Source organism: Nitrospirillum viridazoti CBAmc (genome assembly GCF_000730165.1).
Taxonomy (GTDB): Bacteria; Pseudomonadota; Alphaproteobacteria; order Azospirillales; family Azospirillaceae; genus Nitrospirillum; species Nitrospirillum viridazoti.
This window is the reverse complement of sequence record NZ_CP022110.1, coordinates 725793-782631: the sequence shown is the minus strand read 5'-3', so window position 1 is coordinate 782631 and position 56839 is coordinate 725793. Positions and strand designations below refer to the sequence as shown.

53 protein-coding genes, 2 tRNA genes and 1 riboswitch (2 of these 56 only partly in view) are annotated in these 56839 nt (G+C 67.8%); of the genes, 18 read left to right on the top strand and 37 right to left on the bottom strand.

Annotated elements, in window-relative coordinates; genetic code table 11:
- A protein-coding gene (locus Y958_RS03635; RefSeq protein WP_088870942.1) for a YihY family inner membrane protein crosses the window boundary here: on the bottom strand, positions 1-998 show its 5' portion. It extends 376 nt beyond the left edge of the window; the window shows 998 of its 1374 coding nt (coding positions 1-998); the start codon lies at positions 996-998; the stop codon falls past the left edge of the window.
- Positions 999-1153: 155 nt separating this feature from the next.
- On the opposite strand from Y958_RS03635, the gene fabI reads away from it, so the two are divergent.
- Together fabI and aroC are read left to right on the top strand one after the other, a co-directional pair.
- Positions 1154-2026, top strand: coding sequence for an enoyl-ACP reductase FabI (gene fabI / locus Y958_RS03630; RefSeq protein WP_198924784.1), 873 nt, complete (start codon positions 1154-1156; stop codon positions 2024-2026).
- Positions 2027-2032: 6 nt separating this feature from the next.
- On the top strand, positions 2033-3112 hold the full coding sequence (gene aroC / locus Y958_RS03625) for a chorismate synthase (protein ID WP_088870941.1): 1080 nt from the start codon (positions 2033-2035) through the stop codon (positions 3110-3112).
- A 139-nt stretch (positions 3113-3251) separates the two neighbouring features.
- On the opposite strand, the gene Y958_RS03620 is transcribed toward aroC, so the two are convergent.
- The 4 genes from Y958_RS03620 to pabB all read right to left on the bottom strand — a co-directional run bounded on the left by Y958_RS03620 (position 3252) and on the right by pabB (position 7040).
- The gene (locus tag Y958_RS03620; protein WP_088870940.1) at positions 3252-3704 is read right to left on the bottom strand and encodes a hypothetical protein; all 453 of its coding nucleotides are present in this window, start codon (positions 3702-3704) and stop codon (positions 3252-3254) included.
- Between the two features lie 319 nt (positions 3705-4023).
- Positions 4024-4500 (bottom strand): Csu type fimbrial protein, encoded by a 477-nt coding sequence (locus tag Y958_RS03615; RefSeq protein ID WP_088870939.1) that lies wholly within the window; start codon positions 4498-4500, stop codon positions 4024-4026.
- 267 nt (positions 4501-4767) lie between these two features.
- Positions 4768-5571, bottom strand: coding sequence for an aminotransferase class IV (locus Y958_RS03610; protein WP_088870938.1), 804 nt, complete (start codon positions 5569-5571; stop codon positions 4768-4770).
- On the bottom strand, positions 5568-7040 hold the full coding sequence (gene pabB, locus Y958_RS03605) for an aminodeoxychorismate synthase component I (protein WP_088870937.1): 1473 nt from the start codon (positions 7038-7040) through the stop codon (positions 5568-5570). The genes Y958_RS03610 and pabB overlap by 4 nt, the downstream gene beginning before the upstream one ends.
- Before the next feature lie 197 nt (positions 7041-7237).
- On the opposite strand from pabB, the gene sppA reads away from it, so the two are divergent.
- On the top strand, positions 7238-9040 hold the full coding sequence (sppA, locus tag Y958_RS03600; RefSeq protein WP_088870936.1) for a signal peptide peptidase SppA: 1803 nt from the start codon (positions 7238-7240) through the stop codon (positions 9038-9040).
- 131 nt (positions 9041-9171) lie between these two features.
- Positions 9172-10029: a TerC family protein gene (locus tag Y958_RS03595; protein WP_088870935.1), complete on the top strand. Its 858-nt coding sequence runs from the start codon at positions 9172-9174 to the stop codon at positions 10027-10029.
- A 50-nt stretch (positions 10030-10079) separates the two neighbouring features.
- Here Y958_RS03595 and Y958_RS03590 read toward each other — a convergent pair whose 3' ends face one another.
- The 8 genes from Y958_RS03590 to wrbA all read right to left on the bottom strand — a co-directional run bounded on the left by Y958_RS03590 (position 10080) and on the right by wrbA (position 16537).
- Positions 10080-10850 (bottom strand): TlyA family RNA methyltransferase, encoded by a 771-nt coding sequence (locus Y958_RS03590; protein ID WP_088870934.1) that lies wholly within the window; start codon positions 10848-10850, stop codon positions 10080-10082.
- Positions 10850-12766 carry a 1-deoxy-D-xylulose-5-phosphate synthase gene (dxs, locus tag Y958_RS03585; protein ID WP_088870933.1) on the bottom strand — a complete coding sequence of 639 codons (1917 nt, stop codon included), beginning with the start codon at positions 12764-12766 and terminating at the stop codon, positions 10850-10852. The genes Y958_RS03590 and dxs overlap by 1 nt, the downstream gene beginning before the upstream one ends.
- 27 nt (positions 12767-12793) lie before the next feature.
- Complete coding sequence (locus Y958_RS03580) at positions 12794-13693, bottom strand: polyprenyl synthetase family protein (RefSeq protein ID WP_088870932.1); 900 nt, start codon at positions 13691-13693, stop codon at positions 12794-12796.
- Between the two features lie 30 nt (positions 13694-13723).
- Positions 13724-13975, bottom strand: a complete 252-nt coding sequence (locus Y958_RS03575; RefSeq protein ID WP_040845047.1) for an exodeoxyribonuclease VII small subunit — start codon at positions 13973-13975, stop codon at positions 13724-13726.
- Positions 13976-14133: 158 nt separating this feature from the next.
- A complete protein-coding gene (locus Y958_RS03570; protein WP_088870931.1) occupies positions 14134-15063 on the bottom strand; it encodes a histone deacetylase family protein in 930 nt (309 codons plus the stop codon).
- A gap of 109 nt (positions 15064-15172) precedes the next feature.
- Complete coding sequence (locus Y958_RS03565; protein ID WP_088870930.1) at positions 15173-15409, bottom strand: sulfurtransferase TusA family protein; 237 nt, start codon at positions 15407-15409, stop codon at positions 15173-15175.
- Positions 15406-15792, bottom strand: coding sequence for a DUF423 domain-containing protein (locus tag Y958_RS03560; RefSeq protein ID WP_088870929.1), 387 nt, complete (start codon positions 15790-15792; stop codon positions 15406-15408). Before Y958_RS03560 ends, Y958_RS03565 begins: the two co-directional genes overlap by 4 nt.
- A 142-nt stretch (positions 15793-15934) precedes the next feature.
- The gene (gene wrbA / locus Y958_RS03555) at positions 15935-16537 is read right to left on the bottom strand and encodes an NAD(P)H:quinone oxidoreductase (RefSeq protein ID WP_088870928.1); all 603 of its coding nucleotides are present in this window, start codon (positions 16535-16537) and stop codon (positions 15935-15937) included.
- 169 nt (positions 16538-16706) lie between these two features.
- Between wrbA and Y958_RS03550 the strand changes: the two genes are divergently transcribed.
- The 10 genes from Y958_RS03550 to Y958_RS03505 all read left to right on the top strand — a co-directional run bounded on the left by Y958_RS03550 (position 16707) and on the right by Y958_RS03505 (position 27081).
- On the top strand, positions 16707-17669 hold the full coding sequence (locus Y958_RS03550) for a LysR family transcriptional regulator (protein WP_088870927.1): 963 nt from the start codon (positions 16707-16709) through the stop codon (positions 17667-17669).
- Between the two features lie 666 nt (positions 17670-18335).
- On the top strand, positions 18336-18785 hold the full coding sequence (locus Y958_RS03545) for an SUF system Fe-S cluster assembly regulator (RefSeq protein WP_338039198.1): 450 nt from the start codon (positions 18336-18338) through the stop codon (positions 18783-18785).
- A 20-nt stretch (positions 18786-18805) separates the two neighbouring features.
- Complete coding sequence (gene sufB / locus Y958_RS03540) at positions 18806-20290, top strand: Fe-S cluster assembly protein SufB (RefSeq protein ID WP_004272932.1); 1485 nt, start codon at positions 18806-18808, stop codon at positions 20288-20290.
- A 66-nt stretch (positions 20291-20356) separates the two neighbouring features.
- Positions 20357-21109: a Fe-S cluster assembly ATPase SufC gene (gene sufC, locus Y958_RS03535; protein ID WP_088870925.1), complete on the top strand. Its 753-nt coding sequence runs from the start codon at positions 20357-20359 to the stop codon at positions 21107-21109.
- A 14-nt stretch (positions 21110-21123) separates the two neighbouring features.
- Positions 21124-22515: a Fe-S cluster assembly protein SufD gene (sufD, locus tag Y958_RS03530; protein WP_088870924.1), complete on the top strand. Its 1392-nt coding sequence runs from the start codon at positions 21124-21126 to the stop codon at positions 22513-22515.
- A gap of 4 nt (positions 22516-22519) precedes the next feature.
- A complete protein-coding gene (locus tag Y958_RS03525) occupies positions 22520-23785 on the top strand; it encodes a cysteine desulfurase (protein ID WP_088870923.1) in 1266 nt (421 codons plus the stop codon).
- Positions 23785-24255 carry a Fe-S cluster assembly sulfur transfer protein SufU gene (gene sufU / locus Y958_RS03520; protein ID WP_088870922.1) on the top strand — a complete coding sequence of 157 codons (471 nt, stop codon included), beginning with the start codon at positions 23785-23787 and terminating at the stop codon, positions 24253-24255. Before Y958_RS03525 ends, sufU begins: the two co-directional genes overlap by 1 nt.
- 5 nt (positions 24256-24260) lie before the next feature.
- A complete protein-coding gene (locus tag Y958_RS03515; RefSeq protein WP_040846432.1) occupies positions 24261-24650 on the top strand; it encodes an SUF system Fe-S cluster assembly protein in 390 nt (129 codons plus the stop codon).
- Positions 24651-24664: 14 nt separating this feature from the next.
- The gene (locus tag Y958_RS03510; protein WP_088870921.1) at positions 24665-25012 is read left to right on the top strand and encodes a HesB/IscA family protein; all 348 of its coding nucleotides are present in this window, start codon (positions 24665-24667) and stop codon (positions 25010-25012) included.
- A 377-nt stretch (positions 25013-25389) separates the two neighbouring features.
- Positions 25390-27081, top strand: a complete 1692-nt coding sequence (locus tag Y958_RS03505; RefSeq protein ID WP_088870920.1) for a methyl-accepting chemotaxis protein — start codon at positions 25390-25392, stop codon at positions 27079-27081.
- Between the two features lie 65 nt (positions 27082-27146).
- Here Y958_RS03505 and Y958_RS03500 read toward each other — a convergent pair whose 3' ends face one another.
- From Y958_RS03500 to Y958_RS03480, 5 genes are all read right to left on the bottom strand, one after another.
- Complete coding sequence (locus tag Y958_RS03500) at positions 27147-27719, bottom strand: hypothetical protein (RefSeq protein WP_088870919.1); 573 nt, start codon at positions 27717-27719, stop codon at positions 27147-27149.
- Positions 27720-27745: 26 nt separating this feature from the next.
- Positions 27746-28303 (bottom strand): hypothetical protein, encoded by a 558-nt coding sequence (locus tag Y958_RS03495; RefSeq protein ID WP_145727748.1) that lies wholly within the window; start codon positions 28301-28303, stop codon positions 27746-27748.
- A 169-nt stretch (positions 28304-28472) separates the two neighbouring features.
- A complete protein-coding gene (locus Y958_RS03490; protein WP_088870917.1) occupies positions 28473-29540 on the bottom strand; it encodes a threonine aldolase family protein in 1068 nt (355 codons plus the stop codon).
- 58 nt (positions 29541-29598) lie between these two features.
- A riboswitch (SAM-I-IV-variant riboswitch) is annotated at positions 29599-29710 on the bottom strand.
- Between the two features lie 110 nt (positions 29711-29820).
- Positions 29821-30573, bottom strand: a complete 753-nt coding sequence (locus Y958_RS03485; protein WP_088870916.1) for a hypothetical protein — start codon at positions 30571-30573, stop codon at positions 29821-29823.
- Positions 30573-31193, bottom strand: coding sequence for a hypothetical protein (locus tag Y958_RS03480; RefSeq protein ID WP_088870915.1), 621 nt, complete (start codon positions 31191-31193; stop codon positions 30573-30575). The genes Y958_RS03485 and Y958_RS03480 overlap by 1 nt, the downstream gene beginning before the upstream one ends.
- Positions 31194-31444: 251 nt before the next feature.
- On the opposite strand from Y958_RS03480, the gene pepN reads away from it, so the two are divergent.
- Positions 31445-34135 (top strand): aminopeptidase N, encoded by a 2691-nt coding sequence (gene pepN / locus Y958_RS03475; RefSeq protein ID WP_088870914.1) that lies wholly within the window; start codon positions 31445-31447, stop codon positions 34133-34135.
- A gap of 4 nt (positions 34136-34139) precedes the next feature.
- Here pepN and Y958_RS03470 read toward each other — a convergent pair whose 3' ends face one another.
- Together Y958_RS03470 and Y958_RS03465 are read right to left on the bottom strand one after the other, a co-directional pair.
- Positions 34140-35033: a universal stress protein gene (locus Y958_RS03470; RefSeq protein WP_088870913.1), complete on the bottom strand. Its 894-nt coding sequence runs from the start codon at positions 35031-35033 to the stop codon at positions 34140-34142.
- 141 nt (positions 35034-35174) lie between these two features.
- A complete protein-coding gene (locus Y958_RS03465; protein WP_244909356.1) occupies positions 35175-36812 on the bottom strand; it encodes a bifunctional aminoglycoside phosphotransferase/ATP-binding protein in 1638 nt (545 codons plus the stop codon).
- A 384-nt stretch (positions 36813-37196) separates the two neighbouring features.
- On the opposite strand from Y958_RS03465, the gene Y958_RS03460 reads away from it, so the two are divergent.
- Entirely contained in the window at positions 37197-37733 is a 537-nt protein-coding gene (locus Y958_RS03460; protein WP_186291247.1) for an acyloxyacyl hydrolase, read from the top strand.
- Between the two features lie 190 nt (positions 37734-37923).
- On the opposite strand, the gene Y958_RS03455 is transcribed toward Y958_RS03460, so the two are convergent.
- The 13 genes from Y958_RS03455 to miaA form a co-directional block, all read right to left on the bottom strand.
- A tRNA-Lys gene (locus Y958_RS03455) sits at positions 37924-37999 on the bottom strand.
- Positions 38000-38259: 260 nt separating this feature from the next.
- Positions 38260-38335: transfer RNA gene (locus Y958_RS03450), tRNA-Lys, on the bottom strand.
- Between the two features lie 262 nt (positions 38336-38597).
- On the bottom strand, positions 38598-39752 hold the full coding sequence (gene rodA, locus Y958_RS03445) for a rod shape-determining protein RodA (protein WP_004274242.1): 1155 nt from the start codon (positions 39750-39752) through the stop codon (positions 38598-38600).
- Positions 39749-41671 (bottom strand): penicillin-binding protein 2, encoded by a 1923-nt coding sequence (gene mrdA / locus Y958_RS03440; RefSeq protein WP_244909355.1) that lies wholly within the window; start codon positions 41669-41671, stop codon positions 39749-39751. The genes rodA and mrdA overlap by 4 nt, the downstream gene beginning before the upstream one ends.
- Positions 41672-41857: 186 nt before the next feature.
- On the bottom strand, positions 41858-42367 hold the full coding sequence (gene mreD / locus Y958_RS03435) for a rod shape-determining protein MreD (protein WP_040849685.1): 510 nt from the start codon (positions 42365-42367) through the stop codon (positions 41858-41860).
- Between the two features lie 7 nt (positions 42368-42374).
- On the bottom strand, positions 42375-43208 hold the full coding sequence (gene mreC, locus Y958_RS03430) for a rod shape-determining protein MreC (RefSeq protein ID WP_050898676.1): 834 nt from the start codon (positions 43206-43208) through the stop codon (positions 42375-42377).
- Between the two features lie 160 nt (positions 43209-43368).
- Positions 43369-44373: a rod shape-determining protein gene (locus Y958_RS03425; RefSeq protein WP_044562638.1), complete on the bottom strand. Its 1005-nt coding sequence runs from the start codon at positions 44371-44373 to the stop codon at positions 43369-43371.
- A gap of 361 nt (positions 44374-44734) precedes the next feature.
- Complete coding sequence (locus Y958_RS03420; RefSeq protein ID WP_004274240.1) at positions 44735-46291, bottom strand: 2-isopropylmalate synthase; 1557 nt, start codon at positions 46289-46291, stop codon at positions 44735-44737.
- Positions 46292-46375: 84 nt separating this feature from the next.
- On the bottom strand, positions 46376-46546 hold the full coding sequence (locus Y958_RS31825; protein WP_186291246.1) for a hypothetical protein: 171 nt from the start codon (positions 46544-46546) through the stop codon (positions 46376-46378).
- Between the two features lie 33 nt (positions 46547-46579).
- Positions 46580-47599 (bottom strand): ketol-acid reductoisomerase, encoded by a 1020-nt coding sequence (gene ilvC, locus Y958_RS03415; RefSeq protein WP_040849682.1) that lies wholly within the window; start codon positions 47597-47599, stop codon positions 46580-46582.
- Between the two features lie 104 nt (positions 47600-47703).
- Positions 47704-48234, bottom strand: coding sequence for an acetolactate synthase small subunit (gene ilvN / locus Y958_RS03410; RefSeq protein WP_050898675.1), 531 nt, complete (start codon positions 48232-48234; stop codon positions 47704-47706).
- A 55-nt stretch (positions 48235-48289) separates the two neighbouring features.
- Positions 48290-50065 carry an acetolactate synthase 3 large subunit gene (locus Y958_RS03405; RefSeq protein WP_040849681.1) on the bottom strand — a complete coding sequence of 592 codons (1776 nt, stop codon included), beginning with the start codon at positions 50063-50065 and terminating at the stop codon, positions 48290-48292.
- Positions 50066-50194: 129 nt separating this feature from the next.
- The gene (gene miaA, locus Y958_RS03400) at positions 50195-51133 is read right to left on the bottom strand and encodes a tRNA (adenosine(37)-N6)-dimethylallyltransferase MiaA (RefSeq protein ID WP_244909354.1); all 939 of its coding nucleotides are present in this window, start codon (positions 51131-51133) and stop codon (positions 50195-50197) included.
- A gap of 150 nt (positions 51134-51283) precedes the next feature.
- Between miaA and serB the strand changes: the two genes are divergently transcribed.
- Positions 51284-52204, top strand: coding sequence for a phosphoserine phosphatase SerB (serB, locus tag Y958_RS03395; protein WP_088870910.1), 921 nt, complete (start codon positions 51284-51286; stop codon positions 52202-52204).
- A 13-nt stretch (positions 52205-52217) separates the two neighbouring features.
- On the opposite strand, the gene Y958_RS03390 is transcribed toward serB, so the two are convergent.
- The 4 genes from Y958_RS03390 to hflK form a co-directional block, all read right to left on the bottom strand.
- On the bottom strand, positions 52218-53777 hold the full coding sequence (locus Y958_RS03390) for a DegQ family serine endoprotease (protein WP_088870909.1): 1560 nt from the start codon (positions 53775-53777) through the stop codon (positions 52218-52220).
- Between the two features lie 191 nt (positions 53778-53968).
- Positions 53969-54154 carry a DUF2065 domain-containing protein gene (locus Y958_RS03385; protein ID WP_088870908.1) on the bottom strand — a complete coding sequence of 62 codons (186 nt, stop codon included), beginning with the start codon at positions 54152-54154 and terminating at the stop codon, positions 53969-53971.
- A gap of 38 nt (positions 54155-54192) precedes the next feature.
- Positions 54193-55083, bottom strand: a complete 891-nt coding sequence (gene hflC / locus Y958_RS03380; RefSeq protein WP_088870907.1) for a protease modulator HflC — start codon at positions 55081-55083, stop codon at positions 54193-54195.
- Between the two features lie 14 nt (positions 55084-55097).
- A complete protein-coding gene (gene hflK, locus Y958_RS03375) occupies positions 55098-56438 on the bottom strand; it encodes an FtsH protease activity modulator HflK (RefSeq protein WP_338039190.1) in 1341 nt (446 codons plus the stop codon).
- Positions 56439-56679: 241 nt separating this feature from the next.
- On the opposite strand from hflK, the gene apbC reads away from it, so the two are divergent.
- Positions 56680-56839 carry the 5' end (the start) of an iron-sulfur cluster carrier protein ApbC gene (gene apbC, locus Y958_RS03370; RefSeq protein WP_088872450.1) on the top strand. Its footprint extends 962 nt past the window's final position, so 160 of the gene's 1122 nt are visible here — the first part of the coding sequence; its start codon is at positions 56680-56682; its stop codon lies off the right edge, out of view.

The following is a 56839-nucleotide window of genomic DNA, read 5'->3' as shown; positions in this document are numbered from 1 at the left end:
GCGATGACATCGGCCCGCTTCAGGGCATGGCCGTCGCGGGCGGCCAGCATCAACTCCCGCAGGATGGCCAGGGCCACCACCAGGCGCTGGGCCGGCGACAGGCCGGCGGGCCCCATCTCGGTGATGCGGCCGGAGCGCCATTCCGGCAGGGCCGCCGTCACCTCCGCCCCGAACAGGATCAGGCACCACACCAGGTACAGCCACAGCAACACCGTGGGCAGCACCGACAGGGCGCCGTAGATGGTGGTGTAGGTATGGACCTCGCCGATGTAGAGGGCGAAGCCGACCTTCGCCACCTCCATGGCGACGCCGGCCACCACGCCGCCCACCATGGCGTCCTGCCAGCGCACCGGCCGGGTGGGGATGGCCAGGTAGGTGAGGCCGAAGAAAGCCGTCTCCAGCAGGCCGGGCAGCACACGGCGCACCAGTTCCACCACCACCGAGCCTTCGGCGCCCAGGTAGGAGACGGCGACGGAGGACAGCGACAAACTGACGCCCAGCAGCAGGGGCGCCATGGTCAGCACCGCCCAGAAGGACAGCAACCGCACCAGCACCGAGTGCCGCTCACGGCTGCGCCATATGGCATTGTACGCCCCCTCGATGGAGAAGAAGAGCAGGATGGACGTGATCGCCAGGCCCAGCACGCCCACCCCCGTCATGGTTCCGGCGTTGCTGACGAACTCATGCAGGCGGTCGTTCAGGTTCTCCCCCACTTGGGGCACCAGGTTCTCCAGCAGCAGCATCTCCGCCTCGGCCCGCAGCTTCTGGAAGGCGGGGAAGGCCTGGAAAATGGCGAAGCCCACGGTGAACAGCGGCACCACCGCCAGTAGGCTGGTGTAGGTGAGCGAGCCCACCGCCTGCAGGCAGTTGTCGCGATAGAAGCGGCGGACGGCGTAGCTGGTGACCCCGACGAAGGCCAGGATGAAGTGCTGTACCGAATACGGCAGGCGGTCGGTCAGCCGGGCCCAGGCGGGGGATTGGGTTCGCATTTCAGTCATGGAACCCCGCCCCTACCCAGGCTTCGAAGCGTAAAACTGCCAAGGGAAGACCTTTCGCGCGTGTATTCTAGGTGTGCGCAGATATAGGGCGCCCAGCCTTTGACCGCAAAACCGCTTCGTGTAGGATGCGCGCCTAATTTTCCGGAGAGAGACGGATGACCATTTCGACGGCAACCCCCGCCCCCGGGCCCGCCACTGGGACCCTGATGGCCGGCAAGCGCGGCCTGATCATGGGCGTTGCCAATGACCGGTCCATCGCCTGGGGCATCGCCAAGGCGGTCGCCGCCCAGGGGGCCGAGCTGGCCTTCACCTATATGGGCGACGCGCTGGCCAAGCGCGTGAAGCCCCTGGCCGAACAGCTGGGCGTGCCCCACGTCCTGCCCTGCGACGTCACCGACGAAGCCAGCATGGACGCGGTGTTTGCGACCCTGAAGGAACAGTGGGGAACCCTGGATTTCGTGGTGCATGCGATCGGCTTTTCCGACAAGAACGAGCTGGACGGCCTGTACCTGAACACCTCCCGGTCTAACTTCGCGTTGACCATGGATGTTTCCTGCTACTCGTTCACCGCCATCGCCCAGCGGGCGGTGCCGATGATGACCAACGGCGGCAGCCTGCTGACCCTCAGCTATTATGGCGCCGAACGGGTGATGCCGCATTACAATGTGATGGGTGTCGCCAAGGCGGCGTTGGAGGCCAGCGTGCGCTACCTGGCGGCGGACCTGGGCCCCCAGAACATCCGCGTCAACGCCATCTCCGCCGGTCCCATCAAGACCCTGGCGGCCAGCGGCATCGGCGACTTCCGCGCCATCCTGAAGTGGAACGAGCTGAACGCGCCCCTGAAGCGCAACGTCACCATCGGTGAGGTCGGCAACTCCGCCCTTTACCTGCTGAGCGACCTGGGCAGCGGCGTCACCGGCGAAGTCCATCATGTCGACAGCGGCTACCACACTGTGGGCATGCTGGCGGTGGACAGCGCCGCGGAGACCTCGGCCCTGCTGCAGAGCCTGGTCAAGTCGGAAGGGTAAGCGGCCATGGCCGGTAACGGCATCGGAACGCAGTTCCGCTTCACCACCTTCGGCGAAAGCCATGGGGTGGCGCTGGGTTGCGTGGTGGACGGCGTCCCGCCCCTGATGGACCTGGACGAGGCCTGGATCCAGTCCTTCCTGGATCGGCGCAAGCCGGGGCAGTCGCGCTTCACCACCCAGCGGCGCGAGCCGGACGCGGTGCGCATCCTGTCGGGCGTGTTCGAGGGCAAGACTACGGGCACGCCTGTCTGCCTGATGATCGAGAACGAGGACCAGCGGTCCAAGGACTACGGCGACATCAAGGACAAGTTCCGGCCGGGGCACGCCGATTACACCTATTGGGAGCGCTATGGCATCCGCGACTATCGCGGCGGCGGACGCTCCTCCGCGCGCGAGACGGCGGCCCGCGTCGCGGCCGGCGCCGTCGCCCGCCGGGTGCTGGAGGCGGTGCCGGGTGGCGTGACCATCCGCGGCGCCCTGGTGCAGGTGGGTCCGCACAAGGTGGACCGCGCGCGCTGGGATTGGGATCAGGTGGACCAGAACCCCTTGTTCTGCCCTGACGCCGTGGCGGCGGAGGAATGGGCCGCCTACCTGGACGGCATCCGCAAGAACGGTTCGTCCGTGGGCGCGGTGGTCGAGGTGGTGGCGTCCGGCGTGCCGGCTGGCCTGGGTGAGCCCATCTACGACAAGCTGGACAGCGACCTGGCCCGCGCCATGATGACCATCAACGCAGTCAAGGGTGTGGAAATCGGCGCCGGCTTCGCTGTGGCCGAGCTGACGGGCGAGGAAAACGCCGACGAGATGCGGGCGGGGCCCGACGGCAAGCCCGCCTTCCTGTCCAACAACGCCGGCGGCATCCTGGGCGGTCTGTCCACGGGGCAGGACGTGGTCGTCCGCTTCGCCGTGAAGCCCACCAGCAGCATCCTCACGCCCCGTCGCACCCTGGACGTGCACGGGAACGAGACGGACATCCTGACCAAGGGCCGCCACGACCCCTGCGTCGGCATCCGCGCCGTGCCGGTGGGCGAGGCCATGATGGCCTGCGTGCTGGCCGACCATTGGCTGCGCTTCAGGGCTTACAGGTAGGCCCTTGAGTAAGCCCGTTGGGGCGCCGGGCGACGGCGCTCGCCCCTTGGGCTCGCCACTTGGCTTCGTAAGAACGGCAACGGCCCCGCCTGGACGACAGGCGGGGCCGTTTTGCTTTTGGGGGCGGATCCTCGTGGGCTTACTTGCCGGCGATGGTGATGGTCAGGGTGTCGCTGTAGCTGCCGGCGATGGCCTGAGCATTGGCCGGGACCGTCACGGCTACGGTGGCGGTCTTGCCGAACTGGGCGCTGGAGCGGGTGACGTTCACGGTGCCGGTGCCGGACTGGCCGTCGTAGATGGTGGTGTAGCTGACGGGCGGCACGGTGGGGCTGGTGCCGCGCAGGCTGCCGCCGTTGGCGGAGGCAATGGTGATGGTGTAGCCCGCGCCGTCGTTGCAGGTTTCGACCACGCTGCCGACGGTGACGTTGCTGGAGCCGGCCAGGATGTTCAGCTGGGTCTGGGCGTCGGTCACCGCCACGGTGCAGGTCTGGGCCACGGTGCCGCTCAGCTTGATGCTGCCCGAGGTGTCGGCCAGGGCCGGGGCGGCGAACAGAACGGCGGCGATGGCGGCAACGGCGGCGAAGCGGATCATGACGAAGGTTCCTATCGGTTCGGCTGGGCTTGTTGCCCGTTTGCTTGATGCTTCCGTTATAAGCAATTCGAGTGCCAGGTCTGCCGCATGTCCAGGCCAGTTCGTTAACACGTTGATATTATTTAGATATATAGGATTAATCCCGATGCGCCCATTGACCCCAATGGAAGCGTCATTGCGATCTGCAATGCCCCATCTTTCAAATGTTCAGCAGAATCAATGCATTAGTATTTGCAGTCCGCCAGCATGCGGATACGAAAAAGGGCGCCCCGGCGTGGGGCGCCCTCTTCCGAACCTGAGGGTGACCGTCGCTGGCGGCTTACTTGCCGGCGATGGTGATGGTCAGGGTGTCGGCATAGCTGCCGGCGATGGCCTGGGCGTTGGCCGGAACCGTCACGGAGACGTTGGAGGTCTTGTTGAATTGGGCGCTGGAGCGGGTGACGGCGAAGCTGGCGCCGGAGCCGTTGGTGCCGTCATAGCTGGTGGTGTAGCTGATGGCCTGAGCACCAGTGGCCGACGACTTCAGCGTGCCGTTGTTGGAAGAGGCGACGGTGATGGTGTAGCCGGCGCCGTCATTGCAGTTCTCGACCACGCTGCCGACGGCGACGTTGCTGGAGCCGGACAGGATGTTCAGGGTGGCGCCGGCATCGGTGACGGCCACGGTGCAGGTCTGGGCGACGGAGCTGTTCAGCTGGATAGTGCCCGAGGCGCCGGCGGCGGCGAAGGCGGGGGCGGCGGCGAACAGGGCCCCAGAAAACAGGACAGTGGCGGCGGCAGCGGCGGCGATGCGGATCATGATGAGGTTCCTATCGGTTCGGTGGGCGCTTCAGCGGCCCCGGTTGGTTCATGTCTCGTTATAAGCACCCGCCGTGCCAAGGATGGGCCGAACCGCGTGGCAAACATCAAAATCCAATAAATTCGATACCTTAAGGTAATTCGCCGCCCAAAGGGATTTTACTTCCTTTGTCGTAAGCCTTGCGAGGTACGTCCTATTAATGCATCCCGCATCGCACCCTTGGGATAGGGTCGCCCGAAACCCTTGCATCATACGATGCAAAATGCGTCAGGTGAGCCGTAGGGCCGCCGCCGCCATGGCTCCGGGCCGACCATCGCCCACCGCCTGGCCATCCAGTGCCACCACCGGCCGCACCATGAGGCTGGAGGTGAAGAACACCTCCGTCGCGCACGACAGGTCGGCCGGCGCCAGGGTCCGCTCCTCGCCCCCCAGGGCGGCGAGAACCGCCGCGCGCCGGGTACCCGGCAGGGCGCCGGACATAAGCGGCGGGGTCACCAGGGCGCCATCCACCATCGCGAACAGCGTGGCAGCGGTGGCGCAGGCCACCTGCCCGGCGGTGTTGAGCAGCACGGCGTCGTCCGCGCCACGGGCCATCGCCTCAGTGCGCGCCAGGATTTGGTCCAGGTAGTTCAGGCATTTGACGCCGCTGAGGGGCGAATGCTCATTGCGGCGGGTGACGGTGGCGGTCACCACCCGTGCGGGCGGCAGCGGGGTGCCGCCGGGCGCGGCCGTGACCAGCAGGGTGGGCACCGGAACGGCCGGGCGCGGCAAGCCGCGGGCGCCCGGCCCGGCGCTGACCGTCAACCGCAGCGAGCCGTCCTTGAGGTCGTTGGCGACCGCCGTGTCGGCCAGGGCGGCGGCCAGGGTGACCGGCGGCGGCAGGGGCAGGCCCAGCACGGTCGCACCCCGGGCCAGGCGGGCCAGGTGGGCGTCCAGGCGCACCACGGCCCCGTCCCGCCAGCGCACCGTCTCAAACAAGCCGTCACCCAGCAGGAAACCCCGATCGGCCACGCCGATACCGGCGGACGCCGCCGGCAGCAGGGCGCCATTCAGCCAGACCAGGCCCGTCATGCCGCCTCGCTTCCCGGTTCCGGCCCGGCCATCACCCCAGGCGGCGGCCAAGCCATGGCCGGGTCCAGCGCCGTCAGCAGGGCACGCGCCTTGACCAAGCTCTCTTCATATTCCGCCGCCGGGTCGCTGTCGGCGACGATGCCGCCACCGGCCTGCACCACCACCTGTCCCGCCGCCATGGCCAGGGTGCGGATGATGATGCTGCTGTCCATGGCGCCGTCCCAGCCCATCCACAGGACGGATCCGCAATAGGGCCCGCGCCGCGCCGGCTCCAGCTCATGGATGATCTCCATGGCGCGGATCTTGGGCGCCCCGGTGATGGAGCCGCCGGGAAAGGTGGCGCGCAGCAGGTCGATGGCGCCCAAGCCCGGCGCCAGCCGCGCCATCACGACGCTCACCAGGTGATGCACGGTGCGGTAGCTTTCCAGCCCGCACAGCGTGGGCACGGTGACGGAACCGACCACCGCCACCCGCGACAGGTCGTTGCGCATCAAATCGACGATCATCAGGTTTTCCGCCCGGTCCTTGGCGGAGGCCAGCAGCTCCGCCGCCAGGGCGGCGTCACGCACCGGATCGGCGTCGCGCGGCCGCGTGCCCTTGATGGGCCGCGTCTCCACCCGCCCCTCCGCATCCACCGCCAGGAAACGTTCGGGCGACACCGACACCACGGCGCGGGCCTCTCCGCCTTTTGGGCCCAGATCCAGCAGGGCGGAGAAAGGGGCCGCCGCGCGGGTGCGGAGACGGACGTAAAGGTCCAGCGGCGCCACGCCCAGCGCCAGCGTGCCCAGGAAACGCTGGGTGATGTTGGCCTGGTAGATGTCGCCGGCGGCGATGTAGTCCACCGTGCGGGCCACGGCGGCCTCATGATCCGCCCGGCTCCATCCCGCGCGCCAGCCGGGGGCGGCCAGCCACGGCCCCTCCCCCGCCGTCACCGCCGGGCGTGGGGTCGCCAACAGGTCGCGCCACTCCTCCGCTTCCGCCCAACGGGAAGACAGGACCCAGGCGCGGCCGGCGGCGTGGTCGATGGCGACGATGCGGTCGTAGAAGCCCACCGCCATGTCCGGCAGGCCGATGCCCTCGGCCCGGGGGGCCGGCAGCGTCTCCAGCTGGCCGCCCAGCTCATAGCCCAGGAACCCCACCGCCCCACCCCGGAAGGGCGGCAGGCCATCGGGCACCGGCGCGTCCCCCAGCCGGGCACGGCCGGCCTTCAGCAGGGCGCCCAGCGTGTCCAGGGCGTCCGCCCCCGCCGGCCGGCCGTCCACGGTGACAACGCCATCCGCGCACTCCACCCAGGCGTGGGGGGCGGCGCCGACATAGCTGTAGCGGGCGCGGGCGGCGTCGGCGGCGCCACCGTCCAGCAGGAAGGGCCGGGGCAGATGGGCCAGCCGGGCATAGACCACCACCGGGTCCGGCAGCGGAATTTCCAGCGCGACGATGCCGCCGGGCGATGCGAAATGGGGGGGTGTCATGAGCGCGGACCTTACCCCTTCCTCCCCCGCTTCGCCAACGCCGGCCTCGGCCGAAAGGCCGAAAGGGTGGGCATAGACATGAAGGCACAGAAGGGCATGGGTCCGCCTAAGCGGCCCTACCGCCCGGCCGCCTTGGCAAGCCTCACGCGCTGTGGTGGTATGGCAGCCGGATTTTACGGCTTCCAGGAACCGCGTTCATGCGTTTCATCGTCCGGTTGTTCGCCCTTATCGGCCTGTTCGGGGTCCTGCTGACGGCGGGATTGATCCTGTTGGCCATCAAGGCGAAGGACAAGCAACCCACCCTGCCCCAGTCCGTGGTGCTGGAGTTCAACTTCGAGCGACCCTTGGCGGAGGCGCCGGGCGAGGACGGCTGGTCCAGCCTTCTCACCAGCCGCCGCGGCAGCGTGCGCGAGGTGATCGACGCGCTGGAACAGGCCGGCCGCGACCCCAAGGTCAAGGGCCTGGTGGCCAAGGTCGGCAACGCCAGCCAGGGCATCGGCACCACGCAGGAACTGCGCGACGCCATCGCCCGCTTCCGCGCCACCGGCCGCTTCGCCTACATCCATGCCGAAAGCTACGGCGACGCCGGCAGCGGCATGACCCCCTACTACCTCGCCAGCGCCTTCGACCAGGTGTGGCTGCAACCGGTGGGCACGGTGGGCATCACCGGCATCGCCGTCACCCAGACCTTCTTCCGGGGCGCCTTGGACAGCATCGGCGTGCAGCCACAGATCTCCAAGCGCGCCGACTACAAGACAGCGGCCGAGATGTTCGCCGAGAAGCAGGCCACCCCCGCCAACCGCGAGATGACGGAAAGCCTGGCCGGCGACATCTACGACCAGATGGTGCTGGGCATCGCCGATGGCCGCCACCTGAACCCCGACGCGGTGAAGGCCGCCATCGACCACGCCCCCCTGCTGGACAGCGAGGCGCTGGCGTCCAAGCTGGTGGACAAGCTGGGCTATTTCGATGAGGTGGAGGCTGCCGCCAAGGAGCGGGCGGGCGGCAAGGCCGCCGGCGCCGACACGGTCGACCTGCTGACCTACGGCAAGATCGCCGGCAGCGCCTACACCCAGGGCCCCACCGTCGCCCTGATCGTGGGCGAGGGTGAGATCGTGCGCGGCGGCAAGGACGGCGGCGCCTTCAATGACGAGCCGTCATTCGCCGCCAACCGCATCGCCGACGCCTTCGACACCGCCATCGAACAGTCCAACGTCAAGGCCATCCTGTTCCGAGTGAACAGCCCGGGCGGCAGCCCCGTGGGATCGGAAACCGTGCGCCACGCGGTGGACCGGGCGCGCAAGGCCGGCAAGCCCGTCGTCATCTCCATGGGCGACGTGGCGGGGTCCGGCGGCTATTGGGTCGCCATGGATGCCGACCGCATCGTCGCCCTGCCGGGCACCCTGACCGGGTCCATCGGCGTGCTGGGCGGCAAGTTCGTGGCCAAGGGCCTGGCCGACAAGCTGGGCGTGGGCGTGGACCAGGTGACGCGGGGCGCCAACGCCACGATCTGGAGCCCGGCCAGCCCCTACACCGACAGCGAGGCCGCCCGCCAGGACGCCATGCTGGACGCCATCTACGCCCAGTTCACCGAGGGCGTGGCCAAGGGCCGCAAGCTGGACATCGACAAGGTGCGCGAGCTGGCCAAGGGCCGCGTCTACACCGGCCGCCAGGCCAAGGATCTGGGCCTGGTGGACGCCCTGGGCGGCTATGACATCGCCCTGCAGCAAGTGCGGCAGGTGGCGGGCATTCCCGGCAACGCCGACCTGCACATCGTCCAGTTCCCCCGGCCCAAGAGCGGGTACGAGATGGTGCTGGACCTGTTCAACGGCAAGGCGGCGGCGGAAATGGCCAGCGTGGCCCAGGCGCGCGGGGCGGAGAAGGTGCTGGCCGACTACGGCCCCCTGCTGGACATGGTGCAGCCCATGGTCCGCGCCGCCAAGCGGCAGGAACAGGTGCTGATGATGCCGGACCTCAGCGTCAACGGCGCCGCCCGCTGACCGCGGCGGGAAACGACCCCCGGCCTGGGCCTCCCGGGCCGGGGGTCTTCTTTTGGATTGATGGGGGCCCACTCTGGCAGGTGCGGCAAATCGTCCCTATCTGACAAGCTCACAACGAACAGGCCCCATTGATGGACTTCCTTGCCGATCCCGGCATTTGGCTCGGGCTCTTGACCCTGGTCTCCCTCGAGGTCGTCCTCGGCATCGACAATCTGGTCTTCATCGCCATCGTCGCCGACAAGCTGCCGGCGGAGCAGCGCAACCGCGTGCGCCTGGTGGGCCTGTCCTTGGCGCTGATCATGCGCCTGCTGCTGCTGTTCTCCATCTCCTGGATTGTGACGCTGACCCAGCCACTGTTCAGCGTGGCCGGGTTCGCCCTGTCGGGACGCGACCTGATTCTGGTGCTGGGTGGCGCCTTCCTGCTGGCCAAGGGCACGATGGAGCTGCATGAGCGGCTGGAGGGGGGCGCGGGGCACAAATCCCCCAAGCCCAGCGCCGCGGCCAATGCCTTCTGGCGGTCGGTGGTGCAGATCGTGCTGCTGGACGCGGTGTTCTCACTGGACAGCGTCATCACCGCGGTGGGCATGGTGGATGAGTTGCCCATCATGGTGGCGGCCGTCTGCATCGCCATGGGCGTCATGCTGGTGGCGTCCAAGCCGCTGATGGCCTTCATCTCCCGCCACCCCACCGTCATCATCCTGGGCCTGGGCTTTCTGCTGATGATCGGCTTCAGCCTGGTGGCGGAGGGCCTGGGCCTGCACATTCCCAAGGGCTACCTCTACGCCGCCATCGGCTTTTCCATCCTGATCGAGGCCGCCAACCAACTGGGCCGGCGCAAGCGCGCCTCACCCGAGGCCGCCGGACGCGAGGCCCTGCTGCGGGGCTTGCGTGACACGCCGGACGGCAAGGTGACCATCACGGATGGCCAGGGCCAGGTGCGGGTCACCGCCTCCACGGCCGACGCGCTGGCGCTACTCGATCCGCGCTGAGCGCCCCCCATTGGTGGCGCATCAGTCGCGGCGCGGCAGTCGGCGGCGCATCAGTCGCGCCGGGCGCCGATCAGGAACTCCCTGTTGCCCTCGGGGCCCAGGATGGGGCTGGGGTCCACGCCCAGGACCGTCCAGCCGGGGCGGGCGGACAGCCAGGCAACCACGGTGTCGCAGACCTCCTGATGCAGTTCGGGTTCCCGCACCACGCCGCCCTTGCCCACGCGGCCTTTGCCCACCTCGAACTGCGGCTTGATCAGGGCCACCAGCCGGCCGCCGGGCCGCACCAGGTCCAGGGCCGCCGGCAGCACGGTGGCGAGGCCGATGAAGCTGGCATCGCACACCACCATGCCGATGGGGTCGGGAATCTCATTGCTGGTCAGGTGCCGGGCGTTGGTCTTTTCCATGACCACGACACGCGGGTCGGTGCGCAACTTCCACGCCAGCTGGCCGTGGCCCACGTCGACGGCATAGACCTTGGCCGCCCCCCGCGTCAGCAGCACGTCAGTGAAGCCACCGGTGCTGGCGCCCACGTCGATGGCGGTGACACCCGTTGGATCGAATCCGAAATGATCCAGGCCATGCACCAGTTTCAGCCCGCCCCGCGACACCCAGGGATGGTCCTGGCCCTTTAAGGTCAGGGGCTTGTCGGCGGGGATGGTCTGGCCTGGCTTGTCGATGCGCAGGGTGTCGGCATAGACCAGGCCGGCCAGCACCAGGGCCTGGGCCCGGGCGCGGCTTTCCACCAGACCGCGTTCCACCAGGGCCTGGTCCACGCGGATTTTTCCCGGCTTCTGGGCCTTCTGCGAGCTTTCTTCCGACATCAGGCGTTGGGCGTCCGCGCCGCCGCCTGGCTCCCCAGCGCCTTGAGCACGGTATCGACGATGCCGTTGGCGTTGAGGCCGGCCTCGTCATACTGCTTGGCCGGGTTGTCGTGTTCCTGGTAGCGGTCGGGCAGCACCATGGGGCGGAACTTCAGGCCGCTGTCGAACAGCCCCTCCTCCGCCAGGAACTGCATGACCTGCGCGCCGAAGCCGCCCACCGAGCCTTCCTCGATGGTCACCAGCACCTCGTGCCCAACCGCCAGCCGGCGCACCAGTTCCCGGTCGATCGGCTTGGCGAAGCGCGCGTCCGCCACCGTCGTCGACAGGCCCCGCGCCGCCAGATCCTCGGCGGCCTTGCACGCCTCGCCCAGGCGCGTGCCCAGGCTCAGGATGGCCACGGTGTTGCCCTCACGGACAATGCGGCCCTTGCCGATGGGCAGAACCTCGCCCTTCTCCGGCATCTCCACGCCCACGCCCTCGCCGCGCGGATAGCGCAGCGCGATGGGGCCGGCGTCATAGGCCACGCTGGTCGCCACCATGTGCACCAGCTCCGCCTCGTCCGCCGCCGCCATCACCACCATGTTGGGCAGGCAGCACAGGTAGGCCAGGTCGAACGCGCCCGCGTGCGTCGCGCCGTCCGCCCCCACCAGGCCCGCCCGGTCCATGGCGAAGCGCACCGGCAGGTTCTGGATCGACACGTCGTGCACCAGCTGGTCGTACCCGCGCTGCAGGAAGGTCGAGTAGATGGCCACGAAGGGCTTGTACCCCTCCGTCGCCATGCCGGCCGCGAAGGTCACCGCGTGCTGCTCCGCGATGCCCACGTCGAAGGTGCGCGTGGGGAAAGCCTGGCCGAACAGGTCCAGTCCCGTGCCCGACGGCATCGCCGCCGTGATCGCCACCACCTTGTCGTCGGCCTTGGCCTCCTTCATCAGGGCGTCGGCGAAGACACGGGTGTAGGTCGGCGCGTTCGCCTTGGCCTTGGCCTGGGCGCCCGTCACCACATCGAAGCGGCCCACCGCGTGCAGCTTGTCGGCCGAGGCCTCGGCCGGCGCGTAGCCCTTGCCCTTCTGCGTCACCGCGTGGATCAGAACCGGCCGGCCGTTCGGCTCGTCCCGGATGTTCTCCAGGATGGGCACCAGCTGGTCCAGGTCGTGCCCGTCGATGGGGCCGACGTAGTAGAAGCCCAGCTCCTCGAACAGCGTCCCGCCCATGACCATGCCGCGGGCGTATTCCTCAACCCGCCGCGCCGCGTTCTGCAGCGGACGGGGCAGGTGTTCCGCCACCTGCCGGCCGATGTCCCGCAGGTTGCGGTACTGGCTGCTGCTGACCAACTTGGCCAGGTAGCCCGACACGGCACCCACCGGCGGGGCGATCGACATGTCGTTGTCGTTCAGGATCACCACCAGGCGCGAGCCCAGGGCCCCAGCGTTGTTCATGGCCTCGTACGCCATGCCGGCCGAGATCGACCCGTCGCCGATCACGGCGATGACGTGGTTGTTCCCGCCCGCCAGGTCGCGCGCCACCGCCATGCCCAGCCCGGCCGAGATGGAGGTGGAGCTGTGCGCGGCACCAAACGGGTCGTACGCGCTCTCCGACCGGCGGGTGAAGCCAGACAGGCCCCCGCCCTGGCGCAGCGTGCGGATGCGGTCGCGCCGGCCCGTCAGGATCTTGTGCGGATAGGCCTGGTGCCCCACGTCCCAGATGATGCGGTCCGCCGGCGTGTCGAACACGTAGTGCAGCGCCACCGTCAGTTCCACAACACCCAGGCCGGCACCCAGGTGCCCACCCGTCACCGACACCGCGTCGATGGTCTCGGACCGCAGCTCGTCCGCCACCTGCCGCAGCTGCTCAGGGCGCAGCGCGCGCAGGCGCTCAGGCGTCGGACACTGGTCCAACAACGGGGTCTTCGTCGCCATTCATCGGCTCCCAATCAAACTTTTCTTTTAAGACCGCCGATCCACAACGAAGCGCGCCACCGCCTGCAACATCGACGCCCGGCCCTCGAAAATCTCCAGATGCCGCGTGGCCTGGTCGGCCAGCCGGCCGGCCTGGTCGCGGGCCCGTTCCAGCCCCAGGATGGACACGAAGGTCGCCTTGCCCGCCGGCTTGTCGCGGCCCACGGACTTGCCGGTTTCGGCCTCCGTCCCTTCCACGTCCAACAGGTCGTCGGCGATCTGGAAGGCCAGACCCAAATCGTGGGCGTAGGCCTGCAGGGCGTGGAACTGAGGCGGCGAGGCCCGGCCCAGGATGGCGCCGGCCGTGGCGGCGAAGGCGATCAGCTCGCCCGTCTTCATCCGCTGCAGCCGGGTGATGGCGCCGATGTCCAAGGGCTGGGTTTCGGCGATCAGGTCCAGCATCTGGCCGCCCACCATGCCGCGCGGGCCGGAGGCCTTGGCCAGGGCGGAGACCAGGGCGCAGCGCACCCGGGGATCCTCATGCGTCTCCGGGTCGGTCATGACCTCGAACGCGGCGGTCAGCAGGGCGTCGCCCGCCAGGATGGCCGTGGCCTCGTCGAACTGGCGGTGCACTGTGGCCCGGCCGCGCCGCAGGCTGGCGTCGTCCATGGCCGGCAGGTCGTCGTGAATCAGGGAATAGCAATGGACGAATTCCACCGCCGCCGCCACGCGCAGGGCGCAGGCCGGGCTGACACCGAACAGGCGGGCGCTTTCCATGACCAGGAAGGGCCGCAGCCGCTTGCCCCCGCCCAGGCAGCCGTAGCGCATGGCCTCGTACAGCTTGGCTTCCGCCATGCTGCTGCGGGGCAGCAGGATGTCGATCGCGGTTTCCACCTGTTCGACGGTGTCCGCCATGGCGGCGGTAAGGGTTTTGGGCAAGCTGGGCATCAGGGCATACTCGGGCGAAAGGGTACGGGCTTAATCGATGCGGGCCGGTTCCGTGCCCACCGTTCCGTCACCGCCCAGGGTGATACGGTCGACCTTTTCCTGGGCCTCCCGCAGCTTCCCCTCGCAATGGCGCTTCAGCAGGGTGCCGCGCTCATAAAAACCGATGGCGTCGTCCAGCTTGGCCTTGCCGTCCTCCAGCTGGCGCACGATGCGCTCCAGCTCACCCAAGGCGTCCTCGAAACTCATGGCCTTGATATCGGCCGGCAGGGTCAGTTCAGTCATAGGGTGTCCACATCAACGCTTGGAACGGCAAAACGGCAACGGCGCCAGCGGCGCCGTAAATCACAGGCAGGCGACTGTAGGACCGGGCGGCACCCCGCCGCAAGCATCCTGGCCGGGAGGCTGTCCTATCACGGGCGGGGACTTGGCGTCCCGCCTCCTCACACCTCCATCAGCGTGCCCACATGGGCGGCGACGCAGGACGCCAGCGCCGTCGGATCATAGCCCCCTTCCAGCGAGGAGACCAAGCGGCCCCGGCAATGACGGTCGGCGATGGCCGCGATTTCGGCCGTCGCCCAGGCGAAATCATCCTCGACCAAGGCGAGGTCGGCCAGCGGGTCGGCCCGGTGGGCGTCGAAACCGGCGGAAATGAAGATAAGTTCCGGGGCGAAAGCGTCCAGGGCCGGCAACAGCCGCGACGTCATGCCGGCGCGAAATTCCGCGCCGGTGGAACCCGCGCGCAACAGTACGTTCACCACCGTGCCGTAATCCCCCCGGTCGCCCAGGGCGCCGGTGCCGGGGTAGAGGGGCCACTCATGGGTGGATCCATAGAACAGGTCGGGGTCATGTTCCGCCAGGGTCTGGCTGCCGTTGCCGTGGTGCACGTCGAAATCGACGATGGCGACGCGCCGCAGGCCGTGGGCGAAGCGCGCATGCTCCGCCCCGATGCCGACATTGTTGAACAGGCAGAAGCCCATGGACTGCCCCGGCTCCGCATGATGACCCGGCGGGCGGATGGCACAAAAGGCGTTGCGCACCTCGCCCGCCATCACCGCGTCCACCGCGGCGCAAACGGCCCCGGCGGCATGCAGCGCCGCCTCGAACGAGCCGGGGGACAGAACGGTGTCGCCGTCCAGCGACACGATGCCGGTGATGGGGGTCGCGGCCTGCAGGCGGGCCACCAGGTCGGGGGTGTGCACCCGTTCCACCTGGTCCAGCGTGGCGCGCGGCGCCTGCCGGCGGTCCAGGTATTGGAAACGCTCGGCGTCCAGCGCGCGCAGCACGGCCGACAGACGGCCGGGGTTTTCCGGGTGGCCCGGCCCCGTCTCATGTTCCAGGCAGGACCAGTGGGTGAACAACGCCGTCGCCATGGTGACCGTTTCCTCGCATGCCCGCTTATTATTAAGCCGGCATCATCACCGATGCGGCCGGCCGGCCGCCAGTGCCTTACCGGCAGCCGTTACCGAAGAATGATCCAGATCAGGCCGGACCAGCCCGGCGTATCGTGAAGGTCAGCACCCCGTCCACCTCATCGGCGGACAGCAGGGCGTGGCCGGCAGACTGGCAGAAGGCGGGCACGTCGCGCCGGGAGGCCTGGTCAGTGGCAAGCAAGGTCAGGATATCCCCCGGCGCCATGGCCATCAGGGCCTTGCGCGCCCGCAGGACCGGCAGGGGGCAGACCAGGCCCTTGGCGTCCAGGCTGCGATCCCCGCTCATCGCGGCGCCTTCACGGCGGCGGCGGCCAGGAACAGCCAGCCCAGGATGAAACTGAAGCCGCCCAGGGGCGCCACGGCCCCCAGCGCGCTGGGACCCCACCACCCCAGACCATAGAGCGCGCCGCCGAAAAGGACCGCGCCCAGCAGGAACAGCCAGCCGGCCAGGGTCGCGAAAGATCGGTGGAGCAGATGCCCACCCAGCGTGGTGGCCACGGCGGCTGCGACATGCATCAGCTGGTACTGGCTGGCGGTCTGCCACAGGCCCACGGCATGGGCGTCGCGCACGGACGCCAAGCCGTGAACGGCATAGGCGCCGGCCGCCACCGCCAGCGCGCCAATGACACCCGCAATCGCCACCCGCAGCCGGGCATCCGCAGTGAGCATTCCCCTATCCCCTTCGCATTCAAGATGGTGGGCAGGATATGAGACGGCGGTGCCGGAACCGCAAGCGATCCTTGAAAAAGCGAACGGGCCGCCCCGGTAAGGGACGGCCCGCCGCTGAATTGAACAGTCTGAGCCAGACCGATCAACCGGCCAGCTTGGCGGCGATGCCAGCCACGTGGGCGCCCTGGAAGCGGGCACCGGCGAGCTCGTTCTCGCTGGGCTGGCGCGAACCGTCGCCGTTGGCGATGGTGGTGGCGCCATAGGGGCTGCCGCCCGTCACCTGGGAATTGTCGGTCTGGCCCTGGAAGCTGTAGGGCAGGCCTACGACCACCATGCCCTGGTGCAGCAGCGTGGTGTGGAAGGACAGGATGGTGCTTTCCTGGCCGCCATGCTGGGTGGCGGAGGACACGAACACGCTGCCGACCTTGCCAATCAAGGCGCCCTTGAACCACAGGCCGCCCGTCTGGTCCAGGAAGCTGCGCATTTGCGAGGCCATCATGCCGAAGCGGGTGGGGGTGCCGAAGATGATGGCGTCGTACTCCGGCAGCTCATCCACCGTGGCGATGGGGGCCTCCTGGTCCAGCTTCACGTGCGCCTTCTGCGCCACGTCCAGCGGCATGGTCTCGGGCACGCGCTTCACCACCACCTCGGTGCCAGCCACCGACCTGGCGCCCTCGGCCACGGCCTTGGCCATGGTTTGGACGTGGCCGTAGCTGCTGTAGTAGAGGACGAGAACCTTGGCCATTGCCATCTCCATCAATTGGTTGGGCCGGGCGCCTGGTGCGTTTCGGACCGCGCGGCGTTGCGATGGACGGACCATAGCCGTGTTCCGCATTGCGGATAATCTGGTGACTGGGCATAAAATTGTTCCGCACCCCGCAACAATCCTGGCACCGGCTCTCAAGGACCGACGCATGGACCGTCTGGATGACATGGCCTTGTTCGCCCGCGTGGCGGAAACCCGCAGCTTCACCGTGGCCGCGGCCAAGCTGGGCCTGTCGCGCTCCGCCGCCAGCCGGCGCCTGACGGAACTGGAGGCGCGGCTGGGCGCCCGGCTGCTGAATCGCACCACCCGGCGCATCAGCCTGACGGAAGCGGGGGAGACCTATCTGGTCCGGGTGCAACAAATCCTGGCCGACGTGGACGAGGCCGACCGCTCCGTCGCCAGTTTGCAGGCGGCGCCGCGGGGCGTCCTGAAGGTTGCCGCCCCCATGAGCTTCGGCATGCAGCACCTGGGGCCGGCCATCGCCGACTTCCTGTCCGCCTTCCCGGACATCGAGGTGGAGATGGACCTGAATGACCGCTTCGTCGACCTGGTGGATGAGGGTTACGACGTGGCGGTGCGCATCGGGCAGTTGAAGGACAGCTCGCTGGTGGCCAAGCGCATCTGCCCCGCCCGGGTGGTGCACGCCGCCAGCCCGGCCTATCTCACCCGCCGGGGCGTGCCCCGCGCGCCCGAGGATTTGGCCCAGCACGACTGCCTGATCTACACCAACATTCCCCAAGGGGCGCAGTGGCTGTTCCGCGCCACCCCGCTGACCCCCGGGGCAGCGCGGGGCGGCAACCACGACCCCGACGCGGCCACCCGGCTGGTGAAGGTCAACGCCCGCCTGCGCGCCAACAACGGCGACGTGCTGCTGGAGGCCGCCTGCGCCGGCGTCGGCATCGTGGCCCTGCCCACCTTCATCTGCGGCAAGGCCCTGGCGGAGGGCCGGGTGGTGCCCATCCTGCAGGAATGGGCGGTGAACCGCAGCGCCATCAACGCCGTCTTCCCCGCCAACCGCCACCTGTCATCCAAGGTCCGCGTCTTCGTCGACTTTCTGGCCGACCGCTTCGGCCCCAACCCCTATTGGGACGTGGGCTTGAGGCTGGGTTGAGCAACCCAAGCCCTCCGCTCCCTCCTTTCATGGAGCGAAGCGACAAGGACGCGACCGCATCCGCCGGAGATTTCCGGGGAGCGTAGCGGACTGGAAATCGAGGATCAGCCAAGCGGCCGGATGCCGGCGCCCGGCGCCTGAGGGAACACCAATTAAAAACGGCGGATCAGGTTTGGGCCCCTGAGGGCATCCATCCTGGTCCGCCGTTTTTTCTCAGTCGGATGGGCAAAAGCCTCGAAACCGCATCCAGGGCGGCCGCTTTGCCGCGATAGATCCGACCGTGTTTCCGGACGTCCCACCATGCCGGGGGTTTCGTTCGGTTCAAGCGCGGGCTATGCCGCCCGCCTCCTGAAACGAAGCGTGCGCCTGGCAGGCCACGGGGTCAAACGCCGATCGGTCATGCCGCAGAGCAGCGGCCGCCCGCCCAGGACATACCGGGTTAACAGACCCCCGGCCGCGTCCTTGACCTTACGCCTCCGGGGTACTCCGCCGGCGAACCCGCTTTTGCTGCAACCCGCCCATCCGGGCGGTTCATATGCCGCAAAACATCCTCGCTTGACATGGAAAGGGGAGTGGCTACTTAAAGGGTACTGATTTGGTCCGGATTGCCGGACCGGATTTTCACCCAGGCACAGGACCCCAAACCACGTGATCCGGCTGAGCAAATTGACGGACTACGCAGTCGTGGTGATGACCGCGATGATCCAGGGCGACGGCGGCCCGCATACCGCCATCTCGCTCGCGGAGCGTACCGGCCTGCCGGCCCCCACCGTGTCCAAGATCCTGAAGCTGCTGGCCCGCGACGGCCTGATGGCCTCGCACCGGGGTGCCACCGGCGGATACCGCCTGGCGCGCGCGCCCGATGCCATCAACGTGGCCCAGATCATCGCCGCCATCGACGGCCCCATCGCCCTGACCGACTGTGTCGAGGGGGCGGCCGGGGCCTGCGGGGTGGAGAGCCTATGCCCCCGCCGGGGCAATTGGGACCGGGTGAACCGCGCCGTCCGCGGCGCCCTGGAAGGCGTCAGCCTGGCCGACATGGCCCGGCCGTCGTTCCCCGATCCCGTCCTGCCCAAGGCGGCGCCGGCCCTGCCGGCCACCGCCGACGCTATTTGATTTCGAGGAAGAGCGAAAACATGGCCGCCACCGAACAGACCGTCGAACAGGTCCGCGCCGTCACGGAGCAGAAGTATAAGTACGGCTTCACGACCGAGATCGAGTCCGACCTGGCGCCCAAGGGCCTGAACGAGGACATCGTCCGCTTCATCTCCGCCAAGAAGGGGGAACCGGAGTGGCTGCTGGAATGGCGCCTGCAGGCCTACCGCCACTGGCTGACGATGGAAGAGCCGACCTGGGCCATGGTCGACTTCCCCAAGATCGACTACCAGGACAGCCATTATTACGCAGCACCCAAGGCCGCCAAGGACAAGCCCAAGTCCCTGGACGAGGTCGATCCCGAGCTGCTGGCCACCTATGAGAAGCTGGGCATCCCGCTGAAGGAACAGGCCATCCTGGCGGGCGTCGAGGGAGCCGGCGAGATGCCGGCCGTGGCTGTGGACGCCGTGTTCGACAGCGTGTCGGTCGCCACCACCTTCAAGAAGAAGCTGGAGGAGAAGGGCATCATCTTCTGCTCCATCTCCGAAGCCATCCGCGAGCATCCGGAGCTGGTGCGCAAGTACATGGGCTCGGTCGTGCCCTACTCCGACAACTACTACGCCACGCTGAACTGTGCGGTGTTCACCGACGGGTCGTTCGTCTACATCCCCAAGGGCGTGCGCTGCCCCATGGAGCTGTCGACCTACTTCCGCATCAACGCCTCCAACACCGGGCAGTTCGAGCGCACGCTGATCATCGCCGACGAGGGCAGCTACGTCAGCTACCTGGAGGGCTGCACCGCCCCCATGCGCGATGAGAACCAGCTGCACGCCGCCGTGGTGGAGCTGGTGGCCATGGATGACGCCACCATCAAGTATTCCACCGTCCAGAACTGGTACCCGGGCGATGAGAACGGCAAGGGCGGCATCTACAACTTCGTGACCAAGCGCGGCGCCTGCCGCGGCAAGAACTCCAAGATCAGCTGGACGCAGGTGGAGACGGGTTCCGCCATCACCTGGAAATACCCCAGCTGCATCCTGCAGGGCGACAATTCGGTGGGCGAGTTCTATTCGGTCGCCATCACCAACAACTACCAGCAGGCCGACACCGGCACGAAGATGATCCACATCGGGAAGAACACCCGGTCGACCATCGTGGCCAAGGGCATCTCCGCCGGCAAGGCGCAGAGCACCTATCGCGGCCTGGTGCGCATCCTGCCCAAGGCCGAGGGTGCGCGGAACTACACCCAGTGCGACAGCCTGCTGATCGGCGACAAGTGCGGGGCCCACACCGTGCCCTACATCGAAAGCCGCAACCGCACCGCCCGGGTGGAGCATGAGGCCACCACCGCCAAGATCAGCGAGGACCAGCTGTTCTACTGCCGCGCCCGCGGCCTGTCCGAAGAGGACGCCGTGGGCCTGATCGTCAACGGCTTCTGCCGGGAGGTCCTGAAGGAGCTGCCCATGGAGTTCGCGGTCGAGGCGCAGAAGCTGGTCGCCATCAGCCTGGAAGGCAGCGTGGGCTAAGGGCGCCGCAACCGCCCCTGTCCACCCAAGCTGCACACGACATTCGGTTTCAAGGAACGTTTCAAGATGCTGGAAATCAAGAACCTGCACGCCACCATCGACGGCAAGGAAATCCTGAAAGGGATCAACCTGACCATCAACCCAGGCGAGGTGCACGCCATCATGGGCCCGAACGGTTCGGGCAAGAGCACCCTGTCCTATGTGTTGTCGGGCCGCGACGGCTATGAGGTGACCGAGGGTTCCGTGACCTTCCAGGGCAAGGACCTGCTGGCCATGGAGGCTGAGGAGCGGGCGGCGGAGGGCGTGTTCCTGGCCTTCCAGTACCCGGTGGAAATCCCCGGCGTGTCCAACACCACCTTCCTGAAGACGGCGCTGAACGCCGTGCGCAAGCACAAGGGCCTGCCCGAGCTGGACGCCATGCAGTTCTTGAAGCTGATCCGCGCCAAGGCCAAGGCCTTGAACATGAACGACGACATGATCAAGCGCGCCGTCAATGTCGGCTTCTCGGGCGGCGAGAAGAAGCGCAACGACATCCTGCAGATGGCCATGCTGGAGCCCGGCTTCGCCATCCTGGACGAGACCGACAGCGGCCTGGACATCGACGCCCTGAAGCTGGTGGCCGATGGCGTGAACAGCCTGCGCAGCCCCGAGCGCTCCATGCTGGTCATCACCCACTACCAGCGCCTGCTGAGCTACATCGTGCCGGACCACGTGCACGTCCTGGCCTACGGCAAGATCGTGCGCAGCGGCGGCAAGGAGCTGGCGCTGGAGCTGGAAGCTAAGGGCTATGCCGAATTCGGCTCGCCTGAAGCCGCCTGAGGGGAACGCGCGCCATGGCCGCCATCGCCACCCTGAAAGACCTGTACGAAACCCTGAGCCCCGGCCTGCCCGGCGCCGGTGCCGCCGGCCTGGACCGGCTGCGCGCCGACGGCTACGCCCGCTTCCTGGCCGACGGCATCCCCACGCCCAAGGTCGAGGGCTGGAAGTACACCAACCTGCGCGACCTGGCCGGCGTCAGCCTGGCCCCCGCCCAAGGGACGGTCGATACCGCCGCCAACACGGATTTCGATGTTCCCAGCGTGGCGCCGGGTGAGACGCACCGCCTGGTGTTCGTGGACGGCGCGTTCAACGCCGCCCTGTCCGCCGTGGGCCCCCTGCCCCAGGGCGTCACCCTGGACAGCCTGCGTGACCTGATCGAGGCCTCCCCCGCGTACGCGGCCGAGGTGCTGGACCGGTTCCCGGCGCCCAAGGCCGACACCGGCCTGCGCGTCGGCCCCAACCCCGGCCGTGGCCAGTCGGGCGGCCTGGTCGGCCTGAACGGCGCCTTCCTGGCCGAGGGGGCGGTGCTGACCGTGGGTGAGGGCGTGAAGCTGGCCCAGCCGGTGGAGATTGTCTTTATCGCCACCGCCGCCGACGGCGCCTGGCATCCCCGCCTGCTGATCGACGTGGCGGCGGGTGCCGAGGTGACCGTGGCCGAGCATCATGTGGCCCGGGGTGGCGGCGCCACCTTCGCCAACATCGTCAGCGGTGTGCGCGTCGGCGAAGGCGCCATCCTGCGCCATGCCAAGTTCCAGGAAGAGGCGGAGACCGCCCTACACTTGGCCTCCGTCACCGCCACGGTGGCGGCCTCGGCCACGTATGAGACCTTTGTGCTGACCACCGGCGGCCGACTGGCCCGCACCGACGTCCAGGTCCGCCTGGAAGGGTCGGGCGCCAGCACCCGCGTCTCTGGCGCCTATGGCGTGGATGGCAGCCGGCATGCCGACTTCACCAGCCTGATCGACCATGTCGCCGCCAACTGCACCAGCCGCGAGGTGGTGAAGGGCGTCATCGACGGGCGCGGCCGCGCCGTGTTCCAGGGCAAGATCATCGTGCGGCCGGACGCGCAGAAAACGGACGGCCACCAGCTGAACCGCGCCCTGCTGCTGTCCGACACCGCCGAGATCGACGCCAAGCCTGAGTTGGAGATCTACGCCGACGACGTGAAGTGCAGCCACGGCGCCACCGCCGGCGAGCTGGATGAGGAGGCGCTGTTCTACCTGCGCGCCCGTGGCATCCCCGCCGACACCGCCCGCGCTCTGCTGATTGCCGCCTTCCTGGACGAGGTGGCGGAGGAGATCGGCGACAAGCGCCTGCGCGGCTATGCCATGGCGCGCATCCAGGAGCGCATCGGCCGTCTGACGGGCATCACAGTCGACACCGACGCCACGGTGTTAGGGGAGTGACCTCATGGACACCCGGATTCTGACGAACGCCCCGTACGATGTGGAGAAGGTCCGCCAGGACTTCCCCATCCTGACGCGCCTGGTGCATGAGAAGCCGGGCCGTCCGGGCAAGCCCCTGGTCTATCTGGACAACGCCGCCAGCGCGCAGAAGCCGCGCGCCGTCATCGACGCCATGGCCAATTTCATGGCGCACGACTACAGCAACGTCCATCGCGGCGTGCACTACCTGTCCCAGGTGGCGACCAACCTGTATGAGGCGACGCGCGTCAAGACGGCCACGTTCCTGAACGCGCCCTCGCCCGACACCATCGTCTTCACCCGCAGCGCCACCGAGGCCTTCAACCTGGTGGCCAGCAGTTGGGGCGGCGCCCACCTGAAGGCGGGTGACGAGATCATCCTGAGCGTGATGGAGCATCACGCCAACATCGTGCCCTGGCAGCTGCTGCGCAGCCGCACCGGCATCGTCATCAAGGTGGCGCCGGTGCTGGACGACGGCACCCTGGACCTGGAGGCGCTGGCCCGGCTGCTGGAAAGCCCCAAGGTCAAGCTGGTGTCCATCACCCACGGCAGCAACGTGCTGGGCACGGTGACGCCGGCGGCGGAGATCGCCCGCATGGCGCATGCGGCCGGCGCCAAGGTTCTGTTCGACGGCAGCCAGGCGGCGGTGCACATGCCGGTGGACGTGCAGGCCATCGACGCCGACTTCTACATCATGACCGGGCACAAGCTGTACGGGCCCACCGGCTTCGGCGTGCTGTACGGCAAGGCCGAGCTGCTGGAATCCATGCCCCCCTACCAGGGCGGCGGCGACATGATCCAGACGGTGACGTTCGAGGAGACCACCTTCCGCGAGGTGCCGCACCGGTTCGAGGCCGGGACGCCGCCCATCGTGGAGGGCATCGGCTTCGGCGCTGCCATCGACTATGTGACCGCCCTGAGCATGGGCGCCATCCACGCCCATGAGCAGCGCCTGCTGGCCTACGCCACGGAGAAGCTGCAGGCCATCGACGGCCTGCGCATCATCGGCACCTCGCCCACCAAAGCGGCCATCCTGTCCTTCACCATCGAGGGCGTGCACCCGCACGACATCGGCACCCTGGTGGACCGGGCCGGCGTGGCCGTGCGGGTGGGCCGGCACTGCGCCGAGCCGCTGATGGACCGCTTCGGCGTGGGCGCCACAGCCCGCGCCAGCTTCGCCCTGTACAACACCGAGGCCGAGGCCGACGCCCTGGTGGACGCCGTCCGGGCGGTGAGGGAGTTCTTCAACTGATGTTCGACGATCTGCGCGACCTGTACCAGGAAGTGATCCTGGACCATGGCAAGCACCCCCGGAACTTCGGCAAGCCTGAAGCCTTCAATCGCATGGCCCGGGGCGAGAACCCGCTGTGCGGTGACAAGATCAACGTCTACCTCAGCATCGGGCCCGAAGGCGTGGTCAATGATGCGCATTTCGACGGACGCGGCTGCGCCATCAGCCAGGCCAGCGCCTCGCTGATGACAGAGACGCTGAAGGGCAAGACGGAAGCGGAGGCCGAGGCGCTGTTCGGCCATTTCCACGACATGTGCACCAAGGACGACCACGAACACACCGACCACGGGCATCTGGACCCGGAGGCGGTGGAGAAGCTGGACGTGCTGTCGGGCGTGCGGGAATTCCCCATGCGCGTGAAGTGCGCGACCCTGGCCTGGCACACCATGCACGCCGCCATCCACGGCGATGAAAAGACGACGACGGAGTAAGCGAGATGTCTGGAGCCGAACGACCCATCGCGCCGGATGTTACGCTGCAGGCGCCGGCCACCATCCCGGATGAGGACAAGCTGCCCCCGGACGCCCCCCTGGCGGACCGCGTGACAGAGGCGCTGAAGACCGTTTACGACCCCGAAATCCCGGTGAACATCTATGAACTGGGCCTGATCTACCGCTGCGACATCGACGCGGAAGGCCAGGTCGAGATCGACATGACCCTGACCGCCCCCGGCTGCCCCGTGGCGGGCGAGATGCCGGGCCAGGTGCAAGGCGTCGTCGGCAGCGTCGATGGCGTCAAGGATGTGACCGTAAACCTGGTCTGGGAACCGGCCTGGAACCCCAGCCTGATGTCCGACGAGGCGCGCGTCGCCCTCAATATGTTCTGAGTGGAGGAAATCCGATGAGCAGGATGGAACGCCCGAAAGCGATGAGCCTGACCGACGCCGCCGCTGCGCGGGTGAAGGAAATCATGGCCCAGCGGGAAACGCCGGCCGTGGGCCTGCGCGTGGGCGTGAAGGCGCGCGGCTGCTCCGGTCTCAGCTATTTCGTCGAATACGCCGACGCCAAGAAGCCCTTCGAGGAAGTGGTGGAGGAGAAGGGGGTCACCCTGCTGCTGGACCCCGCCTCCACCATGTTCCTGCTGGGCACGGAGATGGACTATCAGGAGGACAAGTTCCAGTCGGGCTTCGTCTTCACCAACCCGAATGAGAAGGGCCGCTGCGGCTGCGGCGAGAGCTTCACGGTCTGACCGGCCCAGGCCAGTCACCCCACCTAAAGTTTGGCGCCAAGGGCGCGGCGGGCCTCCCCCGCCGCGCCCTTGGCATTTCCAGGTTCCGGAACGTGGCTAATTAAAGCAAGTTTTCAATTTTGCCGCACCTTCGGTTGATTATCGCTCTCAATTCCAAATGATCAGCCTTCACCCCCTCCTTCAGGAGGTGTTTCTATATTCTGATTCCATCATGAAGACCTGATGGTTTTTGTAGAAAACTAATTCTATGCGAAAGATATCGGCGAAATACCGCGTCGTTACTTGTCGCGGGCCGGCATTGTTAATCGCCCGTTAAGTAGGTTGCGGCAAGGTGTCGCGGTCCGGATGTCACATCCGCCACTTGATTGGAGAGATCGATGATCCGCTGGTTCGCTAATCTGAAGCTTGTCGTGAAGCTGGCCATTCCGCTGGGTCTGATCGCCGTCGTGGCCGTGGGCATCGTCGCCATGGCTAGCCGGGGCATGAACCAGTTGAACGACGCCATCAACCATGTCATCGAGGTTGACGCCACTCGCCAGACGCTGGCGCTGGAAACGCAGGGCCTGCTGAATGCCGCCACCGCGGACGCCAAGAACATGATCCTGGTGGAAAGCGACTTCAGCAAATTCGAAAAAAACTATCGCGAGGAAATCGCCAAGGCCCAAGCCAAGGTCGACAAGCTGATCAGCCTGGCGGACACGCCGGAGCAGCGCACCATCAACGAGAACCTGAAGCAGTTGCTGGAAGCCTACATCACCGCCAACGAACCGTCGATCGAGGCCGCCCGGCGCAACGACGACGCCACCGCCATCAAGGTTTCCATGGGTCCCGCCCGTGACGCCCGCGTCACCATGCTGGACGCCCTGCAGAAACGGGTGGATGCCAACCAGGCCGCCATGGACAAAGCCAAGGTGGACACCGACGTGCTGACGGACAAGGTCAGCAACACCGTGATGACCCTGGCGGTCGCCGGCCTGGTCGCCAGCTTCGGCCTGATGGGCGCCATCGTCATCTTCCTGACCGTCCGGCCCATCGGCCAGGTGACCGGCGCCATGAGCGCCATCGCCGACGGCCGGCTGGAAACCGAGGTGCACGGCACCGACCGCAAGGATGAGGTGGGGGCCCTGGCCCAGGCCCTACTGGTGTTCAAGGACAACGCCCTGGCCGTCCGCCGGCTTGAGGCCGAGCAGGCCGAAGCCAAGGCCCGCGCCGAGGCGGAGAAGCGCCAGGCCATGGAGCGCCTGGCCAGCGATTTCGAACGCACCGTGATGGGTGTCGTCGACGGCGTGACCGCCTCTTCCACCGAGATGCAGGGGGCGGCCCAGTCGCTGTCGGCCACGGCCGAGCAGACCACGCGCCAAGTGACATCAGCCGCCAGCGCGGTGGAGCAGGCGTCGCAGAGCGTTCACACGGTTGCCGCCGCCGCCGAGGAGCTGAGCGCCTCGATCAATGAGATCGGCCAGCAGGTCACCCGCTCCACCACCATCGCCGGTGAGGCGGTCGAGGAGGCCGGTCGCACCAAGGCCAAGGTCGAGTTCCTGGTCCAGGCCGCCAACCGCATCGGCGAGGTCATGACCCTGATCTCCACCATCGCCGGGCAAACCAACCTGCTGGCCCTGAACGCCACCATCGAAGCAGCCCGCGCGGGCGACGCCGGCAAGGGCTTCGCGGTCGTGGCCAGCGAGGTGAAAAGCCTGGCCAACCAGACGGCCAAGGCGACGGAGGATATCGGCACCCAGATCGCCGCCATCCAGGCGGCCACCGGGGATGCCGCCGGTTCCATCGGCGCCATCACCGGCACCATCGGCCGCATCAACGAGATCGCCAGCGCCATCGCCTCGGCGGTGGAGGAACAAGGGGCGGCGACGCGGGAAATCGCCAGCAACGTCCAGCAGGCGGCGGCGGGCACCTCCGAGATCGCGTCCAACATCGCCGGCGTCACCCAGGCAGCGACCCATACGGGCGGCGCCGCCACCCAAATGCTGGGCACGGCCGGGCGCCTGTCGACCGATGCCGGGGCCCTGCGCGCCCAGGTAGATGGTTTCCTGTCGGTGCTGCGCGCCGGCTGATAGCGGCACGTCGCGACCAGTTCGCGCGGGGAGGGCCGGCCGTCGCCGGCCCTTTTCCTGTGCGGTCAGGGCTGGTTGGCGCTGCCCAGATTACTGACGGCCATGTCCAGTTCGCCGAGGTCGACGGCCGCCATCTCGACCATGACATAGGAAGCGGGCGGGAAACGGACCATCAGCTTGTTGCGGAAATCGCGGGGACCGGCGGCGTAGCCGTGGACGACCCGCGCGCCGCTCTTGCCACCGCCCAGGCCTGTCACCAGGCTGATTCGCGCCTCGAACAGGGTGTCGCCCTGGGACCAGGCCTGGGAGAACAGGTTCAGGTGGCGCGGGATAACCTGCTGCAGCGTACCGCGGCGGGCCTCAACATCGCGGGCGCGGACGGATATCTCCTCCAGCTCCCCATCCAGGTCCTGCAGGGCGGTGCGCAGTTCCCCTTCCTGCAGGCGGGCTTGCCGCAGGCTGGCGGCCGCCTTGTTGCGCTCCTCCACCGCCGCGCTGACCCGCCGCTCGGTCTTGCGCACCTCGGTGATCAGCCGCTTCAGCGACCAGGCCATGATGGCACCGCCCACCGCCAAGGCGCAGACGTGGCCGGGGCTCGGGTTGGCGTAGGCTTCCGCCAGGGCGTCGGACAGCATCATGGGACAGTGTTCCTCAAGGGATCTCCTCAGCTCGGCCGCACAACGCCGCGCTGCGCGCCGGGGGCGCTCGAACCCTGGACCTGCCGCACGTTGGTGACGCTGTAGCCGTCGGCCAGGGCGAATTCCTGCTGCAGGGCGGTGCGGGCCTCCATCTCCGTCCGGGCCCAGACGCGGGCACGGTGCAGGTGACGCCACAGCGGGCAGATCGATTCCATGCCCGCGACCACGCCGTTGGTCAGCGCGCTGTTGCTGATGTCGGCGGAATAGAGCGCCAGGCCGCTGGCCGAGGGCCCGCCCAGGTCGTGCCAGACCTCCACCCGCCGCCGCTCGAACTCCTCACATTCCTTTTCCAGGCGCTGGAGGTTGCTGGTCTCGCGAAAGCGCAGGGCGATGCGCGCGTCGCGCACCCGGGCGGTGTCCCGGTTGGCCGCCGCCATCTTTTCCGCCGTGCGCCGGATCTGGTCGATTTCCTTTTTCACCTTCGCGTGGCGGGCGATCATCTCATAGACGTCGTTGATGACCAGGCGCAGCAGTTCCAGCAGCAGCACCCCCGCCAGGATGGCGCCCACGATGGTTATGATCACCAGATCCGGTTTCTCGATGTGCACCAGCGCCTCGGCTGTCGGGGGATGAACGGTCGCGCTATCGCATGGAAGTCCACTCCAAGGTTGTACGGTCAATTGGCCGTTAACGGGCCCTAAATTTTAAATAAAATCTTCCGTATAGGGCCCGTCACAGCGTGCGGGAAGCCGCTCACGCGGCGGCCGCGCGGGCCACCTCGCGGATGTCGGCCACCAGCTGGTCCACCCGTTCCGGCTGAGTATCCCAGGCGAACATGAAGCGGGCGCCGCCGCCGATGAACGTGTAGAAGCGCCAGCCGCGCACCCGCAGGCCCTCCAGCACCGCCGCCGGCGCCGTCAGGAACACGGCGTTGGCCTGCACCGGGAACAGGGGCGCCACGCCCGGCACCCCCGCCAGGCCCGCCGCCAGACGCTGGGCCCCGGCGTTGGCATGGGCGGCGTTGCGCAGCCAGGCGCCGTTTTCCAGCATGCGCACCCACGGGGCGGACAGGAAGCGCATCTTGGACGCCAGCTGGCCCGCCTGCTTGCAGCGGTAATCGAAATCCTCGGCCAGGGCCCTGTCGAAGAACAGGATGGCCTCACCCACCGCCATGCCGTTCTTGGTGCCGCCGAAGCACAGCACGTCCACCCCGGACTTCCAGGTCATCTCCGCCGGGGAACAGCCCAGGCTGGCGCAGGCGTTGGCGAAGCGGGCACCGTCCATGTGCAGGCGCAGGCCCAGGTCGCGGCAGACGGCGGAGATGGCGCGGATCTCATCCAGGCTGTAGACCTGCCCGGTCTCCGTCGGTTGGGTGATCGTGACGGCACGGGGCTTGGGGAAATGAATGTCCGACCGGCCGGTGGCCAGCGCCCGGATGGCATCCGGCGTCAGCTTGCCGTCCGCCGTCTGCGCCACCAGCAGCTTGGACCCGTTCGAGAAGAACTCCGGCGCCCCGCACTCATCCGTCTCCACATGGGCGGAGGCCGAACAGATGACGCTATGGTAGGACTGGCACAGCGAGGCCAGGGCCAGCGAGTTTGCGGCCGTGCCATTGAAGGCGAAGAACACGTCGCAGGGGGTGCCGAACAGCTGGCGGAAGGCGTCGGCGGCCTTCGCCGTCCATACATCCTCGCCATAGGCGGCGGCGTGCCCGCTGTTGGCCTCCGCCATGGCGGCCCAGGCCTCCGGACAGACACCGGAATAATTGTCGCTCGCGAACTGCTGGGCGGCGAATTGGGCGGGTAGCGTATCGGTGATCATGGGGAACGCAGCCTTCATGGTCTCAAGTCTCGACCAAGAGCGAAACGGACTCACGTGGCTGCTTCCCGTTCATTGCCGGATCGGCCACATCCTTCCCCTCTGGGGGAAGCGCCACCTTGCCGGGTACAGCAGGTTGGCGTTGAGCGTCAGCTCAACTCTTGATGCACGCATAGAGGGATAACCGCTGGCGACGGCGGGCGCAAGCCCCCTGAGGCAGCTGCAGTGGCATGGGTGATCTACGGCGCCGGATCGCCCAACGGGACCCGCGGCCCGCGCGGACTCAGCCGCCGCCGGCCGGGGCGGGGGTCAGGCCCATACCGCGTGGCACGCCCTGCATCGCGGCGGGCGGGCGCACCGGCAGGGGCCTGGGCCCGGCAGGAACCGGCGGTTCCACCGGCGCGCCATCCCCCGCCACATCGCCTCCCACCAAGTCACCGAGGGGCTCATCTTCCGCCGGCGGCTCCACCGGCGCGATGCCGGCACCATCAAGGGCGGGCCCCTCGTCACCCAGCGAGATGGGCAGCACGCTGCTGATGATATAGCCGCCCTCACTGGCTAGGCGGTTGGTGACCAGCGCGCGGAAGTCGGCCTCCGTCGGGGCGTAGCCGTGCACCACCCCGGCCTCGGCCATGCCGCCCACGGTGCGTCCCACATGGCGGGGCGCCACCACGTTGCGCAGGTGCGCCTCATAGAGGTGGTCACCCTGCGCCCACTCCAGGGAGACCAGGTTCAGGGGTCGGGGCGTGGCCTGGCGCAGCACCGCCATTCGGTTCTGCACCTCCTCCGTTCGGCGCGCGATCTCGCGCAGCGCCTCCTCCCCCTCCTCCAGGGCCTGGAGCAGTTGCTCCTCCTGCTGGCGGGCGACGCGCAGGTCGGCGGCGGCCTCGTTCTTCTCGTCCACCGTGGCGGCGATGCGCCGTTCCGTTTCCCGGATCTTGAACAGGATGCGGCGGACGGAGAAGGCCAGGAAGGCCCCGCCGATGGCCAGGATGATGAAGACCATGAAGTTGAGGTTGCTGTAGCCGCCCGTCATCAGCGCACCATGCGCCGGTGCGGTCGCACCAGGCGGGACTGCGCCGCCGACCGGCCGGCGGCCGCCGCCTCCGCCACCGCCTTGAAGCCCTGGGCGGCGCGCAAATTGTTGACGGTGAAGCCATCCTTGGGACTGAAGGCCAACAGCAGGCGGGAACGGGCCTGCCGCTCATTCCCCGCCCATACCCGGACGCGGTGGGTGTAGCGCCAGATAGGGCAAATCTCCTCCATCCCCGCCGCCGCCCGTTCCATCAGGCTGCGGCTGTTCAGGTCCGCCAGATAGAGCTGGTCGTCCAGGGTGGCGTCACCCACCTCATGCCACACCTCCACCCGCCGCCGCTCCAGCTCTTCGCACTCCTGCTCCATGCGGTGCAGGATGGTGTTGAGGCGGAAGCGTTCGGCGTTGCGCCGGTCACGCAGGGCGGCGTTGGCCCGGTTGGTGGCCCACAAGTTTTCCGTGGTGCGGCGAGTCTGCTGAATCTCGTATTTGATGCGACGGTATTTCGCGGCCCATTCGTAGATGTCCACGATCACCAGGCGCAGCACTTCCAGCAGCGCGATGGCGGCCACAACGGCGCCCGCGACCGACAACACCACCAGATCCGACTGCACGACCTGCACGGGGCCCTACCCTGACTTACCTCTCCCGCTCATGTCCGAAGGATACAGCCTAAGGCCGTAGGCAACCTGCCCAAAATACTCGTCTAAGTCATCAGGACAGGCCCCCTGTCCAACCGGGGAGGGCAGATGAATAAGGTCACCGCGGACGCCTGACGGATGCCCCATCGCTTCCCTGGGCAAAGGGGGGTTGGCGTGGTGCAGCACCCTCCCCTATCCTGGCCGCCAACCATAATTCCAACGGAACCCATCCCATGGACAGCCGCCTCGACACGGCCACGCCCCACGCCATCCACCTTCGCGATTACGCCCCGCCGGCGTGGCTGATCGACACCGTGGACCTGCATGTCGATTTGCGGGAAGAGGCGGCCATCATCCGCTCCACCCTGGCCGTGCGGCGCAATCCGGCCTCGGGGCCGGCCTCTGGGAATGCCGCCGCCGCGCTGGAGCTGGATGGCCAGGAACTGGAACTGCTGGCCGTGCGTGTGGACAACCGCTTGCTGGGCCCCGACGACTACACCCTGACGCCGGAACGGCTGACCCTGGCCGGTCTCGCCGACCACGCCACGGTGGAGATCACCACCCGCACCCGGCCGCAGGACAACACGGCGCTGGAAGGGCTGTACAAGTCCTCCGGCAACTACTGCACCCAGTGCGAGGCCGAGGGCTTCCGCAAGATCACCTATTTCCTGGACCGCCCGGACGTGATGGCCCGCTACACCACCACCATCGAGGCGGAGCGGGCGCGCTATCCCGTGCTGCTGTCCAACGGCAACCTGACGGCCAGTGGCGACAGCGCGACCGAAGCCGGGCGCCACTGGGCGCGGTGGGAGGATCCCTGGCCCAAGCCCTGCTACCTGTTCGCGCTGGTGGCCGGCACGCTGGTGCATATCGAGGACCGCTTCACCACCCGCTCCGGCCGCGACGTGGCGCTGCGCATTTATGTCGAGCCGGGGAATGAGGCCAAATGCGGCCATGCCATGGAGTCCCTGAAGAAATCCATGAAATGGGATGAGGATGTCTATGGCCTGGAGTACGACCTGGACATCTTCAACATCGTCGCCGTGTCCGACTTCAACATGGGGGCGATGGAGAACAAGAGCCTGAACGTCTTCAACACCAAGTACATCCTGGCCCAGCCGGACACGGCCACCGACACCGACTTCCTCGGGATCGAGACGGTGGTGGCGCATGAGTACTTCCATAACTGGACGGGCAACCGCGTCACCTGCCGCGACTGGTTCCAGCTGAGCCTGAAGGAAGGCCTGACCGTCTTCCGCGACCAGGAATTCTCCGCCGACATGAACTCCGCACCCGTGAAGCGCATCCAGGACGTGCAGCGCCTGCGCCAGGTGCAGTTCAACGAGGACGCCGGCCCCACCGCCCATTCCGTGCGGCCGGAAAGCTATATCGAGATCAGCAACTTCTACACGCCCACCGTTTATGAGAAGGGGGCGGAGGTGCTGCGCATGTACCGCACCCTGCTGGGCCATGCGGGATATCGCAAGGGCATCGACCTGTATTTCGCCCGCCACGACGGCCAGGCGGTGACGACGGACGACTTCCTGGCCGCCATGGTGGAGGCCAATGGCCAAAAGCCGACCGACCCGCTGTGGGCGCAGTTCCAGCGCTGGTATTCCCAGGCCGGCACGCCGGTGGTGTCGGGCGAGGGCCGGCACGATGCCGCCGCCGGCACCTACACCCTGACCCTGCGCCAGACGGTGCCCGCCACGCCGGGCCAGCCGGACAAGCTTCCCCAGGTCATCCCCGTGGCCCTGGGCCTGGTGGGCCCGGACGGCAAGGATGTGCCCCTCACCCTGGCGGGCGAAGGGCACGCCGGTGACACCACCCGCATCATTCCCCTGACGGAGGCGGAGCAAAGCTACACCTTCACCGGCGTGCCCCAGGCGCCCGTACCCTCCCTGCTGCGCGGCTTCTCCGCCCCGGTGCGGCTGGACTTCAAGCAGGATGACGCGGCGCTGACCTTCCTGATGGCCCACGACAGCGACGCCTTCAACCGGTGGGAGGCAGGGCAGACCCTGGCCACCCGCCTGATCCTGGCCGACGTCGACGCCCGGGCCAAAGGCGCCGAAACCGCCGTGCCCCGGGCCTACATCGACGCCACCGCCCAGACCCTGGCGCGGGCGGGGGAGGACCGGGCGTTCGCCGCCCTGGCCTTGGCCCTGCCTACGGAAGGCTATCTGGGCCAGCAGCGCGCCACCGTGGACGTGGACGGCATCCATGCCGCCCGCCTGGCCCTGCGCCGCACCCTGGCGCGCGAGCTGAACGGCGCCTTCCGCAAGGCCTATGACGGCAACCGCACCGATGGCGCCTTCACCATCACGCCCGACGCCATGGGCCGGCGCGCGCTGAAGAACGCCGCCCTGGCCTACCTGATGGCGCTGGACGACGCCCCGGCCCGCGCCCTGTGCCTGGCGCAATACCAGGGCGCCACCACCATGACGGACGCCATCGCGGCACTGGCGCTGATCGCCGACAGCGCCATGGACGAGCGCGCGGCTTGCCTGGCGGACTTCGCCGACCGCTGGAAGCACGAGGCGCTGGTGATGGACAAGTGGTTCGCGGTGCAGGCGCTGAGCGACCGGCCGGATACACTGGACCGGGTGCGGGGCCTGATGGACCACCCGTCCTTCTCCATCCGCAACCCCAACAAGGTCTATGCCCTGGTGGGCAGCTTCGCCGCCAACCCGTCCAAGTTCCACGCCGCCGACGGCAGCGGCTACGCCTTCCTGGCCGATACGGTGCTGACGCTGGACAAGCTGAATCCCCAGGTGGCCAGCCGCATGGTGAAGCCCCTGGCCCGCTGGCGCCCCTACGATTCCGGCCGGCAGGAACACGCCAAGGCGGCGCTGGAGCGCATCGTGGGCACCACCGGCCTGTCGCGCGATGTCCATGAGATCGCGTCGAAGAGCTTGGTCGGCTGATGCCTCAATGCGCGAGTAGGACCGGCAGGGCGGCGTTGTACAGCACGTGGCGGGTGACGCCCCCCAGGATCATCTCGCGCAGACGGCTGTGCCCGTAACCGCCCAGCACCATCAGATCAGCACCCGCGTCCGCCGCGGCCGCCAGCAGCAAGGCCCCGACCGACCGGCCCTCCGCCATGGGCTGGCGCACCTGGGCCTTGATGCCGTGCCAGGCGAGGTAGCTGGCCAAGTCGCGTCCGGCCGCGCCCTCGGTCTTGTCCGTCTCGACCGCGATGACGGTCACCGCCTCCGCCGCCTTCAGCAGGGGCAAGGACTGTGCCACGGCCTGGGTCGATTCGCGGCTGCCATTCCAGGCGAGAAGGATGCGGCGGCCCAGGCCCGTTTCCGCCCGGAAGGCGGGCGGCACGATCAACAGGGGCCGGGCGCTGGCCAGCAGAATGGCCTCCAGCATCAGCAGGGCCTCACCCCCCACCGTCTCGCCCACCTGCGCCATGACGCTGATGTCCGCCAGGCGGGCCTCGACGACGGCCACATCCTCCTGGCTGCCCACGACTTCGCGGAAGTCGCCGGTCAGGGAAGCATCGGGGGCAGCATCCGGAGTTTCGGCGAGGGTGGCGCCGGCCTCTGCCAGGGCGGCGTCGAAGGCCTGGCGGGCGCGGGTGCGGTGGTTGCGCGACTCCTGCTCCACCATGGTCATGATCTCCTCGACCAGGGCGCCCGACACCCCTTCGCCCAGGGCCGGCACCGCCTCGCGCGGGTCGGGGTTGGGCACCAGGCCCAGGACGTGGCCGCCGGCCGGCCGAGCCAGGGCGAAGGCCGCCGCCAGGGCAGCGCGGTCACCGGCGCCGCCGGTCAGCACGGACAGGATCTTGGCATAAGCCACGGGGGCACTGGACATGGGGCCGTTCTCCTCTTGTCATCCGCACCCGCGCGGGCCGGAACATCGTGGAGAAGCTTCACCGTTCGGGCGGGCGCCCGCATTGACGTGCCTCAAGCGTGAACCCGCGGCCGCGTAGGCGCAAGAGCCGAAGTCGGCGGCTCAGGCGTCGGGCCGCCAGGGCTCCGGCCGGGCCAGCTGGCTCAGCAGACGGCGGGCCACGTCGGCGGCGGAGCCCAGCACCGACAGGATGTCCCACCGCATCTCCCCCAGGCCACGGCCGCCACGCTCGCCCTTGGGGCGGCCTTCATCGGCGGCCTGCTGCTGGTTCAGCCCCAGCCACAGGCCCAGGAAGGGCACGGGCGCGGCATGGGCCACCGCCTCGATGTCCGCCCGCTGGTCCGGCCGGGCGTAGACGGCATCCGCCACCACGGCGTGGCCGGCCTCCAGCACCAGTCCGGCGCGGCCCGCCATCTCGCCATAGACGCGCGTGGTCACCGCCTCGCTGTAGCCGGACGCCGCCAGCGTCCCTTCCTCCGGCGCGTCCAGCAGGCGGCGGCGCAGCGCCTCGGACTGCAGGATGACGGCGCCGGGGATGGGGCCGATCTCCGGCGCCAGCATGCGTGCCAGGGTGGACTTGCCCGTCCCCGGCAAGCCGCCGATGGCGATCAGGCGGGGCGCCCGCGGATTGAGGGCGGATAGGGCCAGGTCCAGGTAGGCCGCCGCCTCGCGCCGGAAGGAGGCGCCCGCCCCAACCGGCCGCCGGGCCGCCGCCGTGCTGGCCGTCATGTGGGCGCGGATGGCGGCGCACAGGCTGATGAACAGGGGCAGCAACGCCAAGCCGGCGAAATCGCCTGTCTGCTCCAGATAGCGGTTGAGCACCAGGTTGGCGAAGGGTCGCAGCCGGCGGTGCTCCAGATCCATCAGCAGGTAGGCGAGGTCGTGGAAGACGTCGATGACCGCCGGGCCCCCGTCCACCACGGCCCCGTCCCGAGGGGCGCCGGCTTCGTCCAACAGGATGGCGGCGCCGAACAGGGTGGGCTGGCCGCCCCATAGACAGATGTTGCCCAACTGCAGGTCGCCATGGCAGGGCCGGACATAGCCGGAGCGGCGGCGGCGTTCGATCAGCCATTCCTGACGGGCCACGGCCGCCATCAACCCACGCTCCAGCCGATCCAGCGCCGGGGGATCGAACAGGTCGGGATGCTGGCGCAACGCGCCCAGGGCGCCGGTCGCCGCCGCCCGCACCGCCTCAATCCCGCCGAGGGGTGGCCAGCCGGCACGGTCGATACCCTCGTCATGGGCACTCTCATGCAGGGTAGCCACGGCGTCGGCCACGGCCCGCATACCGTCGCGGGTCAGCAACCCGGCCTCGGCCTGGCGGTCGAACAGGCTGGATTCGGCGAAGCGGCGCATGACCACCACCCAATCCACCGCCTCCCCCCAGTCCGCCGGTGTCGCGCCGGCGCCGGAACCGGCGGGCGCCAGCACCAGGTGGCCGCGGGCACCTGGCACCACCGCCAACACGCCCTCATACAAGCCCGGCGCCGTGCGCCGGTTGACGGCGACCTCGGCCAGGGCCACGCGGCGCCGGCGATCGGGCGTGGACAGGTCCAGGTGGGGAAAATGGACGGCGCGCCGTATCTTGTAGGCGCGATCCCCGGCCAGGAAGATGATGGCGCCGTCGGTATCGATTCGCTCCACCGCCAAGCCCTGGTGGGTCGCCGGATCGCCCAACAGGGCGATCGTGGCGGCCTGGTCCATCAGGGTCGGGTTCGCGGGCGCCGGACACAGATCCATGTCCTGATTTTAAAGGCGTTTTATGACAGGCTATCGTGCGCCCCGCGCCGATTTTTCCGCCGGTGACGCCCGGCACTGTCCCACCTCCGCCTTGCGGCCTATACCCCTGATATTGTGCAGCCGCGAAACCATATAAGGTAAGGGCATTGCGCCTATGCGGCGCGCTTTCATGAAATCGTAACGGGGACGGCCCTATTAAGGCGTCGCCCGGAGTATGGTATGGCCTTGCGCGTGTGTAGCCTGGGTGGCTGAACGCCTGTTTGTCGCATATGCGCAACAGTCGTCGGCTATGCGAGGCAAAAGGTAGCGGTCACTGCTTTGGTCGTTGAGTTGCCTGGCCTATTCGGGAATCATCCTGAAAACTTCTTAATAAGGATCGCGGTCGTGATACGGCGTCTTCTGAAGTCCACGGTATTGGCGTTGGGGCTGGTCACAGCCGCGGCGCCGGCGTTCGCCGAGGACACCCCCAGCTTCCTCAGCTTCGGCATCGGCGAGTACGACGTGCTGCGGACCGGGCCTAAGCACAACACGACCGACTACCGCGTCGAGTACCGCCCCAACACCTCGCTGTTCAGCAACAGCTGGGTCCGCATCAGCCCCTGGGTGGGCGGCGAATTCACCGGCCAGGGCGGCGCGTATGGCGTGGGCGGCATCCTGTTCGACATTCCGCTGGGCAGCTCCTTCGACTTCACGCCCAACTTCGGCGTCGGCGTCTACGGCACCGGTAGCGGCAAGAACCTCGGCAGCTGGGTGGAATTCCGCTCCACCGCCGAAATCTCCTACAAGTTCGAGAATCAGAGCCGCCTGGGCCTGTCCTTCGGGCACATCTCCAACGCCGGCATCGGCGAAGTGAACCCAGGTTCCGAGATCGTGACCCTGTACTACCACATCCCCACCAGCTGGCTGTTCGGCGGCTGGTAAGCCGGCCGCGGCCACTCAGGGCTGAGATGATGACAAGGGCGCCTCCGGGCGCCCTTTTCGTTTTGCGGATTTGAATGGGCAGCAGCGAAACGGGCAGCAGCAGTGCTGCGGCGCACAAGCAAAAGCGCCCTCCGTCCCAAGGGGACAGGGCGCTTCAGACGGCCACGATACCTAAAAGATTCAAGAGAAGTGGTGGGTGTACAAGGACTCGAACCTTGGGCCCGCTGATTAAGAGTCAGCTGCTCTACCAACTGAGCTATACACCCGCCCCTCATGAGCCGCCGCCGTGGCGCCGGCCGCCGGGTCTTGCGTCCCGGTGAGGCGCGCTTTGTAGCGTCCTGGCGCGGCCTTGTCGACAGAAAAATGACAGGAAAAACGCGTTGCCGCCAGGCACGGGCGAATGGCACCCATGCGGGTCCGGCAGCTGGAAGTATAGGGAATCTTAAAGGCTTAGCGCGAGCCCAAACGCCAACAACCCGACCTCAGGGCCCGGGCGAAACCTTGGAGATGTCATGGGAAAGAGGAGTGGTGGGTGTACAAGGACTCGAACCTTGGGCCCGCTGATTAAGAGTCAGCTGCTCTACCAACTGAGCTATACACCCGCCCCTCGAAGGCCGCCGCCGTAGCGCCGGCCCGCCGGGTCTTGCGTCCCGGTGAGGGCGGTTTCATACGGCGATAGGCGGCGCTTGTCGACAGAAAAATGCATCCGCGCGCCGACATGGCGCCCTTGCAGGAACAAAGGGGCCGGAACAGCCCCCTACCCTAGGACGGGACCGCGTCCGCCGCAGCCTTTCGGGAGCGCGGTGGACGGAAAGGCGAGGAAGCCAAGTCGCCGGATGGGGGCGCCCGGCGCCTGAGGGCAGCTTAGAAATCACTCATGCCGCGTCGGGACATGCGCACGTCCCGATGCACATGGACGCACAGCAGCAGGCCGAAGCCGATCATGACCGTCAGGGCCGACGATCCGCCGTAGGAGATCAGCGGCAGGGGGACGCCCACCACGGGGATCAGGCCCATGACCATGGCGATGTTGATGAACATGTACAGGAACAGGTTCACCGTCAGCCCCATGGCCACCAGGCGGCCATACTGGTGCCGGCAACGCATGGCGATGACATAGCCGTAGACCAGCAGCAGGGCATACATCGCCAGGAACACCAGCGCGCCCACCATGCCCATCTCCTCCGCCAGCATGGTGAAGATGAAGTCGGTCTGCTTTTCCGGCAGGAAGTTCAGGTGGCTTTGCGAGCCCATGAGGAAGCCCTTGCCGAACATGCCGCCGGAGCCTAAGGCGATCTTGGACTGCATGATGTGATAGCCATGCCCCAGGGGATCGTTCTCGGGGTTCAGGAAGGTGTTCACCCGGTTCTTCTGGTAGTCGTGCATGAAGTGCCAGATGACCGGGATGGCGGCCAGGACGCTGCCGATGACCAGGGCGAACTTCCACAGCCGCACGCCCACCAGCCAGAAGATGGCGCCCGACACCATCAGCAGCATGAGCGAGGTGCCCAGGTTGGGCTGCAGCAGCACCAGGCAGACGGGCGCCACGATCATGACCAGGGCCGGGATCAGGAAGGTGATGCGGCCGGTATCTTCGAGCGAGGCGCCGTGGAAATAGCGCGCCAGCGCCATCACCAGCGTCACCTTCATCAACTCGGACGGCTGCAGCTGCATGAAGCCCAGGTCGATCCAGCGCTGAGCACCCATGCCGACGTGGCCCATGATCTCGACCACGATCAGCAGGAAAAAGGCGATGCCGTACAGGAAGTAGGAAAATTTCAGCCAGAGGCGGATGTCGATCAGCGCCACCACCAGCATCAACACCAGGCCCACGGCGAAGCGCATGATCTGGCGCGTGGCCCAGGGGTCGAAGTTGCCGTTGGCGGCGGAATAGAGCATGGCGAAGCCGATGCAGGCCACGGCCGTGATCAGCAGCACCAGGCTCCAACTGATCTGGCCCAGCTTCTCCCCCAGGCTCATGTTGGACTGGGGGTCCAGACCCATGTCGAGATTGATCATCGCGGCGTTCCTTCCCCCGGCATGGCGGGGGCGGCTGTGACTTGGGTCGGTGCGGATGGGGCGGTGGCACCGGCATCGGCCTGCTGGGCTCGGGCAGCTTCCATCAGCTGGATTTCCAGCAGCAGATCGCGGGCGATGGGGGCGGCCACCGAGCTGCCGCCCACGCCGTGCTCCACGATGATGGCGCAGGCGTAGCGCGGCGCCTGCACCGGCGCGAAGGCGATGAACAGGGCGTTGTCGCGGTCCTTCCAGGGCCGCTCGGCCTTCAGCAGGCCGGCGTTGCGCTCCGCCATGGTGATGCGCTTGACCTGGGCGGTACCGGACTTGCCGCCCATCTCCATGCCCGGCTGGGTGATGCGGGCGGCGTAGGCGGTGCCGCCGGCCGAGGTGACGCCCGCCATGCCGGCCAGCACGCGCTGGATGAACTCCGGCTTAACCCCGATGTCGGGCCAGGCCGTCTGCTCGGTGTATTCCTGCTCCACCGCCTTGGTCAGGTGGGGCTTCACCGCCTTGCCGCCGCTGGCCAGGCGGGCGCACATCACCGCCAGCTGGATGGGGGTGGCGGTGACGTAGCCCTGGCCAATGGCCACGCTTAACGTTTCGCCATCGTACCAATTTTCCTTGTAGGTACGGCGCTTCCACTTGGTGTCGGGGATGATGCCCGTCTTCTCACCCGGCAGGTCCAGGTCGGTGCGGTCACCCAGGCCGAAGCGGCGGGCCATGTCGGCGATGCGGTCCACGCCGATGCGCCGCGCCAGATCATAGAAATAGACGTCGCAGGACATGCGGATGGCGTCATGCATGTCGACGGAGCCGTGGCCGCCCTTCTTGTAGCAATGGAAGGTGTGCCCGCCGAAATCGTAGTGCCCCGGGCAGAAGACCCGGTGGGTGGGGTCTACCCCCGCCTCCAGGCCCGCCAGGGCCGTCATGGGCTTGAAGGTGGAGCCCGGGGCGTAGTGGCCGGCCACCACCTTGTTGGTCAGGGGCGAGGCCTCGTTCTTGATCAGGCTGTCATAGAGGTCCTGCGGGATCCCCATGGCGAATTGGTTGGGGTCGAAGCTGGGGTGGGAGGCCAGCGCCAGGATGCCGCCGGTCTGCACGTCCAGCACCACGGCGGCGGCACTCTCATGCTCCGCCAGACGCTGCTGGGCGTAGTACTGCAGCTTGGCGTCGATGGTCAGCGTCACCTGGTGGCCCGGCTGACCATCGTTGCGCGCCAGCTCGCGCACCACCCGGCCCACGGCGTTGACCTCCAACTGGCTGGTGCCGGCGGTGCCGCGCAGGGCCAGGTCGTGCTTGCGCTCGATGCCGCTCTTGCCGATGCGGAAGCCCGGCAGGGACAGCAGCGGATCGCGGGCGTTCTGCAGTTCCTGCTCCGACACCACGCCGACATAGCCCAGGATGTGGGCCGCCTGCTCCCCGAAGGGATAGGAGCGCACCTGCCCCACTTCGATGGAGACGCCGGGCAGGTCGGGCAGGTTCACCTCGATGGCCGAGACCTGGTCCCAGGTCAGGTTCTCACGCAGGGTCACGGGCGCGAAGGAGCGCAGGCGGTCGACATCGCGCAGGATGCGGCGGCGGTCGGCATCGGTCAGCGGCAGCAGCTTGACCACCTTGTCCAGCGTCTCATCTACGTCGTCGGTGCGCTCGGACACCAGCACGGCGCGGAAGTTCTGCTCGTTCACCGCCAGGGGCACGCCGCTGCGGTCGACGATGATGCCGCGCGACGGCGCCAGCAGGCGCAGGGAGATGCGATTGTCCTCGGCCAGCGTGGTGTAGTGGTCGCCTTCCAGGATCTGCAGGTAGTAGAGGCGCGCCACCAGGGCGGACAAGGCACCGGCCTTCAGCCCGCCCAGCACCAGCGTGCGGCGGTTCATGACGCGCTGGCGCTCGGCGTCCCTATCGATCGCGTTGAACATGGTACCTCTTGCACACCCTCAGACGCCGGGCGCCGGCATCCGCCGGCTGGACTTCCTCAGTTCAGGGGCCTTGGCCCCCAAAACTTCCGGCGGCCCCTTTCACGTAAAGGACAGGTCGCGTCCTACGACGGCCTGCGCCGTTGACAGTATTGGCCCGCGAAGGGCTGTGACGTACCGCTTCGGCGATCAGCTCAGCAGGCTGCGGTGCAGCTTGCTGAAGCACCAGGCCGGCAGCGGGAACAGCACTATGGCCAGCAGCGCCTGGGCAACCACGTTGCCTGGGGCCACCAGGTGCGCGGTCATCAGGCTGTAGGCCACCCACTGCACGGCCCCCGCACCCACCGCCACCAGGGCGAAGCCCAGCCACAGGAACCAGAAGGAGTTCCCCAGGAAATAGCGCCGCTGGGTCAGCACCAGCCAGTAGGCCAGCACATAGACCAGCGCGCTCATGCCCAGGGGCGACCCGGCCAGAAGATCCTGCAGCACCCCGATACCGAAGGCCATATAGGGCTTCAGCAGGTCGGGACGGTAGATCGCCCAGTAGTAGATGGCCATCAAGGTGAGGGGCGGCGCCACGAAGGAATAGTCGGGCAACTGCAAGGGCATCATCCCGACCAGCATGGCCGCCACCGTGGTGCTGAAGGGCACCGAGTTCCGTCCGGCCTGGTCCAGCCGCTGCCAAATGCCAACCGCCATGGCGGCGTTACTGCATGGCGCCGGGCTGGGCCGCCTCAGCCGCCAGTCCGCCGGGAATGCCGAAATCGACCAGCTGCACATATTCGATGCGCGACAGGTCGACGATTGGGGTGACCCGCGTCTCCCCATCATGGGTGGCGGCGACGATGCCCACCGGCAGGCCGGCGGGGAAGAGCCCGCCGTGGCCGGAGGTGAACACCCGCTCACCCACCGTCGGCTCCACGCCGCGAGGGATGTACATCAGGCGCGGCTGGTCGGAGTTGTCGCCCGACAGCATGGCGCGCTGGCGGGTGGTTTCCAGCACCACGGGAATGCGGGCGTTCAGGTCGGTGACCAGCAGGATGCGGGACGACCATTCGCCCACCTGCACCACACGGCCGATAACGCCCTGGCCGGCCATGGCGGCCTGGCCCCGGCGCACGCCATCGCGCTGCCCGGCCATCACCACCAGGGTACGGACGAAGGCTCCACCGGGATCGGCGATGACGCGGGCGGTGATGTAGGAGGCGGCGGGATCGGGCTTGTAGGCCAGCAGGCCGCGCAGGGAGTTGTTCTCCGCCTCCAGCCGCAAGGCCGTTTGCTGCCACTGGCGCAGGCGCTCATTATCCTCGCGCAGGCGCTGATTCTCGGCATAGAGCGCCGTCAGCTGGCGGCCGGACTCCAGCACGCTGGCCACGGCGCCGGCGGGGCGGGCAATGAAGCCCAGGATGGGGGCGAAGGCGTCGGTGACACGGGCGCGGGCGGCGTCGATGAACACAGGGTCGACGCGCGTCATCATCATCAGCCCGATGGCGGCCAGCACCATCAGCAGAAATGAGAATCGCTGGAGCAGCGCCCGCATGGGTGCTGCGATCCTGAGCGCGGTGCCACCGCTGCGCGTCTTCACAGGCAGTCCCCGTCCCGCTACAGGGGGTCCGGCAATGCATCCGGTTTGGATACGATGCCGGCCCCGTCCCAAAAAAACGTCCCAGGCGCCCATGTGGGCGCCCGGAGGCCCTTGGTCAATACATGCTGATCAGCACGTTGCGCAGGGTCTTCATCTCCTCCAGCGCCCGGCCCGTGCCCAGCGCCACGCAGGACAGGGGATCGTCGGCGATCGACACCGGCAGCCCCGTGGCATGGCGCAGGACGAAATCCAGGTTGGACAGCAGCGCACCGCCACCGGTGAGCACGATGCCCTTGTCCACGATGTCGGCCGCCAGTTCGGGGGCCGTGTGTTCCAGCGCGACCTTGACGGCCTCGATGATCTGGCTCACCGGTTCCGCCAGGCTTTCGGCGATCTGGCGCTCGCTGATGATGAGTTCCTTGGGAACCCCGTTCATCAGGTCACGGCCCTTTATCTCCATCACCCGGCCCTCACCATCCTCGGGCGGGCAGGCGGAACCGATTTCCTTCTTGATGCGCTCGGCCGAGCCTTCACCCACCAGAAGATTATGGTTGCGGCGGATGTAGCCGATGATGGCCTCATCCATCTTGTCGCCGCCCACGCGGACCGAGCGGGAATAGACGATACCACCCAGCGACAGGACGGCCACCTCGGTGGTGCCGCCACCGATGTCCACCACCATGCTGCCCGTCGGCTCGGTCACCGGCAGGCCGGCGCCGATGGCGGCGGCCATGGGCTCCTCGATCAGGAAGACGCGGCGGGCGCCGGCGGCCTCGGCCGATTCCTGGATGGCCCGGCGCTCGACGGCGGTGGAGCCCGACGGCACACAGATGATGACCTGCGGACTGGCGAAGCTGCGGCGGTTGTGCACCTTGCGGATGAAATGCTTGATCATTTCCTCCGCAACCTCGAAGTCGGCGATGACGCCATCGCGCAACGGACGGATGGCCTGAATGTTGCCCGGCGTGCGGCCCAGCATCAGCTTGGCCTCGTCACCGACGGCCAAGACCTGCTTCTTGCCGCGGACGTTCGCAATCGCGACCACGGACGGTTCGTTCAGGACAATACCGCGACCCTTGACGTAGACCAGCGTATTGGCCGTGCCGAGGTCGATCGCCATATCGGCGGAGAAAATGCCAAGCAAGTTCGTAGGACATCGGTTAGTGGGTTGCGGGAAGGTGGCCCTGCGCACCGCGGTTTCCGCGTGGGAAACGAGCATCGCACCGCCATAGGGGTTGCATAGAACAGAATCGCTAGGCCGCTCAAGCCCTGATGACAGCCCACCCGTGATTTTATCGCCGCGGCGCGGAATGCTTGTGGACCAAGGGACGCCTGGGGGGCGGTTCCGGTGCACCCAGGCACCTTCACCGCTCACCAGCCCCGCCCCGGCAACCTGCGGGCGCACTAGCGTGCCGCCTGCACCGCCCCTTCGCCCAGCCCCGCGCGGGACTCGGGATTAAGCGGTTAATGAGTGTATCTCCTCAGGCGCTGATCGCCGCCGGCGCCGTCTTCTGCCGCTTGACCAGCAGCTTGTTCAAAGCGTGCAGGTAAGCGCGGCAGGAGGAAACCAGGGTGTCGGCGTCCGCCCCCTGGCCGTTCACCGTCTTGCCGCCCTCCTCCAGGCGCACGGTCACTTCGGCCTGGGCGTCGGTGCCGGCCGTCACGGCGTGCACCTGGTAAAGTTGCAGCCTGGCCTCGTGCGGGAAGACCTGCTTGATGGCGTTGAATACGGCGTCCACCGGACCGTTGCCGAAGCTGACCACCGGGGGCACGGCCTCACCCCCCACCGTCACCTCCAGCACCGCGTGCTGCGGTCCGCGCGACCCCGCCACCACCTGCAGCGAGACGAACTGGATGTGGTCGTGCTGGCGGCCCACCTCATCATCGATCAGGGCGATGATATCCTCGTCGAACACGTCCTTCTTGCGGTCGGCCAAATCCTTGAAGCGGCGGAACGCCTCGTTCACGGCGTTGTCGCCCATGTCCTCATAGCCCAGCTCCTTCAGCTTGGCGCGGAAGGCGGCGCGGCCGGAGTGCTTGCCCATAACCAGGGTGGAGCGGTTCAGGCCCACCGATTCCGGGGTCATGATCTCATAGGTGCCGGCGTGCTTCAGCATGCCGTCCTGGTGGATGCCGGATTCATGGGCGAAGGCGTTGGCGCCGACGATGGCCTTGTTGGGCTGCACCACGAAACCGGTGATGGTGGACACCAGGCGCGAGGCGCGGGTGATGGTCTCGGTCTTGATGCCGGTCTTGTACGGCAGATAGTCGGCGCGGGTGCGCAGCGCCATCACGATCTCTTCCAAGGCGGCGTTGCCCGCGCGTTCCCCCAGGCCATTGATGGTGCATTCCACCTGCCGCGCGCCGCCGGCGACACCGGCCAGCGAGTTGGCCACGGCCAGGCCCAGGTCGTTGTGGCAGTGGACGGAGAAGATGGCCTGGTCGCTGTTGGGCGTCTTTTCCCGCACGGCGCGGATCAGCGCGCCGTATTCCTCCGGCACGGCATAGCCCACGGTGTCGGGGATGTTGATGGTGGTGGCGCCGGCCTTGATGGCGGTTTCCACGCAGCGGCAGAGGAAGTCCAGCTCGGTGCGCGAGCCGTCCTCAGCCGACCATTCCACATCTTCCACATGGTTGCGCGCCAGGCTGACGCTGTCCCAGATGGCCTGGACCACGGCGTCCGGCTCCATCTGCAGCTTGTACTTCATGTGCAGCGGGCTGGTGGAGATGAAGGTGTGGATGCGCTGGCGCGCCGCCCCCTTCAGCGCTTCGGCCGCGCGCTCGATGTCGTTGCGGTGGGCGCGGCACAGGCCGGCGATGGTGGCGTTGCGCACCACCCGGCCCACTTCCCGCACCGCCTCGAAATCACCATTGGACGCGGCGGGGAAGCCGGCCTCGATCACGTCCACGCCCATCTCCTCCAGCGTCTGGGCGATGCGGATCTTCTCCTCCAGGTTCATGGAGGCGCCGGGCGACTGCTCACCATCGCGCAAGGTGGTGTCGAAGATGATGACGCGGTCGGAAGACGGATGGGTCATGGCGAAAAATCCTGCGCTGCCGCCGCCGGGTGCGGACGGGACGGATAAGGGGACTGACAACAAGCCAAGCCGGATCCGTCTGATCTACGCCGCAATCCGGCCGGTGGCAACGACGGACAGGCGTTTTGTTGCCGCAGGACAGATCTTGCGGAAATGAATGCGCAAAATATGCTGCACCCGCGAAATGAAAAAGCCGGCACCCGCAGGCACCGGCTTAATCTTTTGGAAGGCCCCCCAGCAGCCGGGCGTGGCCATCCGGCCGCTTCGCTACCGGGCGGGCAAACCCGCTTAGTTGCGGCTCTTGTCCACCAGCTTGTTGCTGGCGATCCAGGGCATCATGGCGCGCAGCTTGCCGCCCACTTCCTCGATCGGGTGCTCGGCCTCACGGCGGCGGGTGGCCTTGAAGCTGGGCAGGCCAGCCTTGTTCTCCAGCATCCAGTCGCGGGTGAAGCGGCCGGACTGGATGTCGTCCAGCACGCGCTTCATCTCGGCCTTGGTCTCACTGGTGACGATGCGCGGGCCGGTGACGTAGTCGCCGTACTCGGCCGTGTTGGAGATGGAGTAGCGCATGTTGGCGATGCCGCCCTCGTAGATCAGGTCCACGATCAGCTTCACCTCGTGCAGGCACTCGAAATAGGCCATCTCGGGGGCGTAACCCGCCTCGACCAGGGTCTCGAAGCCGGCCTGGATCAGCTTGGTCAGGCCACCACACAGCACGGCCTGCTCACCGAACAGGTCGGTCTCGCACTCTTCCTTGAAGGTGGTCTCGATGATGCCCGAGCGGCCACCACCCACGGCGGAGGCGTAGGACAGCGCCACTTCCAGCGCGTTGCCCGAGGCGTTCTGGTGCACGGCCACCAGGCAGGGGACGCCGCCGCCCTTCTGGTATTCGCCGCGCACGGTGTGGCCGGGGCCCTTCGGCGCGATCATGAACACGTCCAGGTCCGGCCGCGGCTCGATCAGGCGGAAGTGCACGTTCAGGCCGTGGCCGAAGGCGATGGCGGCACCCTGGCGCAGGTTGGCGGCCAGCTCGTCACGGTACAGGTCGGCCTGCAGTTCGTCCGGCGTCAGGATCATGACGACGTCGGCCCAGGCGGCGGCCTCGGCCGGGGTGACCACCTTGAAGCCGGCGGCTTCGGCCTTCTTGGTCGTGGCCGAGCCGGCGCGCAGCGCCACCACGATCTCCTTCACCCCGCTGTCGCGCAGGTTCTGGGCGTGGGCGTGGCCCTGGCTGCCGTAACCGATGATGGCAACCTTCTTGCCCTTGATCAGGTTAACGTCGGCGTCACGATCATAATAAACGCGCATGGGTCTCAGCCTTTTGTTGGTTGCGCCCACCAACCCTTGGGGGCGCGCTCTCATGGATTGTCGCCGTCCCGGTCACCCGGGGAAAGCGGTTTGGAAAAAACCGGTCAGATGCCGCCGGGGCCGCGGGACATGGCCACAACGCCGGTGCGCGACACGCCCACCAGGCCCAGTTCCGCCATCAGGCCGATGAAGCGGTCCAGCTCCTCGCCCTGCCCCGTGATCTCGAAGACAAAGCTGGTGATGGTGGCGTCCACCACCCGCGCCTTGAACACGTCGGCCAGGCGCAGGGCCTCAACCCGCTTCTCACCCGTCCCGGCCACTTTGACCAGCGCCGTCTCGCGCTCGACGAAGGGGCCTTCGAGGGTCAGGTCGTGCACCCGGTGCACCGGCACCAGACGGCCCAGCTGCGCCTTGATCTGCTCGATGATCATGGGCGTGCCGCTGGTGACGATGGTGACGCGCGACAGGGTGGCGTCGCGGTCGACCTCCGCCACCGTCAGGCTTTCGATGTTGTAGCCACGGCCCGAGAACAGGCCGATGACACGGGCCAGCACGCCCGGCTCGTTATCCACCAGGATGGAGATGGTGTGGCGCTCGATGGCGGTGCTGGCGAAGGGCGAAGGACGGGCGGTCAAGATGGGCTCCGGTCAGGCGAGGCGGTGAAAGTGGCGGCGATGGGGGCGTTGGCGCTCATACCAGCACCATGCCGTCCTCCGGCGTCGCGTTCTCCACCTTCTCGTCCGGGCCCAACAGCATCTCGTTGTGGGCGCGGCCGCCGGGGATCATGGGGAAGCAGTTTTCCTTCTGGTCCACGCACATGTCGACGATGACCGGGCGCTTCACCTTGATCATCTCGGCGATGACGTCGTCCACCTGGCTGACCTCGGTCGCCCGCAGGCCCACGCCGCCGAAGGCGTCGGCCAGCTTCACGAAGTCGGGCAGCGCCTCGGAATAGCTTTCCGAGTAGCGGCCGCCGTGCAGCAGTTCCTGCCACTGGCGGACCATGCCCATGTACTGGTTGTTCAGGATGAAGACCTTGACCGGCAGGCGGTACTGCAGGGCGGTCGCCATCTCCTGGATGTTCATCAGGATGCTGGCCTCGCCCGCCACGTCGATGCACAGGGCGTCGGGGTGGGCCACCTGGGCGCCGATGGCGGCCGGCAGGCCATAACCCATGGTGCCGAGGCCGCCGGAGGTCATCCAGTGGTTGGGCTTGTCGAACGGCAGGAACTGCGCCGCCCACATCTGGTGCTGGCCCACCTCGGTCGTGATGTAGACGTCGTCACGCCCGGAGATGGCGGCGCGCAGGCGTTCCAGCGCGTACTGTGGCTTGATGATCTTGGGGGTCTTGTCGTAGCGCAGGCAGTCGCGCGCCCGCCAGAACTCAATCTGCTCCCACCACTCGGCCAGGGCCGCCTTGTCCGCCTGCTTGCCGCGCGCCTTCCAGATGCGGATCATGTCTTCCAGCACATGGGCGGCGTCGCCGATGATGGGCACGTCCACGCGCACGTTCTTGTTGATGCTGGACGGGTCGATGTCGACGTGGATCTTGACCGAATTGGGCGAGAATTCCGAGACCTTGCCGGTGACGCGGTCGTCGAAGCGGGCACCGATGCAGACCATGACATCGCAGCCGTGCATGGCGAGGTTCGCCTCGTACGTGCCGTGCATGCCCAGCATGCCCAGCCACTGCCGGTCGGACGCGGGATAGGCGCCCAGGCCCATCAGGGTGGTGGTGCAGGGATAGCCCGTCATGCGGACGAACTGCGTCAGCAGCTGGCTGGCCACGGGGCCGGCATTGATGACGCCGCCGCCGACGTAGAAGATGGGCCGCTTGGCCTTGGCCAGCAGGTCGATGGCCTCTTCCACCCGGTTCAGGTCCGGCTTCACCTGCGGGCGGTAGCTCTTGGGCATGCTGTCGGCCGGGGAGCGGTAGGTCCCCTCGGCGAACTGCACATCCTTGGGGATGTCGATGACGACGGGACCCGGGCGGCCATTCTTAGCCACGTAGAAGGCCTCGTGCAGGGTGCGCGCCAGGTTGTTGACGTCCTTCACCAGGTAGTTGTGCTTGGTGCAGGGACGGGTGATGCCCGTGGTGTCGCATTCCTGGAAGGCGTCGTTGCCGATCAGGTGCGTGGCGACCTGGCCGGACAGGCAGACGATGGGAATGCTGTCCATCAGCGCGTCGGTCAGGCCGGTGACGGCGTTGGTGGCGCCGGGGCCGCTGGTGACCAGCACGACGCCGACCTTGCCCGTGGACCGGGCGTAGCCCTCGGCCGCGTGCAGCGCCGCCTGTTCATGGCGGACCAGGATGTGGCGGATGTCGTTCTGCTGGAAAAGCGCGTCGTAGATGGGAAGTACGGCACCGCCCGGATAACCGAAAATGACCTCTACGCCCTGGTCCCGCAACGCCTTCAGGACGATGTCGGCACCGGTCAGACTGGTCTCGTTCGTGGCAGCACTCATTTCCCAAAAATCCTGGTTTCCAGTCACCCCGTCAGGCCCGCTCACCGGGCCCGCTCGGGAATACCCCAGCCCCCTTCGCAAACGCGAAGGCCGGGCGGATCGGGACCGTAGACGGAACTGTACCTAGGGTCAACCGGTTTTGCGAATTATCGCAAAGATTTCACTCAACAGACTTTCGATTAATTTCTCATAACCGGTATGCGTCTGACTGAAACCGGGATCAACCCGGCGGGCCTCCGCCATTTGGTGACGGAACCAGGTGGTCTGCCGCTTGGCGTAATTGCGCGTGTGGCGCTGCGCCAAGGCCACCGCCTCTTCCAACGACAGCGCACCGGAAAGATGGGCCGCCAGTTCCGGCACGCCCAGCGCCTTCATGGCCGGCAGGTCGGGATCGAGGCCCAGATCCAGCAAGGCCCGCACCTCGTCCAACGCCCCCTGCTCCATCATGGCCAGGAAGCGCGCATCGCCATTGGCGTAGAGGCGGTCACGCGGCGGATCGACCACGATGGTGTGAAAGGCCAGGTCGGCCGGCGCCGTAGACTCTGCCGCGCGCTGCCAGTCCCCCAGGGTGCGGCCCGTGCCCACCACCACCTCCCACGCCCGCACTAGGCGCTGGGTGTCGCCGGGGGCCAGCCGGACCGCCGCTTCCGGATCCCGGGCCGCCAGATCCTGGTGAAAGGCGGGGCCGCCCAGTTTCGCATGCAGGGCCTTGGCCTGGTCCCGCACCGCGTCGCCGATGGCGGGAATGTCGGCGATGCCACTTGTGAGGGTGCGCAGGTAGAGGCCGGTGCCGCCCACCAGGATGGGCCGCTCGGCCGCCCGCACCTCCGCCAGCGCCAAGTCACGCCAAGCCGCCGCCGACATGCGCAGCGACGGCGGCACGGTGCCATAGAGTCGGTGGGGCGCCTGGGCCAGGTCGTCCGGGCCGGGCTGTGCGGTCAGCAGGGCGAGACCCCGGTACACCTGCATGCTGTCGGCGTTGATGACGGTGCCGCCCAGGCGCACCGCCAGGTCCAGGGCCAGGCGCGACTTGCCCGAGGCGGTGGGGCCGCCGATGACGATCACCACCTTGGGAACCAGCTTGAGTTCTTTTGTTGCGGCATCGGGGCCCGCAACAGCACTGATCGCAGGGGCCGGATGCCCCACTGCGTCTTGCCTGTCGGCCCCGCCCCCCGTATCAAGACCGGCGGAAGCCCCCTCAAACCCTTCGGACATGCCATGACCCATGTGGTGACCCTGATCGCCGGCGCCCCCCTGACAGAGGCGGAGGCCGCGGCGGCGACGCTGGACGATAGCATGGTCCGGGCGGCGCGCGCCGCCCTGCAGGCGCTGGGGGCGGAAACCAGCACGCCCGATTGGCTGGCGCCCGGCCGCGCCTGCGACATCGCCTTCGCCGGCTTGCATCCCGACCAGGCCCAGGCGGCCTGTGCCCAGGCCCTGCTGGGCCAGCCGGTGGACGCCGTCACGCAGGAGTCGGCCGGCCGGCGCAAGGCCGTGCTGGTGGCCGACATGGAATCGACCATCATCCACCAGGAGATGCTGGACGAACTGGGCGCCCTGATCGGCCGGCGCGACACCATCGCCGAGATCACCCGCCGCGCCATGAACGGCGAGATCGACTTCAAGGGCGCGTTGCGTGAGCGCGTGGCCCTGCTGGCCGGCATGGATGCGGCGGTGATCGAGGAACTGAAGGGCATCGTCACCCTGATGCCGGGGGCCAGGTCCCTGGTCGCCACCATGCGCAAGCACGGCGCCTATTGCGCCCTGGTGTCCGGCGGCTTCAAGCCATTTACCGCGTATGTGCGCGGCATCCTGGGCTTTGACGAGGACCAGGCCAACGACTTGGTGATCCAGGAGGGCAAGCTGACCGGCCAGCCGGTAGAACCCATCCTGGACAAGGATTCCAAGGCCGCGGCCCTGACCCGCATCTGCGCCCAGCGGCGCGTGGCCTTGACCGCCGCCGTCACCGTGGGTGACGGCGCCAACGACCTGCCCATGCTGCTGGCCGCCGGCCTGGGCATCGCCTTCCACGCCAAGCCGGCGGTAGCAGCATCCGCACGGGCCAAGGTCGACCACGGCGACCTGACCGCCCTGCTCTACGCCCAGGGCTATCGGGAGAGCGAGATCGTGGCCGGCTGAGGCCTGGCGCGGCTTATTCCAGCGGCAGGGCCACGAACAGCAGGTCGCCGGCGCGTTCCACCAGCAGCAGCACGGCCTTCTGGCCGTTGTCCTTGGCCTTGGCCACGCGGGTGGCGACGTCGTTGGGGGTGCTGACCTCTTCCTGGCCCACCTCGACGATCAGGTCGCCCGCCTTGATCTCGCGCTTGGCGGCCGGGCTGTTGGGGGCGACGCGGACCACGGCCACCCCCTGGGCGTCGTCGCGCACGCTGAACTTCTGCCGGACCTTGGGGCTGAGCGCGTCCAGGGTCAGGCCCACGCTGTCGATGGTGCCCTCGGCCTCGGCCGGTCCGTTGCCGGTGGCCGCGGTCGCCGCCCCGCCCTCGGTATCTTCCTTCAGCTCGCCCAGCGACACGGTCACGTTGGTCTTGCCGCCCTTGCGCAGCACCACCAGGGCCGCCTTATGGCCCACCGGCTCCTCCGCCACGATGCGGGGCAGCATGCGGCCGTTGGTGACGTCCTTGCCATCGATGCTGACGATGACGTCGCCCTGTTTCAGGCCGGCCTGCTCGCCCGGCCCGCCGGGGCTGACCACGGCCACCAGGGCGCCGCGCTGCTGCTTCAGGTTCAGGGTGTCGGCGATGTCGGGCGTCACGTCCTGGATCTGCACGCCCAGCCAGCCGCGCCGCACCTTGCCGGTCTCACGCAGCTGCTGCACCACGTTCTTGATCACCACCGCTGGGATGGCGAAGCCGATGCCGACCGACCCGGCCTCCCCCTCGTTGGACCCCGGGGAGAAGATGGCGGTGTTCATGCCGATGACCTCGCCGTTGAGGTTGATCAGCGGGCCACCGGAATTGCCCAGGTTGATGGAGGCGTCGGTCTGCAGGAAGTCGTCGTACTTGCCGGCGCCGATGTCGCGGCCGCGGGCGGAGATGATGCCCGCGGTGACCGTGCCGCCCAGGCCGAAAGGATTGCCGATGGCCACCACCCAGTCGCCCACCTTCAGCGCATCGCTGTTACCCCACACCATGGCGGGCAGCTTGGATGACGGTTCCACCTTCAGCAGGGCGATGTCGGTGGCCTTGTCGGTGCCCACCAGCGTCGCCTTCATCTGGGTGTCGTCCTGCAGGCGCACCGTGATCTCGTCGGCGCCCTCGATGACGTGGTTGTTGGTCACCACATAGCCGGACGCGTCGATGATGAAGCCAGAGCCGAGGGAGGTGGCGCCGCCCTTGTCATCACCGCCACCGCCCTGGTCATTCTCCTTCTGCCGCTGCTGGTAGTCGCGGAAGAAGTCGCCGAAGGGCGAGCCGGGCGGGAACTCCGGCATGGGCAGCTGGCCCTGCTTCTTGTTCTTCATCGTCTGGGTGGTGGAGATGTTCACCACCGCCGGCAGCATCTTTTCCACCAGGGGCGCGAAGCTGTGGGGCGGCGGCTCCGCCCGGGCGGGGGCGGGGTCGCCGCAGGCCGTGGGCAGCAGCAGGACGCCCAGCACCATCAGCGACCGGCGCAGGGCCGGGAATCGCCGGTTCCCTTCCTTCTTCGCGGAAGGAGTCGTCGGCGAGGGTGCTGTGAAGGCGGGAGACGTCACTGTAGGGCCACTCCTGGCAGGGGGACGCCCCGAGAATGGCATCCGCCCGTCATATTCCATATTCCTGTTTGGGGCCCGTTTCAGGGTTCCCGTTTCAGGGCCCCACTATAGGGGGGTCATGTCGCGCCTGTTAAGGGGGATGGCTTGTGATATCGCAAGGGGATAGGGCGGGTGGCCACCGATTTGACCCCTTAGCGGCGCACCAGCCACACCAGGCCGACACCAATGCAGCCCCCCGCCAGCCCCGCCCAGCGCAGGCGATCCGCCGGCGTCTCGGCCATGCGCGCCGCCAGCCGGCGCATGGTCCCGGGCATGAGGGCATAGCACACGCCCTCCAGCACCAGGGCCAGCGCGGCACCCGTCAGCAAGTCATTCAAAACCTTAGGCTCCCCGCTCTCTCGCGCACGGCCCGCGCCTACTTGTCCGCGCGCCGGTGGTCGCCGGCGCCCCCACTGGCGCCCAAGTACTTGAAGAAGTCGGCGCCGGGCGACAGCACCAGGGTGGTGTCGTCGGGCTTCAGCGTGTCGCGATAGGCCTGAAGGCTGCGATAGAAGCTGTAGAATTCGGGGTTGCGGCTGATCGCCTCATTCATGATGCGAATCGCCTGGTTGTCGCCCTCGCCCCGGGTGATCTGGGCCTGGCGCTGGGCCTCGGCCAGCAGCACGGTGCGGTCGCGGTCGGCGCGGCTCTTGATCTGCTGCGACAGTTCCTGGCCCTGGGCACGGGCCTCCGCCGCCTCGCGCTCGCGTTCGGAGCGCATGCGGGCGAACACGGCCTGGCTGGTCTGTTCCGGCAGGTCGGCGCGGCGCAGGCGCACGTCCACGATCTCGATGCCCAGGCGCTGTGCCTCCTGGTTCACCTGGCCCTTGATGTCGGCCATGACCTTCTCACGCTCCTGCGACAGCACGGCCGGCAGGTTAACGTTGCCCAGGACGCGGCGCATGGCAGAGTTTACGATGACCGACAGGCGCAGGCGGGCCTGCTGCTCATTGCCCAGGGTCTGGAAGAACATCAGCGGGTCGGCGATGCGATAGCGGGCGTAGGCGTCCACCTCCAGCCGCTTCTGGTCGGCCAGGATGGCGCTCTCCACCGGCGGGTCGATGTCCAGCACCCGGCGGTCCAAGATCACCACGTTCTGCACGAAGGGGATCTTGACCCACAAGCCGGGCTCGCGGATGACGCGCTTGGGCTCGCCGAACTGCAGCACCAGGGCCTGCTGCGTCTGATTGAGGGTGAAGAAGCTGCCCTGCAGCAGGATGGCGGCCAGCACCAGCAGGCCCAGGGGAAGGATCCAGCGTTTTTCCATGATGGGTCCCTCCCTCACTTGGCCGACGCGGCCGGGGATGCCGGCGGGGTGGCAGGATGGGTGGGCGTCTTCAGCATGTCGTTCAGGGGCAGGTAGGGCACGGCGCCGCCGCCGGCCTTGTCGTCCAGCAGGATCTTGTGGGTGCCCTTCAGGATCTGCTCCATGGTCTCGATGTACAGGCGCCGGCTGGCGGCGTCGGGGGCCTGGGCATAAGCCTCCAGCACCTGCTGGAAGCGCTTGGCGTCGCCCTGCGCCAGATCCACCACCTGGTCGCGGTAGGCCTGCGCCTCCTGGTTCAGGCGCTCCGCCTCGCCGCGGGCGCGGGGGATGATGTCGTTGCGGTAGGTCTCCGCCTCGTTGCGCAGGCGCTCACGATCCTGGCGGGCGCGCTGCACGTCGTTGAACGCCTCCACCACCGCCGGCGGCGGCTCCACCCGCTGCAACTGCACCTGGGTGATCTCGATACCGGCCTGATACTGGTCCAGGATGGTCTGCAGCAGCTGGCGGCTGTCGTTCTCGATGCGCTGGCGGGCGTCGGTCAGGGCGGGCTGGATCTCGGTGCGCCCGATGATCTCGCGCATGGCGCTTTCCGCCACCTTCTTCACCGTCTCTTCCGGCTCGCGGATGTTGAACAGGAACTTGCCCGGATCCTTGATGACCCAGAACACAGCGAAGTCGATGTCGACGATGTTCTCGTCGCCCGTCAGCATGGTGCTTTCGTCGGCCACGTCACGGTCGCTGACGCTGCGCCGGCCGTCGCCCTGGCTGCGATAGCCGATCTCAATGCGGTTGACGCGGGTGACCTGAGGCAGCAGCACCTGCTCGATGGGCGCCGGCAGATGATAGCGCAGGCCCGGCTGTTCCACCCGCACCGGCTTGCCGAAGCGCAGGACCACGCCCTGTTCATCCGCCGCCACCCGGTAGACGCCCGTGGCCAGCCACAGGGCGGCCACCGCCGCCACACCCACGCCGATGACGCGGCCGGTGCTCCAGCCGTTCAGGGTGAAGGGGCTGCCGGACGGGCCGGAGGGACGCGAACGCCCGCCATTGCCTCCGCCGTTGCCGTTCCGCCCGCCGCCGCCCAACAGGACGCGCAGGCGCTCACCGCTCTGGCGCACGGCGTCCTCCAGCCCCGGTTGGGGGCGGGAGCCGGGCTTACCGGCGGATGATTTGCCGGCGGATGATTTGGACGACGATGAGCCGCCGGCGATGCCCTCGCTCTGGCCCCAGGGATTGTGCGGCGCCGATCCGCCCGACGCGGGCTTGTCCGAGGGTTTGTCCTTGTCGGGGCCCTTGCCGGGATCATCCCCCGATCCGTTGTTGCCGCCGTTCGACCCTTGATTGGACCAGGGCATGTTCGCCTTTCCCGCTTCCCACAAGATCTGTTTGGAAGATCTGATTATTCGGAAACCGATACCCTATATGAAGGGCACCCTAGACAGAGGGCGACGGCGGCCTCACGGCCACCATGGCGGCCATCTCTCCCCCGGGCTTCCCCCCATTTCGGCGGCACCGTATATAGTCGGGCGTTCGCAGGGAAGCCCGACACGGGCGATATGACCCCCCGCCCCCCACTTTACAAGATGAAGGCGTTTGATCATGGCGGTAACCGAGTCCCAGGTGTTGGAGGCCCTCCGGCAGGTGGCGGACCCCGATCGCGGGTCTGACATCGTCAGCCTCAAGATGGTTTCCGGCGTCGCGGTGAAGGACGGCCATGTCCACTTCACCCTGGAGGTGGACCCGGCGCGGGGTGCCG

Coding starts and splice junctions, on each gene's coding strand:
- fabI (WP_198924784.1), top strand. CDS start 1,154: ATGACCATTTCGACGGCAACCCCCGCCCCCGGGCCCGCCACTGGGACC.
- aroC (WP_088870941.1), top strand. CDS start 2,033: ATGGCCGGTAACGGCATCGGAACGCAGTTCCGCTTCACCACCTTCGGC.
- Y958_RS03620 (WP_088870940.1), bottom strand. CDS start 3,704: ATGATCCGCTTCGCCGCCGTTGCCGCCATCGCCGCCGTTCTGTTCGCC.
- Y958_RS03615 (WP_088870939.1), bottom strand. CDS start 4,500: ATGATCCGCATCGCCGCCGCTGCCGCCGCCACTGTCCTGTTTTCTGGG.
- Y958_RS03610 (WP_088870938.1), bottom strand. CDS start 5,571: ATGACGGGCCTGGTCTGGCTGAATGGCGCCCTGCTGCCGGCGGCGTCC.
- pabB (WP_088870937.1), bottom strand. CDS start 7,040: ATGACACCCCCCCATTTCGCATCGCCCGGCGGCATCGTCGCGCTGGAA.
- sppA (WP_088870936.1), top strand. CDS start 7,238: ATGCGTTTCATCGTCCGGTTGTTCGCCCTTATCGGCCTGTTCGGGGTC.
- Y958_RS03595 (WP_088870935.1), top strand. CDS start 9,172: ATGGACTTCCTTGCCGATCCCGGCATTTGGCTCGGGCTCTTGACCCTG.
- Y958_RS03590 (WP_088870934.1), bottom strand. CDS start 10,850: ATGTCGGAAGAAAGCTCGCAGAAGGCCCAGAAGCCGGGAAAAATCCGC.
- dxs (WP_088870933.1), bottom strand. CDS start 12,766: ATGGCGACGAAGACCCCGTTGTTGGACCAGTGTCCGACGCCTGAGCGC.
- Y958_RS03580 (WP_088870932.1), bottom strand. CDS start 13,693: ATGCCCAGCTTGCCCAAAACCCTTACCGCCGCCATGGCGGACACCGTC.
- Y958_RS03575 (WP_040845047.1), bottom strand. CDS start 13,975: ATGACTGAACTGACCCTGCCGGCCGATATCAAGGCCATGAGTTTCGAG.
- Y958_RS03570 (WP_088870931.1), bottom strand. CDS start 15,063: ATGGCGACGGCGTTGTTCACCCACTGGTCCTGCCTGGAACATGAGACG.
- Y958_RS03565 (WP_088870930.1), bottom strand. CDS start 15,409: ATGAGCGGGGATCGCAGCCTGGACGCCAAGGGCCTGGTCTGCCCCCTG.
- Y958_RS03560 (WP_088870929.1), bottom strand. CDS start 15,792: ATGCTCACTGCGGATGCCCGGCTGCGGGTGGCGATTGCGGGTGTCATT.
- wrbA (WP_088870928.1), bottom strand. CDS start 16,537: ATGGCCAAGGTTCTCGTCCTCTACTACAGCAGCTACGGCCACGTCCAA.
- Y958_RS03550 (WP_088870927.1), top strand. CDS start 16,707: ATGGACCGTCTGGATGACATGGCCTTGTTCGCCCGCGTGGCGGAAACC.
- sufB (WP_004272932.1), top strand. CDS start 18,806: ATGGCCGCCACCGAACAGACCGTCGAACAGGTCCGCGCCGTCACGGAG.
- sufC (WP_088870925.1), top strand. CDS start 20,357: ATGCTGGAAATCAAGAACCTGCACGCCACCATCGACGGCAAGGAAATC.
- sufD (WP_088870924.1), top strand. CDS start 21,124: ATGGCCGCCATCGCCACCCTGAAAGACCTGTACGAAACCCTGAGCCCC.
- Y958_RS03525 (WP_088870923.1), top strand. CDS start 22,520: ATGGACACCCGGATTCTGACGAACGCCCCGTACGATGTGGAGAAGGTC.
- sufU (WP_088870922.1), top strand. CDS start 23,785: ATGTTCGACGATCTGCGCGACCTGTACCAGGAAGTGATCCTGGACCAT.
- Y958_RS03515 (WP_040846432.1), top strand. CDS start 24,261: ATGTCTGGAGCCGAACGACCCATCGCGCCGGATGTTACGCTGCAGGCG.
- Y958_RS03510 (WP_088870921.1), top strand. CDS start 24,665: ATGAGCAGGATGGAACGCCCGAAAGCGATGAGCCTGACCGACGCCGCC.
- Y958_RS03505 (WP_088870920.1), top strand. CDS start 25,390: ATGATCCGCTGGTTCGCTAATCTGAAGCTTGTCGTGAAGCTGGCCATT.
- Y958_RS03500 (WP_088870919.1), bottom strand. CDS start 27,719: ATGATGCTGTCCGACGCCCTGGCGGAAGCCTACGCCAACCCGAGCCCC.
- Y958_RS03490 (WP_088870917.1), bottom strand. CDS start 29,540: ATGATCACCGATACGCTACCCGCCCAATTCGCCGCCCAGCAGTTCGCG.
- Y958_RS03485 (WP_088870916.1), bottom strand. CDS start 30,573: ATGACGGGCGGCTACAGCAACCTCAACTTCATGGTCTTCATCATCCTG.
- pepN (WP_088870914.1), top strand. CDS start 31,445: ATGGACAGCCGCCTCGACACGGCCACGCCCCACGCCATCCACCTTCGC.
- Y958_RS03470 (WP_088870913.1), bottom strand. CDS start 35,033: ATGTCCAGTGCCCCCGTGGCTTATGCCAAGATCCTGTCCGTGCTGACC.
- Y958_RS03465 (WP_244909356.1), bottom strand. CDS start 36,812: ATGGATCTGTGTCCGGCGCCCGCGAACCCGACCCTGATGGACCAGGCC.
- rodA (WP_004274242.1), bottom strand. CDS start 39,752: ATGATCAATCTCGACATGGGTCTGGACCCCCAGTCCAACATGAGCCTG.
- mrdA (WP_244909355.1), bottom strand. CDS start 41,671: ATGTTCAACGCGATCGATAGGGACGCCGAGCGCCAGCGCGTCATGAAC.
- mreD (WP_040849685.1), bottom strand. CDS start 42,367: ATGGCGGTTGGCATTTGGCAGCGGCTGGACCAGGCCGGACGGAACTCG.
- mreC (WP_050898676.1), bottom strand. CDS start 43,208: ATGCGGGCGCTGCTCCAGCGATTCTCATTTCTGCTGATGGTGCTGGCC.
- Y958_RS03425 (WP_044562638.1), bottom strand. CDS start 44,373: ATGGCGATCGACCTCGGCACGGCCAATACGCTGGTCTACGTCAAGGGT.
- Y958_RS03420 (WP_004274240.1), bottom strand. CDS start 46,291: ATGACCCATCCGTCTTCCGACCGCGTCATCATCTTCGACACCACCTTG.
- Y958_RS31825 (WP_186291246.1), bottom strand. CDS start 46,546: ATGGCCACGCCCGGCTGCTGGGGGGCCTTCCAAAAGATTAAGCCGGTG.
- ilvC (WP_040849682.1), bottom strand. CDS start 47,599: ATGCGCGTTTATTATGATCGTGACGCCGACGTTAACCTGATCAAGGGC.
- Y958_RS03405 (WP_040849681.1), bottom strand. CDS start 50,065: ATGAGTGCTGCCACGAACGAGACCAGTCTGACCGGTGCCGACATCGTC.
- serB (WP_088870910.1), top strand. CDS start 51,284: ATGACCCATGTGGTGACCCTGATCGCCGGCGCCCCCCTGACAGAGGCG.
- hflC (WP_088870907.1), bottom strand. CDS start 55,083: ATGGAAAAACGCTGGATCCTTCCCCTGGGCCTGCTGGTGCTGGCCGCC.
- hflK (WP_338039190.1), bottom strand. CDS start 56,438: ATGCCCTGGTCCAATCAAGGGTCGAACGGCGGCAACAACGGATCGGGG.